This window comes from Pseudomonas sp. BF-RE-25, assembly GCF_019956105.1.
Lineage (GTDB): Bacteria > Pseudomonadota > Gammaproteobacteria > Pseudomonadales > Pseudomonadaceae > Aquipseudomonas > Aquipseudomonas migulae.
Genome location: NZ_JAHBDB010000023.1, coordinates 1 through 57,671, shown reverse-complemented (window position 1 = coordinate 57,671; position 57,671 = coordinate 1). Strand labels below are relative to the sequence as shown.

The window sequence follows — 57,671 nt, the reverse complement described above, 5'->3', positions numbered from 1 at the left end:
CCAGCACAATGGCGGCGGAAAAATTTATCGGCAGTCCTTTGAGCAGTATCTCCAGGGCTGCCGGCCCGCCTGCGGAGGAACCGATGGCGATCAATTTTTTCCGGGAACCTGAGTGGCGCAACGGGCCCGGCGCAGGTCGCACGCGATTGCCCTTGTCGCCGATCAGCCAACCGATGTTGAGGATTTTGCGCAGCAGCGGTGCCGCTGCTTCCTGGGCATTGCCGGCACCGATTGCCGGCGTATCGACCACATCCAGAGCGCCGTGGCCCATGGCTTCGAACACCCGGTGCACGTTCTGCTGGCGGTCGACCGTGACGATCACGATGGCACACGGCGTCTCGGCCATGATTCGCCGCGTCGCCTCGACGCCATCCATCACCGGCATGATCAGGTCCATCAGGATCAGGTCCGGGGTGTTTTCCACGCAACGTTGCACCGCCTCGGCACCGTTGCTGGCGACCCAGATCACTTGATGCTCCGGCTCAAACGCCAAGGCGCGACGCAGGGCCTCCACCGCCATGGGCATGTCGTTGACGATTGCGATTTTCATGCCCGCGCTCCTCCTATGAGCTCAACCACTGCATCAAGCAGGGCGTCGTCGTGAAAACTGGCTTTGGCTAGATAATAGTCGGCCCCGGCGTCCAGTCCACGACGACGGTCTTCTTCGCGATCCTTGTAGGACACCACCATCACCGGCAGCGATTGCAGGCGGTTGTCACGGCGCAACAAAGACACCAGTTCGATACCGTCCATGCGCGGCATATCGATGTCGGTGATCAGCAGATCGAAATCCTCGGAACGCAGGGCATTCCAGCCATCCATACCGTCCACCGCCACGGCCACGTCGTAGCCGCGATTGAGCAACAGTTTGCGTTGCAACTCGCGGACGGTCAGCGAATCGTCGACCACCAGAACCCGTTTGCGCGCAGCTTCAGCCGCCTGATTGCTGTGACGGGCAATCCGCTCCAGACGCCCGGTATTGAGCAGTTTGTCCACCGACCGCAGCATGTCTTCAACATCGACGATCAGCACCACCGAACCGTCGTCGAGCAGCGCGCCTGCGGAAATGTCCTGCACTTTGCCCAGACGCTCGTCCAGCGGCAAGACCACCAGCGTGCGCTCGCCGACAAACCGCTCGACCGCCACACCGTAGATCGCGTCGCGCTCGCGGATGACCACGACCTTGAGGGTTTGCTGACTATTGGTGCTCGCCGGACGCTGAAGCAATTGGCTGGCCGCGACCAACCCGACATGCCGGCCTTCGTACCAGAAATGCTGACGGCCTTCGACCTGCACGATGTCCGCCGGCTCCAGGTCGCACATGCGCTCGATGTGGGCCAGCGGAAACGCGTACGCCTCTTCGCCGACTTCCACCACCAGGCTGCGCACCACCGACAGGGTCAGCGGCACTTCGAGATGGAAGCGGCTGCCCTCGCCCGCCGTCTGCTCCAGCACCACCGCGCCGCGCAACTGGCGGACCATGTGCTGAACCGCGTCGAGCCCGACGCCGCGTCCGGACACTTCAGTGACCGCGTCGCGCAGGCTGAATCCCGGCAGGAACAGGAACGTCAGCAACTCCTCTTCGCTCAACTGCGCGGCGGTGTCGGCCGGGGACAACTGACGTTCGATGATGCTGCGGCGGACCTTTTCGAGGTCGACGCCGTTGCCGTCATCGCTCAGCTCCAGCATCAGCAGACCGGCCTGATGCGAGGCGCGCAGGCGGATCAAACCTTCCTCCGGTTTACCGGCCAGCAGCCGTTGCTCCGGAGATTCGATGCCGTGGTCGACGGCGTTGCGCAGCAGGTGCGTCAGCGGCGCTTCGAGTTTTTCCAGGACGTCGCGATCGACCTGGGTTTTCTCGCCCTCGATCTCCAGCCGCACCTGTTTACCGAGGCTGCGCCCCAAGTCGCGGACCATGCGTACTTGCCCGCTCAGCACATCGGCAAACGGCCGCATGCGACAGGCCAGCGCGGTGTCATAGAGCACTTGCGCACGTTGACTGGCCTGCCAGGCGAACTCGTCCAGCTCGGCGTTTTTTTCCACCAGCAATTGCTGGGACTCCGCCAGCAACCGACGCGCATCGTCGAGGGCTTCCCGGGCTTCCAGGCTCAAGGTTTGATCCTTGAGATGGACATTGAGGTTTTCCAGCGCCCGCAAGCCGTTGTTCTGCATGCGCTTGAGGCGTTGCATGGTGGCCAGGTGCGGTTTGAGCCGCAGGGTTTCCACCAGGGATTTGCTCGACAGGTCGAGCAGGCTGTTCAAGCGTTCGGCCGTAACGCGCAATACGCGCTCGCCACTTTCGGTGGTGCGTTTGGTCTTGGGCGAGGGCTCGGCGTCAGCTGCCGAGGGGGCTTCCGTAGCGGCCGGGATGGGCGACTCAACCGTGGCCGTCGGCGGCTCCAGCTGAAGTTCTGCCATCGGCGGCGCGATGGGGGCAACCGTCGCCATGTGAACAAGCAGCCGTCCCATCAAGACGACATACGCTTCGATATCCGCAGGCGCCGGTGCGTTGTTCGGCGTCGCGATGCGCATCAGCAAATCGGTGCCCTGCAGCAAGGCATCAATGTGCTCGGGCCGCAGAAACAACCGGCCTTCCTGGGCGCTGACCAGGTAATCTTCCATCACATGGGCAACGCTGACGCCGGCATCGACGCCGACAATTCGCGCCGCGCCTTTGAGCGAGTGCGCCGCGCGCATGCACGACTCGAGGTAATCGGCCTGGGTCGGGTTGCGTTCCAGCGCCAACAGACCGGCGCTGAGCACTTGGGTCTGGGCCTCGGCTTCGAGGCTGAACAGTTCCAGCAAAGAGGCGTCGCGCATTTGCTCGGGGGTCATGTGAGGCTCCGGGTCACGGCGGACAGCAGCTGTTCTTCATCCAGCCAACGCAGGCTGCGACCTTTGAATTGCAATACGCCACGGGTGTATTTGGCGCTGGCCTGCGTACCGGAACGCGATGCGGCTTCAAGGAGGCGCTCGTCGATGGCATGGATCCCGTCGACTTCGTCCACCGGCACCACCACCGGCCCGCCGTGGGCCGCGATGATCAACATGCGCGGCATCACGCGCGCACCAGGCGCCACGCTGCTCACGCCGTCGAGCCCGAGCAGTTCCACCAGCGACAGGCACGCCACCAGCGCGCCGCGCACATTTGCCACGCCAAGCAAGGCCCGGGAGCGCTGGTGCGGCAGGGAATGAATCGCTTGCAGCGGCGCCACTTCCACCAGGCTGCGGGTGGCCAGGCCCAACCATTCTTCGCCGAGGCGGAACATCAGCAGCGAGCGGGTTTTCACCTCGCTTTCGACCGCGATCGATACTTGCCCGCGGTCTTCCTGTTGCAACGCATAGCGGTCGAGCAAACGCGTAGCGGCCGCCGAATACACCGCGCAATTGCGGCAATGAATGTGTTCGATCAGCAGCGGGCAGGACTTGTCGCCGTGGATACCGATACGGTTCCAGCAATCGTCGATGGCCTGGGCATCTTCATGGGTGAGGCTAAAGCTGTCGGCGGCATTCATCGTTTGCGCTCACTGTCTGCGCGCTCGCTGCGGGCGGCGCGGTCCTGCAATCGTTTGGCGCCCGCCGTGTCGCCCTGGGATTGCAGCAAGGCCGCCAGGTGCATCAACGCGTCGGGATGTTGCGGTTCGAGGTACAACGCCTTGCGATAAAACCCCTGGGCTTCGAGGGCGCTGCCGGCAACATCGCTGAGCAGCCCCAGCCAGTAAAACACCTGGGCTACCGGTTCATGGCTGCGCAAATAACTTTCGCACGCGGCGCGGGCTTCGGCGCTTTTGCCTTCATTGGCCAGTGCGGCGATGTTTGCCAGCAACGTAGCGGCGTCGGGACTGACGGCTTTTGTCGCCACCGGCAGCGGCGTCACCGTTGCGAAGGGCCGCAGGCGTACCGGCGCCGGTGTAACGCTGCGCACCGGTTGGCGCACTGGCAACGGCAGCGGCGTCGGTACGAAGGCTGGAAAAGGTTCAGGCTCGGGCGCGCTCTGGCGACTGAACGCAAATGACTGTGGAATACCAATCGAACGCATGCCCAAGCGTCCCAGCAAACTGCCCTCGGCGGGGCCGATAAACAGCACGCCCTCGACATGGGTCAGGCGCTTGAGCACTTCGAACACCTGTTGTTGCGTCGGCTGATCGAAATAGATCAGCAGGTTGCGGCAGAACACGAAGTCATAAGGCGATTCGTTGGCCAGCAACGACGGATCCAGCAGGTTGCCGACCTGCAAACGCACCTGTTCCAGCACGCGCTCGCTGAGGCGATAGGACTCGTCCTCGGCGGTGAAATGCCGCTCGCGAAACGCGATGTCCTGGCCGCGAAACGAATTTTTGCCGTACTGCGCGCGCCTGGCTTTTTCCACAGACAGCGGGCTGACGTCCATGCCTTCGACTTTGAACTGATGCGGTTTGAACCCGGCATCGAGCAAGGCCATGGCAATGGAATAGGGTTCTTCGCCGGTGGAACACGGCAGGCTAAGGATTCGCAGCGCGCGCATGTTGTTGATATCGGTCAGGCGCTTGGCCGCCAGTTTTGCCAGGGCGGCAAAGGATTCCGGGTAACGGAAAAACCAGGTTTCGGGAACGATCACCGCTTCGATCAGCGCTTGCTGCTCATCCTGCGAGCCCTGCAAGGTGTGCCAATACTCATCGGCCGTCAGCGCGCTGGACGCCGTGCTGCGCTGGCGCACCGCTCTTTCGATAATCGCCGGGCCCACCGAGGTGACGTCGAGGCCGATGCGCTCCTTGAGAAAATCGAAAAACCGCTGATCGCTGCTCATGGCTGCACCTCAAGCTGCGCCAGGTCCAGCGGGGGTGATGGAAACAGCAGCGCCCGAACTTGATCGTCCAGCAGATCGGCGACGCGCACCCATTGCAGCAAACCTTGCGCGTCTTCACGCACCGGTCCGAGGTACGGCGCCTGGCGATTATCGAGGCCATACGGCTGAAAATCCGCCGGGTTGCAGCGCAGCGTGTCGGTGGCCTGCTCCAGGATCAGCCCGAGCAATTGCGCCTCGGCGGTTTCATCGGCACGGTAATTGACCAGCACCAGGCGCGTGCTGGTACGCGCCTGGGCCGGTTCGCCAAAGGTCAGCGCACTGAGGTCGATTACCGGCACTACCGCGCCGCGATAGGCGAACACCCCGGCGACCCAGTCCGGCGCGCGGGGTATCGGCTTCAACGGCAGGCGCGGCAGCACTTCCGCGACTTCGATCGCTTGCAAGGCATAGCGCTCGCTGCCGATGCGAAACACCAGAAACAATGCATGCATCGCCGGCTTCACGGCGGTGCGTTTGGCCGTGAGTTCGCTCATCAGACTTTGAATCGCGAAACGCCGCCGCGCAGCCCGACGGCCACCTGGCTCAGTTCGTCTATGGCGAAACTGGCCTGACGCAAGGACTCGACGGTCTGGCTGCTGGCATCGCCCAACTGCACCAGTGCATGGTTGATCTGCTCGGCGCCGGTGGCCTGGGCCTGCATGCCTTCGTTGACCATCAACACCCGCGGCGCCAGCGCCTGAACCTGATGGATGATCTGCGACAGCTGCTCGCCGACCTGCTGCACCTCGGACATGCCGCGACGCACTTCTTCAGAGAACTTGTCCATGCCCATGACCCCCGCCGACACCGCCGACTGGATCTCGCGCACCATCTGCTCGATGTCGTACGTGGCCACGGCGGTCTGGTCCGCCAGGCGCCGCACTTCGGTGGCAACCACGGCAAATCCACGACCGTATTCACCGGCCTTCTCGGCTTCAATGGCAGCGTTCAGCGACAGCAGGTTGGTCTGGTCCGCGACCTTGACGATGGTCACCACCACTTGATTGATGTTGCCGGCCTTCTCGTTGAGGATCGCCAGTTTGGCGTTGACCAGATCCGCGGCGCCCATCACCGAGTGCATGGTCTCTTCCATTCGCGCCAGCCCTTGCTGCCCGGAACCGGCAGCCACCGAGGCCTGATCGGCAGCGGTGGAGACTTCGGTCATGGTCCGCACCAGGTCACGCGAGGTGGCGGCGATTTCACGGGACGTGGCACCGATTTCGGTGGTGGTGGCGGCGGTTTCAGTAGCGGTGGCTTGCTGCTGTTTGGAGGTGGCGGCGATTTCCGTCACGGACGTGGTGACCTGCACCGACGAGCGTTGCGCCTGAGACACCAACGAAGTGAGTTCGGCCATCATGTCGTTGAAGCCCGTTTCCACGGCGCCGAATTCGTCCTTGCGCTCCAGGTTCAAGCGGCCACTGAGGTCGCCGGTACGCATGACTTCGAGGATCTGCACGATGCGGTTCATGGGCGCCATGATCGCGCGCATCAGCAGCAAACCGCAGAGACCGGCGGCCAATACCGCCACCAGCAGGGAAATGCCCATGATGACTTTCGCGGTGAACACCGCATCATCAATGTAGGCCATGTCCTGATCCGCCACGGCTTTGTTTTCGCGCAGGATGTCATTGAGCTTCATGCGCCCCGCCGTCCAGGTCGGGGTCAGTTGTTCATTGAACAACTTGATGGCCTCGGCTTCCTGATTGCGCTTATGCAAGTCGAGCACTGCGGCCAGGATCTTGCCGTAATTCTCATGGAATTTTTCGAAGGCTGCGAATTCAAGCTTGTCTTCATCCGTGGTGACGGTGGCGCGATAGCTATTCATCGCGTCCTGCACGCGTGCTTCAAAACTCTTGAAGTCTGCAGCGTCCTCGGCGCTGATGCCCTGCCCTTCCTTCAAGCCCAGCATTTCCTGGGTCTGGAGATAGCTGTCGACCCAGGCGCCACGAATCATCGAGCTGTAATACACCCCGGGGAGCGCGTCGTCACGAACGCTGACTTCGCTGGCCTCGATCTTCAACAGCCGGGAATACGAGACGACGACCATCAGCAACATGATGGCGATAATTACCGCAAAGCTCGCCAAAATGCGTTGGCGCAACGTCCAGTTCTTCACAGTCAGTCCTCGGGGCCATTTCAAATGCTGCGCAGTATAGCCGAGGGCGGTGTTTCATTTATAAGACGGATGCGCGGCAGCTCACATCTCGGCGAATGAGGGTTGTGGCGGGGCTGAAAAGGCTATCGCCAGCAAGCCGGCTCCTACAGGGGAACGGTGTCGGGCACGAATGTTGTGCACGCCGCAATTCCCTTGTAGGAGCTGGCTTGCCGGCGATGGCGGTCTTGAGGGCGGTGCAGGATTTGAGGGCCTCATCGCCAGCAAGCCGGCTCCTACAGGTGGTCGGCGTTGGGCACGCATGCTGTGCGCACCGAAATGCCCTTGTAGGAGCCGGCTTGCTGGCGATGGCGGTCTAGGGAGCGAAACAGGATTTGAAGCCGGTTTCTACATGGAGGCCTGGCGCACCTGTTTTTCCAGCTCGGCCTTCAACGCCGGCTCAAGCTTGAGTTGGCGCGCCAGTTCGTCCAGGTAAGACTTCTCCATGAAGTTCTCCTCGTCCACCAGCATCACACTGGCGATGTACATCTCGGCCGCCATTTCCGGGGTGCTGGCGGCACGCGCAACATCGGTTGGATCGAGGGGTTTGTTCAGTTCGGCGTGCAGCCAGTGCTGGAGCTCCTGATCATTGTCGAGCTTGGTGAACTCACCTTCGATCAACGCACGTTCGCGCTCGTCGACATGACCATCCGCCTTGGCCGCCGCCACCAGCGCCTTGAGAATCGCCTGGCTGTGTTGCTCGACCTGCGCCGTCGGCACGCGGTCCACGGTTTGCGGCTCTTGCTTCGGTGCAGTGCCCTGCTGGGCCTGCCAGTTGCCGTAAGCCTTGTAGGCAATCACGCCCAATGCCGCGAGGCCGCCGTAGACAGCGACTTTGCGAGCCTTCTTGTTACCCATCAACAGGCCCATCGCGCCAGCGGCCAATGCGCCGCCGCCCGCGCCTGACAACAAACTGCCAAGGCCGCCAGAACCACCGCCACCACCGAGCAATCCGCCCAATCCACCGCTGGACGCCTTGTTCTGCGCGCCACCGGTCTTGCTCTGCAACAGGTCCTGGCCGGATTTGAGTAATTGATCGAGCAATCCACGGGTATTCATTCTTGCCGCCTCCACAAAAGGGGTTAACCGGACACATAAGGCCTCCAGCCTAGATCGAAAGTGCCCAGCCCTTCCCGGCGAGAGTGCTTCCAGATGTTGCTCACCTTCTGTAACGCTAAAAAGCCCATCGATTAAAAAGATATACACTCAAGCGAATCTATAAAAACCGCCCACCGGGTACTTCTTCATGATGACTTTGCGTCAAATTCGTCATTTCATCGCCGTGGCCGAGACCGGCTCGATCTCTGCCGCCGCGCAAACCGCGTTCATTTCCCAATCGACACTGACCTTGGCCATCCAGCAACTGGAGCAGGAAATCGGCGTCGGGCTGTTCAACCGCCATGCCAAGGGCATGACGCTGACCCACCAGGGTCATCAGTTCCTACGCCAGGCACACCTGATTCTGGCAACGGTGGACAACGCCAAACGCAGCCTGCAACAAAGCACCGATCAGGTCGCCGGGCAGTTGATTGTCGGTGTAACCAGTCTCGTCGCCGGTTATTACCTCGCTGACCTGCTCACCCGCTTTCAACGCGCCTACCCCAATGTCGAGATCCGCGTGATGGAGGACGAACGCCCGTACATCGAGCATTTGCTGGTCAGCGGCGAAATCGATGTCGGTGTGCTGATCCTCTCCAACCTCGAAGACCGCCACGCCCTGCAAACGGAAGTGCTGACCCATTCGCCTCACCGTTTATGGCTGCCGGCCCAGCATCCGCTGCTGGAACACGACAGCATCAACCTGGCCGACGTCGCCCGTGAACCGCTGATTCAACTGAACGTTGATGAAATGGACCGCAACGCCCAGCGCATGTGGTCGGCGGCGTCGCTTCAACCGCGCATCACCCTTAAAACCGCTTCGACCGAAGCGGTACGAAGCCTGGTGGCCGCCGGATTGGGCGTGTCGATCCAGCCCGACATGACCTATCGCCCCTGGTCATTGGAGGGCGACATCATCGAAGCGCGGCCGATTGCCGACCTGAGCCAGACGCTCGATGTCGGCCTCGCCTGGCGCCGCGGTACGGCGCGTCCGGCACTGGTCGACCCGTTCCTGACCGTCGCGCGCGAGCAGCCCCACGGCGGGCGCAAGCCATCTATTTAATCGAACGCCACCTTCAGTATTTAGTATTTGTCGACCTCGGATCCGGGCACTAGTCTTGGAACATCTATAAGACGGCCGGGCCCCAGTCACAGGGAGCAGCATGGCCACACAAGAAAAGAGAACCCGAAAAATGGCTGGCGCGCAGACCCCGTTGTTCACCGCGTTGTTGATCGATGGCGAACTGGTCGCGGGTCAGGGTTTTGTAGAACCAATCCTCAACCCGGCCACCGGTGAGGTGATATCGCACATCGCCGAGGCCAGCACCGAACAAGTCGAAGCCGCGATCCTCGCCGCGCACCGTGCGTTCGCCAGTTGGTCGCGGACCACGCCGCAGCAGCGCTCGAACCTGCTGCTGGACATCGCCAATGCCATCGAAAAACAAGCCGACCTGCTCGCCCGCCTCGAATCCCTGAACTGCGGCAAACCGTTGCACCTGGCGCGTCAGGACGACTTGAGCGCGACGGTCGACGTGTTTCGCTTCTTCGCTGGCGCGGTGCGCTGCCAGACCGGCCAGCTCAGCGGCGAGTACCTGCCGGGTTATACCAGCATGGTGCGTCGCGATCCGATTGGCGTGGTCGCCTCGATTGCTCCGTGGAACTACCCGATCATGATGGCCGCGTGGAAAATCGCCCCGGCCCTCGCTGCCGGCAACACGCTGGTGTTCAAGCCGTCCGAGCACACGCCGCTGTCGATCCTGGCCCTGGCGCCCGCGCTGGCCGAGATCCTCCCACGCGGTGTGATCAACATTATTTGCGGCGGCGGTGAAGGCGTGGGCAGCCACTTGGTCAGCCACCCGAAAATCCGCATGGTGTCGCTGACCGGCGATATCGTCACCGGGCAAAAAATCCTGCAAGCCGCAGCGAAAACCCTGAAGCGCACACACCTCGAACTCGGCGGCAAGGCCCCGGTGATCGTCTGCAACGATGCCGACATTCAGGCGGTGGTCGAAGGCGTGCGCACGTACGGTTACTACAACGCCGGCCAGGATTGCACCGCCGCCTGCCGCATTTATGCACAGGCCGGCATTCATGACCGCCTGGTGGCCGAACTCGGCGCGGCGGTCAGCAGCCTGCGCTTCGCCGGTAAACGCGACGCCGACAACGAAATCGGGCCGCTGATCAGCACCCGCCAGCGCGACCGCGTGGCCAGTTTCGTCGAACGCGCCCTGGGCCAGCCGCACATCGAGCGCGTGACCGGCGCGGCCGTGCATTCCGGTGCCGGCTTCTATTACCAACCGACACTGCTGGCCGGCTGCAAGCAGAGCGATGAAATCGTCCAGCGCGAAGTGTTCGGGCCGGTGGTCACCGTGACCCGCTTCGATGGGCTCGAACAAGCCGTGGACTGGGCCAACGATTCGGAATACGGCCTGGCTTCCTCGATCTGGACCCAGAACCTGGACAAGGCGATGCAGGTCGCCGCGCGCTTGCAGTACGGCTGCACCTGGATCAACAGCCATTTCATGCTGGTCAGCGAAATGCCCCATGGCGGCCTGAAACGCTCGGGCTACGGCAAAGACCTGTCCAGCGATTCGCTTCAGGACTACAGCGTGGTGCGGCACATCATGGCTCGCCACGGACAGCATTTATAAAAGCGCACTACGCTAACAATTAGCCGTAAAGGCATTAGCGCAGAAACGCTGGAACACCGCGAATCCCTTGTAGGAGCCGGCTTGCCGCGATGGCGTCCGAAAGGACATCGCAAGGCTTAAAGGCCTCTTCGCCGGCAAGCCGGCTCCTACAAGGATCGTGTTTACAACGCTGAACCACGTTCAAAACTGCCCCGACCATAATTTAAAGAAGAGGGAATTCCCATGTTCGTGCACAAGACCGCACTGCTCAGTGCAATCACCACAGCGCTGTTGGCCAGCGCCAGTATCCAGGCCGCCGAACCGCTGAAAGCCGTCGGTGCCGGCGAAGGTCAGCTGGATATCGTGGCTTGGCCCGGCTACATCGAACGTGGCGAAAGCGACAAGGCCTACGACTGGGTGACCAGTTTCGAGAAGGAAACCGGCTGCAAGGTCAACGTCAAAACAGCCGCCACTTCCGATGAGATGGTCAGCCTGATGTCCAAGGGCGGTTACGACCTGGTGACCGCGTCGGGCGATGCGTCGCTGCGGCTGATCGTCGGCAAACGCGTGCAACCGATCAACACGGCGTTGATTCCGAACTGGAAGAACATCGACCCGCGTCTGAAGGATGGCCAGTGGTACGTCGTCAACAAACAAACCTACGGCACCCCGTATCAGTGGGGCCCGAACGTGTTGATGTACAACACCAACGTGTTCAAGACCGCCCCGGACAGCTGGGGCGTGGTGTTCGAGGAACAGAACCTGCCGGACGGCAAGTCCAACAAGGGCCGGGTCCAGGCCTACGACGGTCCGATCTACATCGCCGATGCAGCGCTCTATCTCAAGGCGAAACGGCCGGAACTGGGGATCAAGGACCCGTACCAGCTCAACGAAGAACAGTACAAGGCCGCGCTGGACCTGCTTCGCAAGCAGCAGCCTCTGATCCACCGCTACTGGCATGACGCGACCGTGCAGATGAGTGACGTCAAGAACGAAGGCGTCGTGGCGTCCAGCACCTGGGGCTACATGGTCAACGGCCTGGTGGCAGACAAGCAGCCGGTGGCCTCGGTGATTCCGAAAGAAGGCGCAACGGGTTGGGCCGACACCACCATGCTGCACGCCGACGCCAAGCACCCGAACTGTGCTTACAAGTGGATGGACCATTCGCTGCAACCGAAAGTCCAGGGTGACCTGGCGGCCTGGTTCGGTTCGTTGCCGTCGGTTCCGGCGGGGTGCAAAGAGAGCGAATTGCTCGGTGCCGAAGGCTGCAAGACCAACGGCTTCGACCAGTTCGACAAGATCGCCTTCTGGAAAACCCCGCAGGCTGAAGGCGGCAAGTTCGTGCCGTACAGCCGCTGGACCCAGGACTACATCGCGATCATGGGCGGCAGATAACCCGCCCCACCCTGTAGGAGCGAGCCTGCTCGCGATGGCGGTGTGTCAGTCGACAGAGATACTGACTGTTCTACCCTCATCGCGAGCAGGCTCACTCCTACAGTTGATCAGTGCCGTTGCCACTACCGTGCTCGGCCCACCGATAAAAGCTGTTCGTTTTTTCAGAAGTTCAGGCAGGGCCGCTGCGACGGCCCTCGCCTTTTCGGAGCACCGCACCATGACGCTTGCAGTCCAGTTCACCAACGTTTCCCGTCTGTTCGGCGAAGTGAAAGCCGTAGACCGGGTTTCCATCGACATCCAGGACGGCGAGTTCTTCTCCATGCTGGGCCCTTCCGGCTCGGGCAAAACCACGTGTTTGCGCCTGATCGCCGGTTTCGAACAACCGAGCGCAGGCTCGATCCGGATTCACGGCAACGAAGCCGCCGGGCTGCCGCCGTACGAGCGTGACGTCAACACGGTGTTTCAGGATTACGCCCTGTTCCCGCACATGAACGTACTCGACAACGTCGCCTACGGTTTGAAAGTCAAAGGCGTCGGCAAAGCTGAACGCCAGAAACGCGCTGAAGAAGCCCTCGACATGGTCGCCCTCGGCGGCTACGGCGCACGCAAACCGGTGCAACTGTCGGGCGGTCAGCGTCAGCGTGTGGCCCTGGCCCGCGCATTGGTCAATCGCCCACGGGTGCTGCTGCTCGACGAACCGCTGGGCGCCCTCGACTTGAAGCTTCGCGAGCAAATGCAGAGCGAGCTGAAAAAGCTGCAACGCCAGCTCGGCATCACCTTCATCTTCGTCACCCACGACCAGACCGAAGCCTTGTCGATGTCCGACCGCGTGGCGGTGTTCAACAAGGGGCGCATCGAACAAGTCGATACCCCGCGCAACCTCTACATGAAACCGGCGACCACCTTTGTCGCGGAATTCGTCGGCACCTCCAACGTGATTCGCGGCGATCTGGCGCAGCAGCTCAGCGGCAATCCGCAGCCGTTTTCGATTCGCCCGGAACACGTGCGTTTCGCCGACGGCCCGTTGGCCAGCCACGAAATCGAAGTCAGTGGTTTGCTCCACGACGTTCAGTACCAGGGCAGCGCCACCCGTTATGAACTGAAGCTGGAAAACGGCCAGACCCTGAACATCAGCCAGGCCAACAATCAATGGCTGGACGTCAGCGCGCAACATCAGACCGGGCAACGCATCAGCGCACGCTGGGCACGGGAAGCGATGATCCCGCTGCACGACACCGTTGCCGGCGGGGTGTGAGATGACCAGCGTGGCTCTCCCTCAATCCCCGGCCAGCGGCTCGCCGTTGCGCAGGTTTTCCAACCTGCTGTATCGCCGGCCGAACTTTTACCTGTCGCTGCTGCTGGTGCCGCCGCTGTTGTGGTTCGGCGCGATCTACCTCGGTTCGCTGCTGGTGCTGTTGTGGCAAGGCTTCTACACCTTCGACGACTTCACCATGGCGGTCACGCCCGACCTGACCCTGGCGAACTTCACCGCGCTGTTCCAGCCGTCGAACTTCGACATCATTCTGCGCACCCTGAGCATGGCCGTCGTGGTGTCGATTGCCAGCGCCATTGTCGCGTTCCCGATCGCCTACTACATGGCGCGCTACACCACCGGCAAGACCAAGGCGTTTTTCTACATCGCGGTGATGATGCCGATGTGGGCCAGTTACATCGTCAAGGCCTATGCGTGGACGTTGCTGCTGGCCAAGGGCGGCGTGGCGCAGTGGTTCGTTCAACACCTGGGACTGGAGCCGGTGTTGCAGTTTGTGCTGGGCATTCCGGGCGTGGGTGGCAGCACCTTGTCGACCTCGCACCTGGGGCGCTTCATGGTGTTCGTCTACATCTGGCTGCCGTTCATGATCCTGCCGATTCAAGCCTCGCTGGAACGCCTGCCGCCGTCGTTGCTGCAAGCCTCCGCCGACCTCGGCGCCAAGCCGCGCCAGACCTTTATGCAAGTGATTCTGCCGTTGTCGATTCCGGGCATCGCCGCCGGGTCGATCTTCACGTTTTCGCTGACCCTGGGCGACTTCATCGTGCCGCAACTGGTGGGCCCGCCGGGGTACTTCGTCGGCAGCATGGTGTACGCCCAACAAGGCGCGATCGGCAACATGCCAATGGCCGCGGCGTTCACGCTGGTGCCGATTGTGTTGATCGCCATTTACCTGACCATCGTCAAACGACTGGGGGCCTTCGATGCACTCTGAGAAAGCTTCTTTAGGGTTGCGCATCGCAGCCTGGGGCGGGTTGGTGTTTCTGCACTTCCCGATCCTGATCATCTTCCTCTACGCGTTCAACACCGAAGACGCGGCGTTCAGCTTTCCACCCAAGGGCTTCACCCTGAAGTGGATCAGCGTGGCGTTCGCTCGGCCCGACGTGCTGGAAGCGATCAAGCTGTCGCTGCAGATCGCCTCCGTCGCGACGCTGATTGCATTGGTGCTCGGCACGCTGGCGTCGGCGGCGTTGTACCGGCGGGATTTCTTCGGCAAGCAAGGCATCTCGCTGATGCTGATTTTGCCCATCGCATTGCCGGGGATCATCACCGGGATCGCGCTGTTGGCGACCTTCAAGACGCTGGGCATCGAGCCGGGGATGTTCACCATCATCGTCGGCCACGCGACCTTCTGTGTGGTGATCGTCTACAACAACGTCATCGCCCGTTTGCGCCGCACTTCGCACAGTTTGATCGAAGCCTCGATGGACCTCGGCGCCGATGGCTGGCAGACCTTCCGCTACATCGTCCTGCCGAACCTCGGCTCGGCGTTGCTGGCCGGCGGCATGCTCGCGTTTGCGCTGTCGTTCGACGAAATCATCGTCACCACCTTCACCGCCGGCCATGAACGCACCCTGCCGTTGTGGCTGCTCAACCAGCTCAGCCGCCCACGGGACGTGCCGGTGACCAACGTCGTCGCGATGCTGGTGATGATGGTGACCATGCTGCCGATTCTCGGCGCCTATTACCTGACCCGTGGTGGTGAAAGCGTGGCCGGTAGCGGCGGGAGGTAACGAACAACTCAATATCCACTGTAGAAACCGAATCCTGTGTAGGAGCGAGGCTTGCCCGCGAAGGCGTCCTCGAGAGCGCCAAAAGCTTCGCGGGCAAGCCTCGCTCCTACACAGGATCCGGTTTCGGCAGAAAAATAATAGATTCAAAGAGGACAACGCCATGCAAACCAAACTCTTGATCAACGGCCAACTGCTCGACGGCGAAGGCCCCGCCCAACCGGTGTTCAACCCGGCCCTCGGTCGCGTGCTGGTGGAAATCAACGAAGCCAGCGAAGCCCAGGTCGACGCCGCCGTACGCGCTGCCGATGCCGCGTTTGAAAGCTGGTCGCACACCCCGCCGAAAGAACGCTCGCTGTTACTGCTCAAACTCGCCGACGCCATCGAAACCCATGGCGAAGAGCTGGCCAAACTCGAATCCGACAACTGCGGCAAACCCTACAGCGCTGCGCTGAACGACGAGATCCCGGCGATTGCCGACGTGTTCCGTTTCTTCGCCGGCGCCAGCCGCTGCATGAGCGGTTCGGCAGGCGGTGAATACCTGGCCGGGCACACCTCGATGATCCGCCGCGACCCGGTGGGCGTGATCGCCTCCATCGCGCCGTGGAACTACCCGTTGATGATGGTCGCCTGGAAAATCGCCCCGGCCCTCGCCGCCGGTAATACCGTGGTGCTCAAGCCGTCGGAACAAACCCCGCTGACCGCGTTGCGCCTGGCACAACTGGCGTCGGAAATCTTCCCGGCCGGCGTACTCAACCTGGTGTTCGGCCGTGGTCCTACCGTAGGCAGCCCGCTGGTCACCCACCCGAAAGTGCGCATGGTGTCGCTGACCGGTTCCATCGCCACCGGCTCGAACATCATTTCCAGCACCGCCGCCAGCGTCAAACGCATGCACATGGAACTGGGCGGCAAGGCCCCGGTGATCATCTTCGACGACGCCGACATTGATGCCGCCGTGGAAGGTATTCGCACCTTCGGTTTCTACAACGCCGGCCAGGACTGCACCGCCGCGTGCCGCATCTACGCACAGGCCGGCATCTACGAAAAATTCGTCGAGAAGCTCGGCGCGGCAGTCAGCAGCATCAAGTACGGCGTGCAGGATGATCCGTCGACCGAACTTGGCCCGCTGATCACCGCACAACATCGCGACCGGGTAGCCGGGTTCGTCGACCGCGCCGTGGCGCAACCACACATTCGCTTGATCACTGGCGGCAAGGCAGTTGAAGGCAACGGTTTCTTCTTCGAACCAACGGTGCTGGCCGATGCACAGCAGGACGACGAAATCGTCCGCCGCGAGGTGTTCGGGCCGGTCGTGTCGGTGACCAAATTCAGCGATGAAGCACAGGTGCTCGGTTGGGCCAACGATTCGGACTACGGCCTGGCGTCGTCGGTGTGGACCTCGGACGTCGGCCGCGCGCATCGCCTGTCGGCACGCTTGCAGTACGGCTGCACCTGGGTGAACACGCACTTCATGCTGGTCAGCGAAATGCCCCATGGCGGTCAGAAACTGTCCGGGTACGGGAAGGACATGTCGATGTATGGGTTGGAGGATTACACCGTTGTGCGGCATGTGATGTTCAAGCACTAAAAGCATCGCCGGCAAGCCGGCTCCTACAGGTTTTGTGTCGTTCACATTATTGGCGCACGACACAAAACCTGTAGGAACCAGCTTGCTGGCGATGGCGTCACCTCGGTTTCAAGGTAGAAACCGTCAATACGCACCACCAGGCTTCAACGCCAGACCAAAAAAACAATAACCACCGATCCGGGCAGCGCCATCACGGCCCTGTCACGGTTTCGGACATCCGAAATCTGCCGATTTTCCGGAGCTAACACACCATGAGTGCACTACCTGAATTCTCCGCAGCCGTTGCCGACAGCGATGCCGAGCAACTCCGAAAGCTGGGTTACACCTCCAACTTCAACCGCAGCATGAGTCTGTGGGAAAACTTCGCCCTGGGCTTCACTTACCTCTCACCAGTCGTAGGGGTTTATACCCTCTTCGGCCTGTGCCTGGCCGCCGGTGGACCACCGATGTTCTGGGCGTATTTGCTGGTCGGTTGCGGCCAATTGCTGGTGTGCCTGATCTTCGGTGAAGTGGTCTCGCAGTTCCCGATTTCCGGTGGTGTTTACCCATGGGCTCGCCGCTTGGTGGGCAAACGCTGGGCGTGGATGGTCGGCTGGATCTACTCCATCGCCCTGTGCGTGACCATCGCCGCCGTTGCGGTCGGTGCCGGGCCTTACCTTGCCGCGATGATGGGCTTCGAACCGAGCAACAACACCAACATCGTCATCGCCCTGGTGCTGACCCTGTTCGCCACGCTGGTCAACCTCAGCGGCACCAAAGTGCTGGCGCGAATCGCCATGTTCGGCTTCCTCTGCGAACTGGTCGGCGCGGTGATCGTCGGCATGTACCTGCTGATTTTCGAACGTCATCAATCGATCAGCGTGTTGTTCAACACCTTCGACATCAGCGTTGACGGCTCTTATCTGCCGGCCTTCCTCACCGCTTCGCTGGCGGGGATGTTCCTGTACTACGGCTTCGAGGCCTGCGGCGACGTGGCCGAAGAAACTCCGAACCCGAGCAAGAAAATCCCGGTGGCCATGCGCATGACCATCTACATCGGCGGCGTTGCGGCGATGTTTGCTTGCCTGGCACTGATCCTCGCCGTGCCGGACATGCAAGCGGTGATCAACGGCACCGACAAAGATCCGGTCGGCACCATCCTCAACAACGCCTTCGGCCCCGTCGGTTCGAAAATGGTCATGGGCGTGGTGATGATTTCCTTCATCTCCTGCGTCATCAGCCTGCAAGCGGCGGCGAGTCGTCTGCTGTATTCCTACGCCCGGGATGAAATGGTCATCGGCAGCTCACTGCTGAAAAAGATTTCGCCTACAACCCAGGTTCCGGTTGCTGCACTGTTCGTCTCCGGCGTTCTGCCGGCGCTGATCATTATTCTGGGCTTCTTCCTGCAAGACGCCGTGGCCACCATCGTCAGCTTCGCAGCAATCGGCATCTACCTCGCGTTCCAGATGATCGTGCTCGCAGCCCTTTATGCCCGCCTGAAAGGCTGGAAACCGAGCGGCAAATTCACCCTCGGCGCCTGGGGCTGGGCGGTGAACATCGGCGCGCTGGTCTACGGCGTCGGCGCCATCATCAACATGGCCTGGCCGCGCACACCGGATGCGGCGTGGTACATCAACTATGCGATGGTGCTGAGCACGGCGATCGTGATTGGGTTGGGGCTGGTTTATATGTGGATTGCCAAGCCGTATGACCATGGTACGGCGCCAGCGGGGGATGCCTGGAAGGTTAGTCACTAAGGACAATTACCCCGGGATCCTGTCGGTTCCCGGGGCAAGCTTCACTCGTCAAACGGCATCTGCCGTCCCCCCGCAGCTCAGCCATCAATTTATCCGTACGCCCTTTGATATCAGCTTTCCCACGAACCGCCTCGAATCGATCGAGGGCATAAGTCTCTGGTTTCACGTGGCTACCGTCAGTCATAGATCTGTTCCTTGTGCGCAGACTCAATGGATTCGAAAAATAGAGGAAAAGCTGCTCCTCTGTTTCCAGTTTTCTGCGCTCGGTGAAAAAACAGGAAATTCCTACAGATCGAGCCTTCCTGAAAAGACTCTGATTCCTACGACAAGCGTCGCCAGAGTAGTCTTGTCGCCGCGAGCGCCTGACCGATAGGCTTTGTCCCGTCGCTGCCAAATCAGCGGCCCGGGGTCGAAGCCGGTCAATCATCAACATGGCGCATCCGCACCACTATAGGAACTGGGGCACAGTTTTGCCTTTTCGTTTCGCTTTATGGTGGACCGTGTGGCGCGGGCCTCTCGGCTTTTCCGTGTTGATCGAGAATGTTCCGACTTCGAACGCCACATGGTCCGCAACCCAAATCTGTCGAAGGATTAGTGGCGGCTCCTTTCTCAACATGGAGTCGAAGAAATGCACACGCTAAATCCGTCTGAAATTCATCCTCATTTCATCCCCACTGTTTTTCCCCGCCACAACCGCTTCCTCCACGCCAACCAAGCCTGGTTCTGCGTCCATGACCTGGGACGTTTGATGGGGCGGCCTCTCGGTGCCGCTGCTGCACTGGCAAGATTCGGCGTGGATCAAGTGGCGGGATATGCCGGATCTGGTGCAGGCGCAGCGACCGTTTCCGATCATGGGCATTTGCAGTTGAAGGCAGGCTGAGACATGAAAAAGGCCCGTTCAGCCTGACTGATGGGCCTTTTTTTTGCCTTCATTTCCCCCTCGGTATCAGCCAATCGCACTGCGCTACGACCTTGCCTGCACCGCTCACCCACCTGCCTTTCTACAGCTTTTGCACCCATGGTTTTTTTTTAAAATCATGGCACTTTGGTTTGATTGAACTACCGTCAAACAATAAGAAGTCATAACGGCTCCAGTTTCCAAGTTAGCTTCAGTGATCAGATTGGCAAAAGGAGTTAGCTCACTATGATCATGGCAGGCGTATTCCGGCTCTGTACCTACATGGCCGTTTACTTTTCAGGGGGGGCAGGTCGGCGGACAGTAGCGTCCGTAACTGCCAGCGTCACTCTGGCGCGCAGTTCAGGTAACCGCCTCACTAAAAACCGTTTTAGCAAAGGTCGCTCGCTGTCCAGCCAGGTCAGCGAACTGCGCCCGCTCGTGTGTTGCACGCAAGGAATAACGCCAAAGCCATCGATAAATGGTGTGGCGCATTGGGGGGGATAGTCCGATCCCCGTGAAGTGATCAGAGACAACTTTGTCTGCCTATAGATGGCCTATCCAGTGAGGATTCACCAAATGAGCCTTCGTCCCGCGCCCGCGTTCAAGAAAATTATCCATGGCCTGTTCTGGACGGGCCTCAGCGTGAATGCGGCTCAGGCCGCACCTGCCAATTGTTCGCAACTGGACAATTGGTCGACAACGTTCGAGGTCGGTCAGGGGCTGCAGAATGAACTGCGCAGCCCCGTTCCGGTAACGCAACTGGCGGTGGGTGACCCGAAAATTGCCGACGTGCAACCCAGCGGCAGCAGCGCGTTCATACTCACGGGCATTGCACCGGGGACCACCAGCCTGATGGTCTGGACGGCCTGTTCTAAATCGCCGCGCCAAAGCATGGTGTTCGTCAAGGGTAAAGCCACATCGGCACTGACCAGCGTGCCGTCAGTGCCCTCCGACGACCCGCTGCTGCCGAGCCAGGTGCAGACCGATATCCGTTTCGTCGAAGTCAGCCGGACCAAGCTCAAGGAAGCCTCCGCTTCGATTTTCGGTATCCGTGGCAACTTCCTGTTCGGCTCACCGAGAACCTTGCCGACCATCGGCGGCATTGTCACGCCCGCGATACCGGTGAACAACAACAACTTCAACCTCACGTTTGCTACCGGCAGTACCCTGGTGGCACTCAACGCGCTGGAAGGCAGTGGTTTCGCCTACACCCTGGCGCGGCCAAGCCTGGTAGCGCTCAGCGGGCAGAGTGCGAGCTTCCTGGCCGGCGGTGAAATACCGATTCCGGTGCCCAGTTCAGGCAGCGATAACGTGTCCATCGAGTACAAGGAATTTGGTATCCGCCTGACTCTGACGCCGACCATCGTCGGGAAAAATCGTATCGCGCTGAAGGTGGCGCCGGAAGTCAGTGAACTGGACTTCACCAACGCCGTGAGCATCGCCGGCACGATAGTCCCGGCCCTGAGCGTGCGCCGTACCGATACCAGCATCTCCCTGGCCGACGGCGAAAGCTTCGTCATCAGCGGCCTGATCAGCTCCCGCAACAATTCCCAGGTGAACAAGTTTCCGGGGCTGGGCGATATCCCGGTTCTGGGCGCATTTTTCCGCGACAACACCATCAACCGTGAAGAGCGCGAACTGCTGATGATCGTCACCCCTCATCTGGTCCAGCCACTGGCTGCCAATGCACCACTACCGTCATTGCCTGGCGAACAGCTGCGCAATTACGACCCGAACTTCTACCGCATGTTTTTCCTGGAAAATGGCGACTTCGACAGTCTCAGCGGGCTCTCGCAATGATCCGGAGCCTGAACCAGACTCGCCTCGCCCTCACTCGTAACGGTGACGTTGAACGCCTGCCGGGCCAGCTTCATTGCCATTGGCCGGGCGTTCAACATGTTGTAGCCAGAGGACATACGATGAAAGCAGTCATTGCAATAGCGACGACGTTAATGCTCGCAGGTTGTGCCAGTAATGGCCTGACTTCGCGACCGCCCAGCTGTGCCAAGCCTGGTTCGGAGCAGGAACTGGCCCTGAACCTGGCCGACAACATGGCCGACGAAGGCCGTTTGTATGCCAGCCTGGCGAACCTGGAAGGTTTGCCCGATGACCTGGTCCAGGTTCGCCTGCGCAAGGCTCGGGTGTTGCGCATGATGGGGCGTAGCGGCGACGCGCAGCCGTTGTACGAAAGCTTGCTCGGCACCTGTCTGACGGCGGAAGGGGAACATGGCCTGGGCCAGTTGGCCGCCGCCAAAAATGATAACGCCTCCGCTGCCACTCACCTTGAGCGTGCGGTGAAGATGGCCCCCACCGACGACAGGATGCGAAATGACCTGGGGGTCGTCTACCTCAATCAGCGACGGATCCCTGAAGCACGCTTTGAGTTCATGACCGCCATGGAGCTCAAGCAGGCAAACACACTGGCGGCACTCAATATGGTGACGCTGCTGATCTACCAGGATAACTGGAAGTCGGCTGCTGACCTGGTGACCCGCGCCGACTTGAGCCCCAAACAAGTCGCCGAAGCTCAAACCCGCGCGGAAAAACTCAAGGCCTCCGCCAAAAAAGTGGTGGCTACCGAGGGGAATCGCAAGACGGAAGTAGCCGATGCCTCTTCCAGTGCGAACAAGTAGAACGTACGAGGAATCGAGATGAAGACCAAAAGGCTGTTGATCGTGTGCATGGCTTGCCTGTCCACCACTGCCTGGGCTATTGAGCCGGGCCCCTCTTCGCCGTATCAACAAGGCACCGAACAGTGGTTGCAGTTGCAGATTCGAGGTGTGGTTGCCTCCCCTAATCTGCAAACCGCTTCGGCCGCCGAACGTGAACAGGCCATGCAGCGCTGGCTGAATAGCTTCAACTTCCCGATTCCGATGTTTTTTGAACAGGATGCTGGGGGAGATATGAGTAGCGGCAACTGAGGCATGTCGATGGGTGATCAGCCTCTGGCGTAGTCCAGAGTAGCCTGGCTGCAAAGCCGGGCTTGATGTCGTGTTCAGGAAAGTAGTCTCTACACATTATCCAACCCTGGTTGGATGATCCCGCGGCGGGAAATGTGTGGGTCCATGACAGGAAAGTGCAGATCAGGCTCGGGGGGCAAGGCCATCGCACTCGATAGCCTCCACCCGTTTTACCTCACCCGAATACTTTGAGTACACCGATCATGGCCGGGCCGATAGCGACCAGAAAGAAGCTCGGCCACAGACAGAAAATCAGTGGAAATATCAGCTTGGTACCAATTTTCGCCCCCATCTCTTCGGCGGCCTGCGTACGCCGGTCACGGAACTCATCGGCATAGATGCGCAGGGTATCGGCCACGCTGGTACCAAAGCGGATACTCTGCGCCAACAGGCTGACCAGCCCTTGTACGTCGTCCAGGCCAGTGCGCACAGCCAGTTGTTTGAGCGCCGCGGTACTGGAAATGCCCGCGCGGATTTGCGCATTGACCAGGGCCAGTTCTTCAGCCAGTTCGACCTGACTGACCGACATCTCCTCAGCCACCCGTTCGATCGTCGTGGGCAAGGCAAGGCCCGACTCCACGCACACGACCATCAGATCCAGCGCATCCGGAAACGCGGCACGCAACCGACCTTGTCGCAACTGCTTGCGCTTGGCGACATACAGCGCTGGCAGCAACCATCCGATACCGGCTGCCAAGACCACCACCAGCAGCCCCATGGCCAGGGAAACCCTGGGAATCATCGGCAATAGCAGCAACGCAATACCGACTAATAACAGCGGCGTCATCAAGCGCACAGCCCAGTACATCTGCACCGCTGAAGTGGAACGGTACCCAGCATGCGTCAATAAAGTCTGGGTGACGGAGGTCTGAGCCGATTCGGCCGAGGCAAAGCGCTGGCCGACCCGTTCCAGTAACAGTTGCAGATTACCCGGGGCTTCTTGCCCGGCGGTGTTGCCTAAATGACCACGCTTGATCAGTGCCAGACGACGCTGCACCGGATCCTGAAGCCCCAAAATCAGCAAGCTCACGGCGACAACTGCAAGCACCGTACTCAAACCGATCGCGCCGAGGAACAACAGGCGCGCCACCTCTTCGCTTCCCGTGACCCGACTGAACAACCCGAGCAAAAAGTCCATGACCTGTACCTCCCGGTAGCGAATACCGCTTAAACCTGAATCCGAATGATTTTGCGTATCCAGAAAATCCCGAGCAACATGGCGAAAAACGCCCCGATGATCAGTTTGTGGCCTATGGGATCATTGAGCAGCACAGGCATGTAGGTGGGGCTTGTGACAACGATCGCAATCGCCAGCACGAATGGAATCGACACCAGCACCCAGGCTGACATCCGCCCTTCGGCCGACAGGGTCCTGACCTTGCGCTGGAAGCGAAAACGCCCGCGGATCAGCCGACTCAAACGCTCCAGCACCTCGGTCAGATTGCCGCCGGTCTCGCGATGGATGAGGATTGAGGTCACCAGCATCATCACCGTCATGCTCGGCATCCGCTCCAGCAGGCCGAGCATGGCCCGACGTACATCGTTGCCATAGTTGATGTCCGCGAAAGTCAGGCCAAACTCCTGAGCGACCGGCCCCTTATGCTCCTCGCCGACCAGGCGCAGGGTTTCGTTGAACGGGTGCCCGGCGCGCAGGGCACGGCAGATGGCATCCAGTGCATCCGGCAGGCCTTCCTCAAACCCGGCGAAGCGTTTGCCACGGTCACGAGAAATTTTCAGCAGTGGTAGCCAGAACGCTCCGAAGCCCGCCAGCAACGCCATCCACCAGACTGACGAGATCATCCAGATCGAGAAACCTGCACAGGCGCCCAGGAACAGCCCGAGCAACAACACCCGATAAGCACGATATTCATGACCGGACTGCTCGATCATCTGGGTCAGGCTCGCCATAAAGGGCAACTGCTCGAGCATGGCCTCCAGCGGCGTCAAGCGCGTCAGGTACTTCTGTCGCAACACCGTCTGCATATTGGGCAGGTTGTTGGCTTTCTCCAGAACGTGCAAACGGCCGCGGATACGCTTGCGCATCTTGCCGGCCTCGCCGAACACCGGCACCACCACCCCCTGAGACAGGAGGAACACAGCGATAAACACCATGCCGAGGAACATCAGAATGAATTCACCAGGAATATTGTTCATGACTGCCGTGCCTCCATCCATTCAGGCCTGAACATCGTAAGCGGCAACTCGATGCCGCGCTTGGCCAGCACATCGCGGAACGCGGGGATCATGCCGCTGGGCCGGTAATCACCAAGCACTTCGCCGTTTTCGCCCATGCCATGGCGCACGAAGGAAAAGATTTCGGTCATGGTGATGATCTCGCCTTCCATGCCGTTGATTTCCTGCACGCTGACCAGTCTGCGCTTGCCATCCTCTTGGCGTTCCAGTTGGATCACCACATCAATGGCCGAAGCGATCTGCTGCCGCATGGCCTTGATCGGAAAGGTCGCCCCGGTCATCGACACCATGTTCTCGACTCGCCCCAACGCATCGCGTGCGGTGTTGGCGTGGATCGTGGTCAACGAGCCGTCGTGGCCGGTGTTCATCGCAGTCAGCATGTCCAGCGCCTCGACGCCGCGCACTTCGCCGATCACTATGCGGTCCGGACGCATCCGCAGGCTGTTGCGCACCAACTCCCGCTGGCTCACTTCGCCACGACCCTCGATGTTCGAAGGCCGGGTTTCCAGACGCACCACATGGGGTTGCTGCAGTTGCAGTTCGGCCGAATCTTCGATGGTGACAATCCGCTCGTTTTGCGGAATGAAACTGGACAGCACATTGAGCATGGTGGTCTTGCCGCTGCCGGTACCGCCGGAAATCAGCACGTTCAAGCGCCCACGGACAATCGCCTTGAGCAGCAGGGCAATGGCCGGGGTCAACGTTCCCACCTGGATCAGACTGTCGGTATTGAGCAGGTCCACCGCAAAGCGCCGAATCGACATACTCGGGCCATCGATGGCCAGCGGCGGGATAATCGCGTTGACCCGCGAACCGTCCTTGAGCCGGGCATCCACCAACGGCGAGGACTCGTCGATACGCCGCCCCAGGCTGGAGACGATACGGTCGATGATGTTCAACAAATGCTGATCATCGCGAAAACGCACATCGGTCCGTTGCAGTTTGCCGAAGCGTTCGACATAGACCGAGGCAGAGCCGTTGACCAGAATGTCGGACACGCTGTGATCGGCCAGCAACGGTTCCAGAGGCCCCAGGCCGAGCACCTCGTCGGTGATCTGCTTGATGATCAACTGACGGCTGACGGTACTCACCGGTGCCGAATGCTCATCGAGCAGGCGCTGGCAAATATCGCGAATCTGCCGAGCAGCCTCGGCCTGTTCAAGGGAGTCCAGCAAGGACAGGTCCATGACCTTGAGCAACTGCTGGTAGATCTTTTCCCGCCACTCCGCCTCCACCGGGGTGACCTGGCTTTTGGTTTCGTAAAGAACGTCTGGTGCCACACGTTCCCACGCCATTATTTCCTCTGGCGGATCCAGCAGATCGTCGCCCGGTTGGGCAGCGGCGGGTTTACCAGACTGTTTGCGCAAGCGGTTACGAAAGTCGCTGATCATGGTTCATCCCCCGAAAACACGGTTGAAGGCGCGTTTGAACAAGCCTTTGTTGCCGGCTACTTGTTGACCGACCAGGTCCTCGGTCATGTCGCGCAGTGCAGTAGTAATCGCTGCCCTCGGCGCATGCAGCCCCAACGGCACACCAGTGTTCTGACTCTGGCTGACCAGATTGAAGTCGTTGGGTAATTTCGACAGATTGGTGCAGCGTAGCGCCTCGCCGACATCTTTAAGGCTGATCGCTGCGGCCTTGTCATAACGGTTGACCACGATCTGCAATTGATCCCCGCGCACACCCAGGTCATCGCGAAGAATCCGCACCAGAGAGCTGGCATCGCGCAGATGGCTGACGCTCTGTTGCACCACCACGTACACCCGATCCACCTGCTCCAGCACAGAACCGGTGAGGTGATCGATTTGCCGCGGCAGGTCGACCACCACCCAGCCATAGCTGGCGCGGGCCAACTGCAACAGGGTGTCAAGTTGCTCGGGTTGGGCATCTTGCGGCAAACACAGCTCACCGGCCCGACCGCCCAGCACATGCAAGGTCGGGCTGAAGTGACTGCAAAAACCGCGTAACGCGACGCTGTCCATGCCGTTGATCTGATGCAACACCTCCAGATGGCTGTGCGTCTGCGCCACATCCAGATAATGCGTCACGCTGCCAAATTGCAGGTCCATATCCAGCAGCAGGGTACTGCCGCCTTTCATGCTGAGCTGTTGTGCCAGGTTGCAGGCCACCAGGGTTCCGCCGGAACCGCCCTTTGCGCTCATCACGGCGATCAATTTTCCGTCAGCCCCACTGCCGCTCCGAACCTCCGTGACCAGCCGATTCATGGCAGCGACCAGTTCGGTCTCGGCGATGGGCTCCGGCAGCACGTCCCGGGCACCGGCCTGCATCGCCAGGCGCATGGCTTCCTGTTCGCTCAGCAGTCCGCACACCAGCATCGGCGGACGCTCATGGGCCGGGTGTTGCAACAGTGCCGACAATTCCTCGCGCCACAGGTGGCTGACGCGCAACAGCAACAGATCGGGCATACGGTCCAGACTGTAGAGCGGGTCAACATGCCCATTGCTCACCAGACGAGTGCTTACCTCCAGGCCAGGCATGCGCTGACAGACACTCTGCAGATCGCGTAAAGAGTTGGCATCACGGCTGCTGATCAGCAACCGCAACCCGGTTTTGCCAGTCGAACTGGCAATCGGCGTTTCCTTCATATTCAGCATGGTGTGATCTCCCCGGAATCAGAGTGACGCCCGAGACTTTCGCGTGGCAACGTTGCCCTGAATGCAGGCAAGGTAATGGGCACGCCGAACCCGGGAATAAACAGATTGAAAACGAAGTTTTGCAGACTCAACTGGACATAGCGGATGGCACGAAAGCCGTTTGCGCTGACCAGGTCAGCTGGGTTGGCCACCAGGGCGCCATTTGCGTCCAGGTAGGTCAACGTCAGATTAGTGGTGGCCAGATTGCTGATCAGCTGGCTCGTACCTGCGTCGGTCGCAGCATTGAAGATTGCCCGCCGCAACACCACCGGATCGCTGATATTGCAGACGGCTGCCAGGCGCGCACCACGGCGCGCGGCCTCATCCAGTGCATTGACTGTGAAGTACAGGCGGCCCATTTCCAACACGCCAAACAACAGCGTGAACACCAGCAGACCAACGAACGCGAACTCCACCGTATAGATTCCGCGCATGTGTTTTCTATTCATCACAGTGCCCTCATCACGGTAGTGGCAACCAGGGGAATGTTCAGCGCAATCTGATTGCCAAAAAAACCCGGAATCGAGCCGGCACAATTGCCACTGCCAATCACCGGGCAGAACGTATAGGTGATGGTGACTCGCACATGGTCGGTGCCCACCGCGGCGACGACCACGTTGTCAGGCGTCAACCCGGACAACACAGCGGTACCGGTGTTGGCAGGCACGCCATACACCGCAACGTTTTTCGTCTGGGTCTGCAGCGCGTTGCTCAGAGAGACCGCACCCAGCGTCGAGTCCCAGGCGTGGTTTGCGACAAAACGGTCGGCATCACGGCTGGCCTGCAGCAATACGTTGTACTGATAGAGCATGCGGCCGATCTCACCGAGGCTCAGTAACAGCAGCAACAACACCGGCAGGACGAGGGTGAATTCCACCATGGCCAGGCCTTGCTGGCGCTTCGGATGTTTAAACGCGTGAAGTCTCATGACGCCTCCTATGAGTCAGTGCTCGGAGTACCGCTGCCGTTGAGATAGGTTTTGTAGAGCTGGATGATCTGTGGGCCGGAATCGGTTGACGGCGTAGGGCCGGCCACGTTGTCGCCTTCGCACTCCTTCACGAACTGCCCGAAGATCTGAGCGTCCCCGCCACCGCCATCCATTGGTTGCACCACGTAATAGCAGCCAAAACCGAGGACGGGGATCGAGGTGGAACCGCCTTGTTTGCCAGTGCAGTTGCCCACCACAATTTTCATCATCCGGCGCTCGAACACGCCATGGCTCTCACAACCACTGCCAGACCCTGCCACACACCCGGCAACGCTCGTGCGCCAGTCGTTGTAGTCAAATATCGCGTCGCCGCCCGCCGTGAGATTGCCGTTGCTCGAGGTGACGGTTTTCCCTTTGTACTTCGCCTGTGCCGGTGTGACCGAGTCGTCGTAAGTGATCGCGGGGTTGCTGGACTCGGTCACCATGTCCGGCGGATAGTCCGAGGCACTGACCGGGCCGTTGTAGATGCCGAAGCGTGTGTTCAAGCCTTGGGAGGTAGGGCCGACCTTGTTGCCAGGTGCGGTCTGGACGTTGTCCCCCACAGTGCGGCAGACCTTGCCACCTCCGGCCAGGTCCTCCCTGACCGTACTGCCGCCCGAACCAAAATCGAGCAACTGAAAATTGCCTGGACCAATGGGCGACGAATTGCCGGCAGCCGTCTTCAATACCTGCAAATCACCAAACTGGAAGCCCCAGAACACGCCGGCGCCAGGGTTGTATTGAGTCGGGTCGCCACAGACCATCAAAGGTGCGAGATCACAAGGACTGGTAGGGCTGGGTCCGGCAGTGGCGATTGCCGCCACCGCTTTAGCCCCCAGACCGCCAGAACCGAATACCTGGGCGAAGTTCCAGAAAAAACCGGTCAGGTTATAGCTCGGTACCGATACCCGAACGTATTTGGCATTCGCTGGCCCGGGATAGGAGAACGGCCCATAGACACTGCTTGCCAGTTCCACCACCGCGAATGTGGCTGCGTTGCCACCAACCGCCGTTGCCAATTCTGTGTTGCCCGTGGCATTCGCATTTTGCGTCAGCGTATTGAGTGCGGCAGTGCGCGTCGTACTGGCAATATTGACTCCACCTTCCACCTGACTCAGGGTTTTGGCGCCACTCAGGGCCGCGGCGTCCACCGCATTCTGCAAGCGCGTTTTGTTCAGCATCATGTGCCCGCCGTCCAAAGCCAGTGCGGCCACCATGCCAATCGCCGCCAACGCGATCACCATCAATACACTCACCGATCCTTTCTGGCGCCTTGGCGTCGCAGTGAACGGCTGCTGAATACGAAGATTCATCATCAAGCCCTCATTTGCCAATACTGATGCGGATCGGCTCCGCCAAGACCTGGTGTCCAGGACCTGTTACGCCCTGTCAGCGAATGTTGACTACTTTGGTTTCGATCCCGCGGATGACGGTGACAGCCCCACCACTTTCGCCGCCGCTGCGTTGCACCACGCGTTTTGGCACCGTGGCGGTGGCCACCGTCATGACCGGTGCGGCAGGCGCTACAGGTGCAACGGCCGCGATTTTTTTCTCGGAGTTCAGCGGATTGCGCAAGGTCAGTTGCAGTTTCCCTTCCGTTTGCGCCGTGACCAGGGTTTCAGCCTCTGCGGTCGTCATTTCCAGCGTCACTGCACGCACCACCACCGGTTGGGTCTTGTCGGTACCTGCCGTCTGGTCCACCGCTAATACCCGCAAGTTCTCGAGGATGGTCCTGGACACGGCGCTATTGCTGCCGGCACTGGTGGTTTTGGTCGCGAGTACATCAACCCGGTTACCCGGCAACAGGAACCCGCCCACACCGACCACATCGTCCACCCGTACCGAGATGGCACGCTTGTCTGTCGCAATCAGCGAAGCCAGGGTGCTGCCACCCAAGTGCTCACTCAGACGCGCACCGCGCACAATGTCGCCCTTCAGAATGTCGAACGTTGCGATCTTGCCCACAGCCTTTTCGCTCAAGTCGAAGGCGTCTTCCGGGATCGTATCCATGGGCATGCGTACGGTCGTGACCTGCTGAGCCTCGACCATCTGCCCGAATGGAATCTCTACTGTGGCGACCACTACGCTTCGAAGGTGATCATCCGGGCTGGCATTGAGCCGGGCGCTCAGCCAGGAGTCGGCCATCCATGCAGCACCAAGGCCCATGACCAGGGAAACGCCTATCAGGGAAAGAGTACGAGAGCTCATGTCAGTATCTCCGTATCAAAGAAAGTCGAGCTGGACGAAGTAGTTGTGCCAGGCCCATTCCAACTCTTGCGGTGACAGTGGTCCGGAACCGCCCATGTAACGTTGACGATCGAGCGCCATGCTCAGGAGATCGCGGGGATGGCAAGGCACCAGGGGCATGCCTTCACTTGCATAAAGCCTTTGCAGCACATAACGCACCAGCAACTGGTCATAAGGCACGCCCAGACGCTCGCTTTCCTGACGCCAGATCTTTTCGTACTCCTCAGGCTTCAGATAACCGAATTGCAGCTTGTAGCCAATCCGGCGAAGAAAGGCCTCATCGGCCAACTCCAGGGGATTGAGGTTGGTGGAAAACACCAGAATCAGATCGAACGGCAGCTCGCAATGCCGACCGCCGCCCAGGTTGAGGAAATCGCACTTCTCTTCCATCGGGACGATCCAGCGATTCAACAACTCCGCGGGTGCCATGCGCTGACGCCCCATGTCATCGATGATGAACAGGCCATTGCTGGCCTTGAGCTGCAAAGAAGCCTGGTATTGACGGGTGTTAGTGTCATAGCGAACGTCCAGTTGCTCCATGCTCAACTCACCGCCAGTGACGACGATCGGGCGTTTGCAGCGCAGCAGTCGACGGTCGATCCCTTCGTTGAGCATCAAATTGTTCTGTTGAACGTTATCTTCGAACCGCTGATGCACTTGCGGGTCATAGATCTCGATCACGGACTCGTTGATGACGATGGCATGAGGCACCCAGATGGCCTCGGTGAACAGACGGATCAACCGACGGCTGATGTAGGTCTTGCCAGTACCCGCGGGGCCATAAATCATAATGGCGCGCCCGGAGTTCATCGCCACACCTAACTGATCGAGCATGCTGTCGGTAAGCACTACGCCAGCAAAGGCATTGCGCATATCGTTGGCGTTGATGCGACCATGGTGAATGGTTTGCAGTTTGATCAGGGACCGGTAGGTGTCCACCGGGAAGGGTGCCGCACCGATATAGCCACTGCGGGACAAGGCATCGCGGGCGGCGCTGCGACCGCGTTCGGTCAGGCCATAACGCAGCATTTGCCCACTTGTCGATTGCGACCCCAACTGGCCAAGCACTTCGACACGACCGTCCTTGCGCAGAAACGCCAGGACTTCATCAAGTACGGCGCCGGTCAGCGCCAGGCGCTCCACCAGCCGCGGCATGTCCAGCACGCCAGCGTCATACAAGTGTTTGCATACCAACTCACCGAGGAAACTGTCTGTCAGTCCAGTTTCGCGGATTGTGCACGGCTGGGGAGCCAGTCGTTGCACCGCGCCCCGAGCGCTGGGGTAGGCATCACTATCGACAATGATGTGCATGACTAGCCTCCGAATCCACCGGCAACCAGTTGCCAGTAGACGCTGATTAAAGTGCCTATCAAGATTGCAATCGAATAAGGGAAAGGCTTGCTGGCTACTTCATCTGAAGTTGGCGCCAGATAGGCCTGCGCCTTCAGAATCAACCAATAACGTCCCAGGGTCTGAAGCAGCTGGCCGCGATACAGCACAATCAAAAAACCGCACACGCCACCGGCTATCAGGCTGAACAAGGCAGCCCACAATGCAAAATGGAAGGGTAAAAAGCTGCCGACCATGGCCATTAACTTGACGTCGCCGGCGGCCATGCCACCCAAGGCGTACATCGGCAGAAACAGTGCAAAACAGACCAGGATGCCCAACAGGCTGTCACCCAATCCGCTGACGCCACCTAAATACATTTGACCGCCCAGTCCCAGGGCAAGGCCCAACAGGACCAGCATGTTGGGAATACGGTGGCGACGCAGATCGCTCACCACCGCCACGCCCAATAGTCCTAGCAGTAAAACAGTCATTACCAACAATTCCATGGACATGGCGCGTCCCCCCCTAACCGGGATTATCGTTAGCAGGTAGCACCTTTGACCGCTGCGCAAAGTGCTGTAATCCTGGTGTTCACCTCGGCACCCAAAAGAATAAACATTGCGGCAACCGCTACCGTAACTAACCCACCGGCCACGGCGTACTCCACAATGGTGAGGCCATCTTCATCTTTGGCGAACTTGGTGATTGAAGTTCTGATTGTTAGCAGATTCATTTTTGTATACCTCGCTTCAGCCGTGATATGGATCAGAAAGTACGTTGGCGGGGACAGCGTGAAGTCTATTGAGTTGCCCGGTCTATCAGAGAAACTGTAAAACTGGTTGCTCTATGGATATCACCGCGCCCCCGCCACAACGAGTGGTTGTCATCAGCAGGTGGCACCTTTGACCGCAGCGCACAGTGCTGTGATCCTGGTGTTCACGGCGCCACCCAAAAGAATAAACATTGCAGCAACAGCTACCGTAATTAATCCACCGGCTACCGCGTATTCCACAATGGTCAGGCCATCTTCATCTTTGGCGAACTTGGTAATTGAAGTTCTGATTGTTTGCAGATTCATTTTTGTATACCTCGTTTCAGCGGTCATACGACTCAGAAAATACATTGGCGGGGTCTGCACGAAGTTCATTGAGTTGCCGGTCGATCAGAGAAACTGTAAAACCGGTTGCTCCATGAATATCACCGCGCCCCACCACAGTGGGTTACTGTCATCAGCAGGTAGCGCCTTTGACCGCAGCGCACAGCGCTGTGATTCTGGTGTTCACGGCACCGCCCAAAAGAGTGAACATTGCGGCAACAGCTACCGTGATTAATCCGCCGGCCACCGCGTATTCCACAATGGTCAGACCGTCTTCGTCTTTGGCGAACTTCACTACCGAAGCCTTGATTGTTTGCATGATCATTTTGGCCACCTCACTCAAATGTTGTGTTTCTGAGGCAGAACTTTCTGTGCTGCCTGATGCAACCCTAGTCAGTAAGCAGGCATAGGCGTTAGGAGGATTTTGCACATCGTTAGGACTTTTTTGCGCAGCGGCCGGATACGGTTCATTGGCCTTTGCAGAAGTCGCGAGAGGGGTAAACAAGGCATTGAAACGCAACGGCAATTGCCATTGATTCAGAAGCGACAAGTGGTTAAACCCGGGTTCGTCGACAACACACCCGCAAACACTGGGACCGGACAACCTTCCAGGAAACACATAGATCGAACAGATCTGTAATTCGTCGTTTTTATAAGGATTCAATCTGCAAAGTGATGGCGTATTGGCAATACTAGCGAGTAGAGAGTCAATCAGACCTGCCGAGTAGAGACATGACGTCCAATTTGACCAAAAGGCCATCGCTCCTATGGTTCGATCTGACTCATGATCGATCCACGAAAGAACTCATCGCACAGTTCGAGGGTACCTGCGACTGCAAACTGGCGAAAAACTCCGCGCTGCCCATCGGGGAACAGGCGGACATGATCTGCATGCATTTCGATCGCCCCGACACACCAGGCTTGAGGCTGTTGCTGGAGATCAAACGCAGCACACCGGGCATCCCGATCACCATGTTCACCGTGCAGCACTCAGAGGAACTGGCCGTCTGGGCCATGCGTTCCAGCGTCTGGGAATACATGGTGCTCCCGCTCTCGCTCACAGAGAAGAGTCGTTACCTGACTGCTGTAGTTCAGCTCTGCGAGCTGCGCCGAAATGTGACCGACCTGCGCAAGACGATGCTGATCGACCACTCCCCAACCCTGCCGGACAGTATCCGGCTGACCTCAGGGCACCAAAAACACCAGGCGCTGAGCAATGTCATGCTGTACATCGAACAGCACTTTCGAGACAGCATCGATCAAAGGGATTTGGCGCAGCGCTGCGGCATGACGACATTTCGCTTCAGCCGCCTGTTCAAGGAAGCCAATGGACTTGGCTTCACGGATTACATCTTGAACAAGCGCATGAACTTCGCCAAAGAACTGCTCGACAACAGCCAGATGCCTATTACCAGCATCGGCTATGAGGCCGGCTTCAAGGATCCGTCCTACTTCGCTCGTGCCTTCAAGCAGTTCGCAAACTGCACGCCCAGTGAATACCGCTTGGCACGTCAAGTCAGAGCGACTGCAGCAGCGCAACTGGCGCAGGATGAAACCATCACTGAAGCGCTCGAAAGCCTGATAGAAAGCCTCAGCGGTTGATCGGCACCCGCAAGATTGCGCCCATACCGGGCGCACATGAAAAAGGGGCAGACTTCACAGTCCGCCCCTCGGCTTCTTACTCAAAACCGCGAAACACTGCGCATCGCATCCACCAGATATCGCATCGCAATCCGGTCGTTCTCCGACAACTCGCGATACCGCTCCACCAGCTTCAACTCCTCGGAATTAAGCCGACGCCTTCGCCGCCCCATACCCAGGCACGGAAAGATCCCCAACATTTCAGTGATGCCTTGTACTTTCGACATGGACGATGTCCCTCTCTACGTCAAAAAGAAAACTGCAAAAACCGCATCGCCCTACCCTTTTTCAGCGGTCACCTCGTGCCAACTGAATCCCACCGGCCTGAGGGCAGAAACCGGTTATGCCCATAGAATAGGAAGTAAATTGGCGCTGAAAAGCGGTTTTTAGAGTAATTAGTCAAAAAAAAGCAGAAATGCCGCATAAATCAGAAATCTCTGTGGGAAACGTTTACCGGAAATGTCTTGTTTCATAGCGGTGCCACTGCCACGCCATCAATCATTTTTGCTCTGCCACCGAACGGTTTAAGCTATTTGGCATCTGTTTAAAGTCCGTTGCGTTTGGCCGAAGGCATGTCCGAACCTCCATTTCTGATCCAGCACGTGCCAGGAACGGCGCGGGATTGTTCACGACAGGTTGTACTTATGCACCGCAGGAATTTGCTCAAAGCGTCCATGGCCATCGCTGCCTACACCGGTTTGTCTGCCTCCGGCCTGTTGGCTGCGCGGGCCTGGGCCGGTAATGGCACGGCTGACGGCGAGGCACAGGCGTTCGATTTCGAAGCCCTGAAAATCCAGGCCAAGCAACTTGCCGGCAACCGCTATCAGGACACCAAGCAAGTGCTGCCGCCGACCCTGGCGACCATGACCCCACAAAATTTCAACGCGATCCGCTACGACGGCAATCATTCGCTGTGGAAGGATTTGAAAGGTCAGCTGGACGTGCAGTTTTTTCACGTCGGCATGGGTTTCAAGCAGCCGGTGCGCATGTACAGCGTCGACCCCAAGACACGTCAGGCGCGGGAGGTGCATTTCCGCCCTTCGCTGTTCAACTATGAAAACACCACGGTCGATACCAAGCAGCTCACGGGCGATCTGGGTTTCTCCGGGTTCAAGCTGTTCAAGGCCCCGGAACTGGACCGGCACGACGTGCTGTCTTTCCTCGGCGCCAGCTATTTCCGTGCGGTAGACGCCACTGGCCAATACGGCCTGTCGGCACGCGGTCTGGCGGTCGATACCTACGCCAAGAAGCGCGAAGAATTCCCCGACTTCACCAAGTTCTGGTTCGAAACCCCGGACAAGGACAGCACCCGTTTCGTGGTCTACGCCCTGCTGGACTCGCCAAGTGCCACCGGCGCCTACCGTTTCGATATCGATTGCCAGGCCAGTCAGGTCGTCATGGCCGTCGACGCCCACATCAATGCGCGTACCGCCATCGAACAACTGGGCATCGCACCGATGACCAGCATGTTCAGCTGCGGCACCCACGAGCGGCGCATGTGCGACACCATCCACCCGCAGATCCACGATTCGGATCGCCTGGCGATGTGGCGTGGCAACGGCGAGTGGATCTGCCGTCCGCTGAACAACCCGGCGACCCTGCAATTCAATGCCTTCGCCGACACCGACCCGAAAGGTTTCGGCCTGGTGCAGACCGACCACGAGTTCGCCAGTTATCAGGACACCGTCGACTGGTACAGCAAACGACCGAGCCTTTGGGTAGAACCTACAACCGCGTGGGGCGAAGGCTCTATCGATCTGTTGGAAATTCCTACAACCGGCGAAACCCTGGATAACATCGTCGCGTTCTGGACTCCGAAGAAACCGGTCGCGGCCGGCGATTCCCTGAACTACGGCTACAAGCTGTACTGGAGCGCTTTGCCGCCGGTCGGCACGCCGCTGGCGCGGGTCAACGCCACCCGTTCGGGCATGGGCGGCTTCACTGAAGGTTGGGCACCGGGCGAGCATTACCCGCCAGTCTGGGCGCGCCGGTTTGCGGTGGACTTCACCGGCGGCGGGCTGGATCGCTTGCCGGAAGGTACGGGCATTGAACCGGTGGTGACGTGCTCCAACGGCCAGGTCAAGGATTTCAACGTGCTGGTGCTGGATGACATCAAGGGCTACCGGATTACCTTTGACTGGTTCCCGACCAATGACAGTGTGGCCCCGGTGGAGCTGCGGTTGTTTATTCGCACCAATGACCGGACGTTGAGCGAGACCTGGTTGTATCAGTATTTCCCGCCGGCGCCGGAGAAGCGTAAGTACACCTGAGTTTGAAGGGTTGTCTGGGCGGGCCCTTTCGCGGGCAAGCCTCGCTCCTACAAGTTGATGTCGAGCCTATCATCCTCGTCCGACACTTACCTGTAGGAGCGAGGCTTGCCCGCGAAGATGGCCTGACAGCCAACAAACATCCCTGCACAAAAACACAAAAGCCCCGATCACATCGATCGGGGCTTTTTGTTTTCACAACGCTACTCAGTCACGCAAATCCGACTCATGAATCGGCTGATCCCGATGCGTCGCGCGTTGATACTGCGCCGGCCAGATGGCCTTGTGTCCACCCAAATCATCATCCGCATGCAATGGCCAATACGGGTCGCGCAGCAGCTCGCGGGCGAGGAAGATAATGTCCGCCTGACAGGTGCGCAGAATGTGCTCGGCCTGGGCCGGTTCGGTGATCATTCCTACGGTGCCGGTGGCGATGCCTGACTCCTTGCGCACTCGTTCGGCGAAGCGGGTTTGATAACCGGGGCCTGTAGGAATTTCCGCGTTGACCGCCGTGCCGCCCGACGACACATCGATCAGGTCCACACCCAAATCTTTGAGGCGACGCGCCAGTTCAACGGTTTCATCCGGATTCCAGCCGTCTTCCACCCAATCGGTGGCCGAGACCCGTACGAACACCGGCAATTCCTCAGGCCACACCGCACGCACCGCTTCGGTGACTTGCAGCACCAACCGAATTCGATTCTCGAACGAACTACCGTATTGATCGCGCCGCTGATTGCTCAAGGGCGATAGAAATTGATGCAACAGGTAACCATGAGCCGCGTGAACTTCGACGACTTTGAAACCGGCAATCAGCGCCCGTTTCGCTGAATCAACGAACGCCTGGATGACCTCGGCAATTTCACTCTCATTCAGCTGCTTCGGTGGTGTGTGCTGTGGGTCGAACGCAATGGGCGAAGGACCGACCGGCGTCCAGCCGCCATCTTCAGGTTTGACGCTACCGTGCTTGCCGATCCACGGCCGATGGGTGCTGGCCTTGCGCCCGGCGTGGGCCAGTTGAATACCGGCGACAGCGCCTTGGGCCGCGATGAAACGCGTGATGCGTTGCAGGGGTTCGATCTGTTCGTCATTCCACAAGCCGAGGTCTTCGGCGGTGATGCGTCCATCGGCGGTCACCGCCGTGGCTTCAGTAAAAACCAGACCGGCCCCACCGACAGCACGACTGCCGAGATGAACCAGGTGCCAGTCATTGGCCAGGCCATCGACACTCGAATACTGGCACATCGGTGACACCGCGATGCGGTTGAGCAGGGTCAATTGGCGAAGGGTATAGGGTTCAAGCAGCAGACTCATGGGGCACCTCTCGAATCAGTGGGCAGGCTCCAGGGTTCTGTTTGAAAGTCGACGAGTGACAGGAAAAAGGTGCAGCACCCGCCCCCGCGGGCAAAAAATTCGACAAGACGTCACAAGGAAAATCAAGCAGTGCTTAGAGCCTAGTCGACATTGGGGGATGGTGGAGGGTTCCGGGGGTATTTGGCGTCAGGGAGATCGCCTTCGCGAGCAAGCCCGCTCCCACAGGGTCTGCGCAGATCCTGTGGGAGCGGGCTTGCTCGCGAATGGGGTCAACGCGGTTCTATGTGGGCAATCATCAACTGGACCGTCTCATTCCCGCGAAACTCGTTAAGGTCGAGCTTGTAGGCCAGTTCCACCCATTTGATGGTCGGGTTCGGCCAGATATCGCGGTCGATTCCGAACGCGATGCCGTCCAGCTTCACCGAGCCGCATTCGCTTTTCAGCACAACTTTGAGGTGCCGTTCACCAACAACCCGCTGTTCGACCAACTGGAACACACCATGGAACAACGGCTCCGGGAAGTGTTGCCCCCAAGGACCGGCATGCCGCAAAGCACGGGCCAGTTCGAGGTGAAATTCTTCGACAGCCAAAGTCCCGTCCGACAGCAGTCGACCGGTCAGGTCTTCTTCGCGCAATTGCCTACGCACTTCAGCGTCAAAGGCTTCGGCGAACAGCGGAAAATTCGCTTCCGGCAAGGTCAAGCCTGCCGCCATGGCATGGCCGCCGTACTTGCTGATCAAATTTGGGTGCTGAGCCGCCACCACGCTCAAGGCGTCACGAATATGGAAGCCCTGCACCGAACGCCCCGAACCCTTGAGCATGCCATCGCCAGCATCGGCAAAGGCGATGGTCGGACGGAAATAGCGCTCTTTCATACGCGAGGCGAGGATGCCGATGACGCCCTGGTGCCACTCGGGATCGAACAGGCACAGGCCGAACGGCATCGATTCCACCGGCAAATCCTTGAGCTGGGCCAGCGCCTCGCGCTGCATGCCCTGCTCGATGGATTTGCGGTCCTGGTTCATGCCGTCCAGCTGGATAGCCATTTCCCGGGCGAGCCCGGCGTCATCGGTGAGCAGGCATTCGATGCCCAGGCTCATGTCATCCAGGCGCCCCGCCGCGTTCAGGCGCGGGCCGACAATGAACCCAAGATCCGTGGACGTGATGCGCGCATGATCACGCTTCGCCACTTCGAGGATCGCCTTGATCCCCGGCCGCGCACGTCCGGCGCGGATTCGCTCGAGGCCTTGGTGGACGAGAATCCGGTTGTTGGCGTCCAGCGGCACCACGTCGGCGACGCTGCCGAGGGCCACCAGGTCCAGCAACTCGCCGATGTTCGGCTGCGGCTTGCTCTCGTACCAGCCGAGGCTGCGCAGGCGTGCGCGCAGGGCCATCAGCACGTAGAAAATCACCCCGACGCCGGCCAGTGCCTTGCTCGGAAAGCCGCAGCCCGGCTGGTTGGGATTGACGATGGCATCGGCCAGCGGCAGTTCATCGCCCGGCAAGTGGTGGTCGGTGACCAGCACGTTGAGGCCAGCCTTTTTCGCCGCGGCCACGCCTTCAACGCTGGAGATGCCGTTGTCCACGGTAATCAGCAGCTGCGGCGTGCGGGTCAGCGCCACCTCAACGATTTCGGGCGTAAGGCCGTAGCCATACTCGAAGCGGTTCGGCACCAGATAATCAACGTGAGCTGCGCCCAGCAGACGCAAGCCCAACATGCCCACGGTACTCGCCGTCGCGCCGTCGGCGTCGAAGTCGCCGACGATCAGAATCCGCTGACGCTGCTCCAGCGCGGTCACCAGCAAATCCACCGCGGCATCGATGCCCTTGAGCTGCTGGAACGGAATCAGCCGCGCCAGGCTCTTGTCCAGTTCTGCCTCTGAAACCACGCCCCGCGCCGCGTACAGACGGGTCAGCAGCGGCGGCAGGTCACCGAGGAATGGCAGGGTGTCGGGCAACAGGCGAGGTTCGATGCGCATGGGGTGACAGGTACTTCTCTTGAATACGTAGGATAAAACCGGATGACGTGGCGAAAAATCAGCCGCGTTCGCCGCTCAGCCACTGCAACTGGACTTCGTGCTGACCACGGTCGTCGGTGACGAAAATCGTCCCTTCGCTGATCATCACGTCCCACTTGATAACGCGCGGCATGTCTTTGGCCAGGGTTTCCAGGACTTCCTGCGGCACAGCAGCGATGTGCACGTTTTTCAGGTTCTTGATCGCCGGGATCACTTTGGTTTCCCAGACGCGCAAGCTGCCGTAGGCCAGCAGGCTGGTGCGCTCGGTGCGACGCGAGCACCACGTCAGGCGGTCGGCGTCTGGCTGACCGACTTCGATCCAGTGCAGTACGCGATCATCCAGGCTCTTTTCCCACAGGGCGGGTTCATCCACGTCTGACAGACCACGGCCAAACGACAGCTGCTCGTTGTACCAGAAGGCGTAGGCCAGCAGCCGCACAGTCATGCGCTCTTCGGTTTCCGAAGGGTGACGGGCGATGGTCTGCTTCACCGTCTCGTAAACGCTGCGGTCGAGGTCGGTAAGGTTCAGTTCAAACTTGTAGGTCGTGGACGGCTGGGCCATGAACGGGCTTCTTGATACGTGGAAAGGCGGCAAGTCTAACCGATGCGGCAGGCTTCGCGGCCATCAACCTTGAGCGACTGACGGCGGGCTGTGCTAAAACGCTCTATCAGCCAAGCCTTTGTCCTACAGGATCCAGCATGCCGTTCACCGCCAAACCCCTCTCAGGTCTGAAAGTCATCGAATTGGGCACGTTGATCGCCGGGCCGTTTGCCTCGCGCATTTGCGGCGAATTCGGTGCCGAGGTCATCAAGATCGAATCCCCCGACGGTGGTGATCCGTTGCGCAAATGGCGCAAGTTGTATGAAGGCACGTCGCTGTGGTGGTTCGTTCAGGCACGCAACAAGAAGTCCCTGACCTTGAACCTGAAACACCCGGACGGCCTGGCAATCCTGAAAAAGCTGCTCAGTGAAGCGGACATCCTCATCGAGAATTTTCGCCCCGGCGTGCTGGAAAAGCTCGGTCTGGGTTGGGACGTCCTGCACGCACTGAACCCGAAACTGGTGATGGTGCGCCTTTCGGGTTTCGGCCAGACCGGGCCGATGAAGGATCAACCAGGTTTTGGTGCGGTCGGTGAATCCATGGGCGGCCTGCGCTACATCACCGGGTTTGAGGACCGGCCGCCGGTACGCACCGGGATTTCCATCGGCGACTCGATTGCGGCGCTCTGGGGCGTGATCGGTGCGCTGATGGCTTTGCGTCATCGCGAGGTTAATGGCGGCCAGGGTCAAGTGGTGGATGTGGCGCTGTACGAAGCGATCTTCGCCATGATGGAAAGCATGGTCCCGGAGTTCGACGTGTTCGGCTTCATTCGCGAACGCACCGGCAACATCATGCCAGGCATTACGCCCTCCTCGATCCACACCAGCGCCGACGGCAAACATGTACAGATCGGCGCCAATGGCGATGCGATTTTCAAGCGATTCATGCTGATCATCGGCCGCGAAGACCTGGCCAACGACCCCGCGCTGGCCAGCAATGACGGGCGTGACAGCCGTCGCGACGAGATTTATGGGGTGATTGATCGCTGGGTCAATGCGCTGCCGCTGGACACCGTCATTGAGCAGTTGAATCAGGCCGACGTCCCCGCCAGCCGGATCTTCAGCGCCGAAGACATGTTCAGTGATCCGCAGTACCTGGCTCGGGAAATGTTCCTGAAGGCGAAGCTGCCGGACGGCAAAGATTTCAAGATGCCGGGAATTGTGCCGAAACTCTCAGAGACACCCGGCAGTTCGCAATGGGTCGGGCCGCAGTTGGGCGAACACAATGCGCAGGTACTCAACGATCTTGGCTACGACAAGGAACAGATCGCAAAGCTGCGTGAAGACGGGGCCATCTAAGCTGAAACGCCTGCTTTCGCTGCTCATCACAGACTGCCTGTCGCACGGCAGGAGGGTGATGTGCGCGCTCGCGGCGACAGCCTTGCTCATCGGTCCGACCTCGTCGGCGATGGCGCAGCCCAAGGAAACCATGATCTGGCTGTTGCGGGATCTGCCACCGCTGACGATTTTCGAAGGACCGAAAAAGGGCCTGGGCGTCATCGACCAACTGTTGCCGCTGTTGATCGCCGGCATGCCGCAATACGAACACACCTTGATGCGAGTCAACCGTGCGCGCGCCTTGCAAATGCTCCACGAGCCGTCCCTTACTTGCGATGCGGCGCTGAACCGGAGCAAGGAACGCGAACGCTGGATCGCGTTTTCGATTCCGGTGTTTCGGGCCATGAGTAACGGCGTGGCCGTAAGGCGCGTAGACCGTGAGACGCTTGCCCCCTTCATCCAGGACGGTGAACTGGACCTGGCGGCCTTCCTGGCGAGCGGCGGCGAGAAGCTGGGCATTATCGCCGAGCGTAACTACGGTGATTACCTCGACGCGCTGCTCAAACAGGCACCACCTGACTCGCTGACCCCGCACTACGGCAACGACGCCTTGGGCAGCCTGTTGCAGATGCAACGCCTGGGGCGCTTGCGGCTGTTGTTGGGCTACCGCCCGGAAATCCGCTATCAGGCCCAACAGCAAGGGATCGCCGAGGATGAATTGCAGTTCTACCCGATTCGCGGCGCCGAGAAATTCTTGTCCGGTTACATCGGCTGCACCGACACGCCCAAAGGCCGGCAGGCGATTGTCGAGATCAATCAATTGCTGCGCAAAATGCCCCACGATCGCTTGAGCGAGGCGTACGCCGCGTGGCTCGACCCGGAAAGTCGCGATGCCTACCTGGAGGAATCCAGGAAGTATTTCGAGCAACAGGCGCTGGAATGACAAATCGCGGGCAAAAAGAAACCCCGAGAAGTGGGGAGACATCTCGGGGTTAAACGTGGTCTACAAAGAGACCAGTGGCAGCACGACTACAAGCACCGGAGCACAATGCTTGATCCTGCTGTTACATGCTCTGACTGACCTTGGTCGAGGAAGGTTCCCACAAAAGACAATTCAATTACGGCTGGCCACGACCTTGTCCTGTGCAGCATTGCGCAATGCCGCGATAACGCAGGGTTCCAGGCGTCCTTCGGCAATCATCAGATCGCGATGCAAGCCGTCGACCACATCTGTGAGCAGACGTTTGTCGGTCAGTTGGGCTTGATTGAACTCCCGCTCGACCACGATGGCGCCGGTTGTGCTCTTCAGTGTCACCAGGCATTCGCCGTGGGCGCCCGAGGGGGTCAACGTTACCTGGTACGGGCTCAGAGCCTCACCGAGCAATAGATTGATACTTTCCATCTCGATCACCACTCAATAGTCCGAAAACAAAGTGCCTTGGGCGTGTTCACATTAAGTGACCATTGGCCCGAGAAGAAAGTTCTGGATTCCAGGTGCAGGCGCGTCGGCGTCTCTGGTGGGTAGAGCATGCATGGGGTAGATGACAGGTTTGTGTATGGCTTGGGTTTTGGTGGTGGATTGGGATTGGGTGAATATCCGGTTCTTCGGTGAGGGCGGCTATTGGTTTCGCTCTTACAGCGAGTCACTTGGAAGAGCCCCAAGTAACCAAGGGCTCTTGCCCCTTTCGTTCGGTGCCTCGCCTAGGCTCGGCATCCCCTCGCTCCGGTCCTGCTCCGTGGGCCCGCCGCCATCGGCCATCCATGGCCGGGGGCGGCTAACCCGGCATCCATGCCGGGTTGCCCACTACGCAGAACCTGCGCTCGGCCTCTCGAGGGGGCGCTCAGATCAAAAGCGGAAGGCGAGCTAACGCTCGGCCTGATGAGTGGTGGGAATCAAAAGCGTACGCGATTTCCTGTAGGAGCCGGCTTGCTGGCGAAAAGCGTTTGGACGACGCGTTCATTCAGACAGCACGCGTTATCGTTGACGCCCATCGCCAGCAAGCTGGCTCCTACAATTTCGAACTGTGTGAACACAATCCCTGTAGGAGCCGGCTTGCTGGCGATAGCGGCGGGTCAGTCAACGTATTTATTGCCTGAACGGACGCTATCGCCAGCAAGCCGGCTCCTACAGGGGGGCGGTGTACAGATTCGGAATGGGTGAGCGCAGCCGAGAAGAACAACGCGTTCGAACAGAGAGCCAGGTCGGCTTTCAGGCCGCCTCGGCGGCTGTGGCGGTAGTCGCCCCCTCGAGAGGCCGAGTGGAGGTTCTGCGCAGTGGGCACCGCGGCAGGGATGCCGCGGTAGCCGCCCCCGGCCATGGATGGCCGATGGCGGCGGGCCCACGGAGCAGGACCGGAGCGAGGGCATGGCGAGCATTAGCGAGCCACCGAACGAAAGGGGCAAAAGCGCTTTGGTTACTTTCGCGCTTTTCGAAAGTGACTCGCTGTAAGAGCGAAACCAATAGTGGCCGTTACCGCAGCAACGGATATGCCCCCCAACCGATTACAACGGCTTCCCACGATTCCCATGCTGACTGACAAAAGCCTGTACAGCCTTAAGGTCATTCGGCAACACCGTGCAACGCTCATCCCGCTCAAACAGATCGGCAAGGTGAACAGGCAACTCCAGCGCTTTGCCCACACCCGCCTTCTCAACCGCATCCGGGAATTTAACCGGATGGGCAGTCCCGAGAATAACCATCGGAATATCCAGACTACGACGGCATTCACGCGCAGCCTTCACACCGATAGCCGTGTGCGGATCCAGCAACTCACCCGTCTGCTCGTAAACCTCAGCAATCGTTTCGCAAGTTTGCGCATCATCCACAGCCAGCGAATCGAACAGCTTGCGTGCTTCGGTCCAACGCTCCTGTTCAACGCTGAAACCGCCGCCCTGCTTGAACGAATCCATCAACCCGGCAATCGCCGCGCCGTTGCGACCGTGCAGGTCGAACAGCAGACGCTCGAAGTTCGACGACACCATGATGTCCATCGACGGCGACAGCGTCGCATGCAGGGTTTCCTTGACGTACTGATTGCCGCTCATGAAGCGGTGCAGGATGTCGTTGCGGTTGGTGGCGACGATCAACTGATTGATCGGCAGGCCCATGTTGCGCGCCAGGTAACCGGCGAAGATGTCGCCGAAGTTGCCGGTTGGCACCGAGAACGATACCGAACGCGCCGGGCCGCCCAGTTGCAGGGCTGCGTGGAAGTAGTAGACGATCTGGGCCATGATCCGCGCCCAGTTGATCGAGTTCACCGCCACCAGACGCGTGCCCTTGAGGAAGCTTTGGTCGGCGAAGCTCGCCTTGACCATTTCCTGGCAGTCATCGAAGTTGCCTTCGATGGCGATGTTGTGGATGTTCTCGCCGAAGATGGTGGTCATCTGCCGACGCTGCACTTCCGATACACGGTTGTGCGGGTGCAGGATGAAGATGTCGACGTTTTCGCAGTGCTTGCAGCCTTCGATGGCGGCCGAACCGGTATCGCCAGAAGTGGCGCCGACGATCACCACGCGCTCACCGCGTTTTTCCAGCACGTAATCGAGCAGGCGACCGAGCAGTTGCAGGGCGAAGTCCTTGAACGCCAGGGTCGGGCCGTGGAACAGCTCCAGCACCCACTCATTGCCGTTCAGTTGACGCAACGGTGCCACGGCGTTGTGCGAGAACACGCCATAGGTTTCTTCAAGAATCTTTTTGAAATCGGCATCAGGAATGCTGCCGGTGACGAACGGGCGCATCACCCGGAAGGCCAGCTCGTGATACGGCAGGCCGGCCCAGGAAGCGATTTCTTCCTGGGTGAAACGTGGCAGGTTTTCCGGGACGTACAGACCGCCGTCAGTGGCCAGACCGGCCAGCAGGACGTCTTCGAAATTCAGGGCCGGTGCCTGGCCGCGGGTGCTGATATAACGCATGACTGACTCCAATGGACAGTGTTCGCAAACCCGGGCCCGCACGCAGGCCCGGTGAACGATAACGGCTTAGTTCAGGTGCTCGACGCGGATCCGTACGACCGGACCAACCACGCCCGTGAGGGCTTCGAGGGCGGCAATCGCGTCGTTCATGTGCTGTTCCAGCACACGGTGGGTCAGCAGGATCATCGGCACCAGGCCGTCATGCTCTTCGACTTCTTTCTGCATGATCGATTCGATGTTGATGCCGCGCTCCGACAGGATGCTCGCAACCTGAGCCAGCACGCCCGGATGGTCCTTGGCCTGAATGCGCAGGTAGTAGGCGCTTTCGCAGGCTTCGATCGGCAGGATCGGATGAGCCGACAGCGAATCCGGCTGGAAGGCCAGGTGCGGCACGCGGTTTTCCGGATCCGAGGTCATGGCGCGAACCACGTCCACCAGGTCGGCGATCACCGACGAAGCAGTCGGTTCCATGCCGGCGCCGGCGCCGTAGAACAGGGTAGAACCGGCAGCGTCACCGTTGACCATCACCGCGTTCATCACGCCGTTGACGTTGGCGATCAGGCGATCGGCCGGGATCAGCGTCGGGTGCACGCGCAACTCGATGCCAGCCGCCGTGCTGCGAGCGACGCCCAGGTGCTTGATGCGATAGCCCAGCGCTTCGGCGTAGTTCACGTCAGCCGTGGTCAGCTTGGTGATGCCTTCGGTGTAGGCCTTGTCGAATTGCAGCGGAATGCCGAACGCGATGGAGGCCAGGATCGTCAGCTTGTGGGCCGCGTCGATGCCTTCAACGTCGAAGGTCGGATCGGCTTCGGCGTAACCCAGGGCCTGCGCCTCGGCGAGTACGTCTTCGAAGGTGCGACCCTTCTCGCGCATCTCGGTGAGGATGAAGTTGCCGGTGCCGTTGATGATGCCGGCGACCCAGTTGATACGGTTGGCGGACAGGCCTTCACGGATCGCCTTGATCACCGGAATGCCACCGGCCACGGCCGCTTCGAACGCAACGATCACGCCCTTCTCGCGAGCCTTGGCGAAAATTTCATTACCGTGAACGGCGATAAGCGCCTTGTTCGCGGTGACCACATGCTTGCCATTCTCGATGGCCTTGAGTACCAGCTCGCGGGCAACGGTGTAGCCGCCCATCAGCTCTATAACGATGTCGATTTCAGGGTTCGTGGCCACTTCGAAGACATCGTTGGTAATCGCAATACCGGTCGTTTGGAACTGAGGCTTTGGCGTGCGAATGGCAATTTGTGCCACTTCGATTCCACGCCCGGCACGACGAGCAATTTCCTCGGCGTTGCGCTGAAGTACGTTGAAGGTACCGCCACCGACGGTCCCTAACCCACAGATGCCTACTTTGACCGGTTTCACTGTGAACTCCCCATAAAACGGCCGACTCAAGGCCGGCCGTGAAAACAGCCGCATGCTCGCGGCTCTCTGTTAATGGCCCGGCAAATGTTGCCGCCGGACCATGATCGTCAAAGGCTGGCCGTGACGATGCGAATTTACTTCGCGCCCAGCGCCAGTTTGGCGACTTGTGGCGCAGGCTGGTAGCCCGGAATGACCTGACCGTCGGCCAAAACGATGGCCGGTGTGCCGTTCACGCCAATCGACTGACCGAGGGCGAACTGTTTGGAAACCGGGTTATCGCACTTGGCGGCCTTGATTTCCTTGCCGTCGACCATTTTGTCCATGGCCGCTTTCTTGTCTTTCGAGCACCAGACCGCTTGCAGCTGTTCGTCACCCGGCGAGCCCAGGCCCTGGCGCGGGAACGCGACGTAGCGCACTTCGATGCCGCGCTTGTTCAGCTCAGGCACTTCGGCATGCAGTTTGTGGCAGTACGGGCAGGTGGTGTCGGTAAACACGGTGATGTGCGATTTGGTTTCGCCAATGGCCGGATAAACCACGGTTTCCGCAACAGGAATGGCGTTGACCAGCTTGGAAATGCCCAGGCGTTCGGCTTTTTCGGTCAGGTTGACCGGCTTGCCGTCCTTGAGCTGAAACATGTAGCCCTGAACCACGTATTGGCCGTCGGCACTGGCATACAGCACGCGGCTGCCCTGCAGTTTGACTTCATACAGGCCCGGCAGCGGACTGGCGGAAATGCTTTCTACCGGCACTTCGAGCTGGAGGGTTTCCAGGCTTTTACGAATGGCTTTTTCGGCCGCGTCATCGGCGACGGCAAGGGTGCTGACCAACGCAATGGCTGCGGCGGCGAAAATCTGGGTCAGACGCATGAGAACTCCTGAAGGCGGACAAATGGGACGACCAGAACGCCCGTGCCGAAACACCGGGTCATAACCGCCCATCGTACAAACCGACAAAGCCTACCACATAAGGGCTGTGTGGCCGAATGTGGGGTGACAAGACAACACCGCACTCCCTGTAGGAGCGAAGCTTGCTCGCGAAGAACGTCAACGATAACGCGTGCTGTCTGGATGAACGTGTTGTCCGGACCTCCTTCGCGAGCAAGCTTCGCTCCTACAGGGATCGCGCAGCAGGGAATGTGATCATCCGCGCGGGTGGTGTTTGGCGTGCAGGTCCTGCAAGCGTGCCCGGGCGACGTGGGTGTAGATCTGAGTGGTCGACAGATCGCTATGGCCGAGCAGCATCTGCACCACTCGCAAATCCGCGCCGTGGTTGAGCAGGTGCGTGGCGAAGGCATGGCGCAAGGTGTGCGGCGACAGCGACTTGCCGATCCCCGCGACCTTGGCCTGATGCTTGATACGGTGCCAGAAGGTCTGGCGCGTCATCTGCTCGCCGCGCTGACTAGGGAACAGCACATCACTGGGACGTCCGTCGAGCAGCTCGCCTCGGGCGTCGCGCATGTAACGCTCGACCCAGACAATCGCCTCCTCGCCCATCGGCACCAGCCGCTCCTTGCTGCCCTTGCCCATCACCCGCAGCACGCCCTGGCGCAGATTGACCTGCTCCAGCGTCAGGCTGATCAGTTCCGTCACCCGCAAACCGCAGGCGTACAGCACTTCGAGCATGGCGCGGTCACGCAGGCCTATCGCTTCACTCAGGTCCGGCGCCTTCAGCAGTGCTTCCACATCGGCTTCCGACAAGGATTTTGGCAACGGCCTACCGAGTTGAGGCATATCGACGCGTAACGTCGGATCGACCGCGATCAACTTTTCCCGCAACAGATAGCGATAAAAGCCACGCACCCCCGAAAGAAATCGCGCAGTGGAACGGGGTTTGTAGTTCTGTTCCAGGCGCCAGGCCAGGTGATCGAGGATCAACTCGCGACCGGCGTTGATCAACTCCAGCCCCTTCTCTTGCAGCCAGCCATTGAACAAGGCCAGGTCACTGCGATAGGCATCGCGAGTGTTGTCGGAAAGGCCTTTCTCCAGCCATAACGCGTCGAGGAATTGGTCTATCAGTGGATGATCGATGGCAGGCATGGGCACTCGAAACATGCAGTCTTGAGACTGCGCGCGAAAAAAAGGTGAACAGTAAAAACCACCGCTAGTCTTTCATAGCCCGCTACTTCAAGGAACAGGAAGACTCAATGAACGAGCAACAGATTCTGTTGGCTTTTGGCGGTATTGGTGCGGCGGCACTGGGGTGTCAGTGGCTGGCGTGGCGACTGAAATTGCCGGCGATCCTGTTTCTGTTGCTGAGCGGCATTCTGGTCGGCCCGATCCTGGGCTGGCTCGACCCACAGGAAATGTTCGGCCCACTGTTAATGCCACTGGTGTCGCTGGCGGTGGCGCTGATTTTGTTTGAAGGCAGCCTGACGCTGCACCTGTCGGAATGGCGCGAAATCGGCAGCGTCGTACGCCGGCTGGTGACGATTGGCGCAATCTCGACCTGGGTGGTCATTGCTGTCGCCACGCATTGGCTGCTGGGTTTCGACTGGTTGCTCGCGATACTGTTCGGCAGTCTGACTCTGGTCACCGGGCCCACGGTCATCGTACCGATGCTGCGTGTGGTGCGACCAAAAGCCTCGATTGCCAACATCCTGCGCTGGGAAGGCATCGTCATCGACCCGATCGGCGCCCTCCTCGCCGTGGTGGTCTACAGCTTCATCATCGCCCGTACGTCGGGTGACGGCTTGAGCCAAAGCCTGCTGACCTTCGGCGGGGTGATTCTGTGCGGCACCGCATTCGGGATTGCGGGCGGCTGGGTGCTCGGCACGATCATCCGGCGCCAATGGTTGCCGGAATACCTGCACAACCTGGCGGCGCTGGCAGCGGTGTTGGGGATTTTCATTAGCGCCAATCAAGTCATGCACGAATCCGGTTTGCTGGCCGTGACCTTGATGGGGATCTGGCTGGCCAACATGAAGGACGTGGATGTGCGGGACATCCTGCACTTCAAGGAAAACCTCAGCGTGCTGCTGATCTCCGGGCTATTCATTTTGCTGGCGGCGCGACTCGATTTGAACGCCTTGATCGGCCTCGGGCCGCTGGTGCTGATTCTGTTGCTGATCATTCAGTTCATTGCACGGCCATTGAACGTCATGCTTTCCACGGCAGGCTCGAGTTTGAGCTGGCGCGAGCGGGCGCTGCTGTCATGGATAGCACCTCGCGGAATCGTGGCGGCGGCGGTTTCAGCGATTTTCGCCGTTCGCCTGAATGAGGCCGGACTCGAAGGCGCATTGCTGCTGGTGCCGCTGACGTTTGCGGTGATCATTGGCACGGTGGTGCTGCAAAGTGCCACGGCCCGGCCATTGGCGCGCTTGCTGAAAGTCGCCGAGCCAGCGCCCAGCGGTTTTCTGATCGTCGGCGCCAACGCCCCGGCACGTACCTTGGGCAAAGCCCTGCAACAGCTGGGCTGTCGAGTGCTGCTGACGGATTCGAGCTGGGAGAACATTCGCGCGGCGCGCATGGACGGTTTGCCGACGTACTTTGGTAACCCGGCGTCGCAGCATGCCGATGCTCATCTGGATCTGGTCGGGCTTGGGCATTTGCTGACATTGTCGCCGTCCGGCGAATTGAATGCGTTGGCGTCGATGCGTTTTCGACACGATTTCGGCCATCAGCGACTGTTTTGTCTCGCCAGTGGTCAGGAAAGCCACCGCACCGACAAGCACCGCGCCAGCCATGAACATCGCGGGCGTTTGCTGGGCAATGAGGAACTGACCTACAACAAACTGGCTAATCTGCTGCACCAGGGGGCCGAGCTGTACAGCACAACTCTGACGGAGGGGTTCGGCTGGGAGGATTACCGGGCGCTGCATGGGGAGCGTGCGACATTGCTGTTCGCTCGCGATGACAGCGGATGGGTGCATGTGGCGACGCCGGACAGTGCGCTGAAGCCTTCGGCGGGGTGGACTCTGCTGGCGTTGATTCAACCGCAGGCCAGCGGCGCCTGATAGATCGATTCGCGGGCAAGCCTCGCTCCTACAAGGACTATTTGATACCCGTAGGAGCGAGGCTTGCCCGCGAAGGCCGCACCTCGGTCAGGCGGCAAACCCAGGCAACACCGGCACCGGCCGCTTGTCTTCATCAATCGCCACAAAGCTGAACTGCCCATGAATCGCCTTCTCGCGACCATCACAGCTCATGCTTTCAACAAAAACTTCAACCTCAACCTTGAGGCTGGTGTTGCCAACCTTGATCACCCGCCCGACCAGTTCAACGATGGAGCCGGCAGGGATTGCATGATTGAAGTCGATGCGGTCCGTGGAAACGGTCACCAACGGTAGCCGGCAAAAGCGGGTGGCGGTGATGAATGACACTTCATCCATCCAGGCCAGCGCAGTGCCGCCGAACAGGGTGTTGTGGTGGTTGGTAGTCGACGGGAAAACCGCCTTGGTCACGCGGCTCACCGAGAGTTCGGTGCGGCGTTCGATTTCTTGCTCACGAGCGGTCATGGGTCTACAGCCTGAAACGAAATTCCGGGATAAATGGCGGGCAACAAAAAAGCAGCCCGTAGGCTGCTTTTTTCTGCATCGGAAGCTGGACTTAAGCCAGTTTTTCCTTGATGCGAGCTGCTTTACCGGACAGGTCACGCAGGTAGTACAGCTTGGCTTTACGTACGTCACCGCGACGTTTAACGGCCATGCTGTCGATTTGCGGGCTGTAGGTCTGGAAAGTACGCTCTACGCCAACACCGTTGGAGATTTTACGAACGGTGAAAGCACTGTTTACGCCGCGGTTACGCTTGGCGATAACAACACCTTCGAACGCTTGCAGACGCGAACGGTCGCCTTCCTTCACTTTCACCTGAACGACAATGGTGTCGCCCGGGGCAAAGGTAGGGATCTCTTTGGTCATCTGCTCTGCTTCGAGTGCAAGGATGATTTTGTTAGTCATGCTGTGCTCCTAAGGTAAATCAACGGACTTACCATCGATACGTTGTTAACTATCGTCCCGCTCGCGGATGTATTCCTCGAGCAGCTTCTTCTCTTCTCCAGAAAGCGAGCGGCTTTCCAGAAGATCGGCGCGTCGTTCAAAGGTCCTACCAAGGGACTGCTGTAAACGCCAACGCCGGATGTGCGCGTGATTGCCACTTAGCAATACGTCGGGAACACGCTGATCCGCATACACCTCCGGTCGGGTGTAGTGCGGGCAATCCAGCAAACCATCCGTAAAGGAATCTTCCTCGGCGGAGTCCGCATGCCCTAAAGCTCCAGGCAGCAGTCGTGTAACCGCATCGATCAGGACCATCGCCGGCAGCTCGCCGCCAGACAGTACATAGTCGCCAATCGACCACTCTTCATCGACATGAGCATCAATAAAACGCTCGTCAATGCCTTCATAGCGGCCGGCAATCAGGATCAATGCATCCAGATTCGCCAACTCGCGTACCGCCGACTGAGTCAGTTGACGGCCTTGGGGGGACAGGTAAATCACCTTCGCCGCCTCCCCGGCTGCTGCCTTGGCCTGAACCAGAGCATCTTCCAGGGGCTTGATCTTCATCACCATGCCCGGGCCACCGCCAAATGGGCGATCGTCCACAGTGTGATGTCGATCCGTCGTGTAGTCTCGCGGATTCCAACAGGTGAGCTGCAAGAGCCCCTGTTTCACCGCCCGACTGGTGATGCCGTACTCGCTGATGGCGGAGAACATCTCGGGAAACAAACTGATCACTTCTACGCGCAAGTTAGCCACGCTTAGAAGTCCGCGTCCCAATCCACCTTCATCTCGCCTGCGGCAAGGTCGACGGCCAACACGCATTGCTCCGTATAGGGCAACAGGCGTTCGCGATCATCCAGGCTGCCAGCGCAAGGCTTGACCACCATTACATCATTGGCGCCGGTTTCCAGAAGATGATCGATTTTCCCGAGCAATTGCCCAAGGTGATCAATAACCTTCAGACCTTCCAGCTGGTACCAGTAGTACTCGCCGTCGGTCAATTCAGGGAACAGGTTGCGCGGCACGCAGATCTCATAACCGGCCAGAAGACGAGCTTCTTCACGATCATCAAGACCCTTGAGCTTTGCGACCAGGAACTTGTCGCTCCCGCGTCCGCTGACCAGCTCGACCTGTTTCACATTGCCTTCGCGCTTGAGCGTCCAGGTTTTGTACTGCAACAGGTTTTCAGTCGGATCAGTAAAGGAATACACCTTCACTTCGCCGCGAACGCCATGAACAGAATAAATCTTGCCGATAACGATCAAATCATCAGCAATGGCTGGCGTCGCGTTCATATTGCTCAGGCCGCAGCCTTAGCAGCGTCCTTCAACAACTGAGCAACACGCTCAGAAGGTTGTGCACCAACGCTCAGCCAGTAGGCTACGCGCTCTTGGTTCACGGACAGACGGACTTCTTGACCACGAGCAACAGGGTTGAAGAAACCAACCTGTTCCTTGTGCGAACCGTCGCGCGGGTTGCGGCTGTCGGTTACGGTCAAGTGGTAAAACGGGCGCTTTTTGGAGCCGCCAAGGGCAAGACGGATTGTTAGCATGTGAACATCGTTCCTGTAGTCGGTGCTGCAAATCTAAAGGCACAGCGGGCATAGGTGCCCGAAAGGCCGCATATTCTAAGGAATATCCGGACTTTTGCAAATGTCTTTTTCCGGCGGCCTATCGGACGCCAACCAGATTTGCTATAGAGCCGTCGTTGAAAACGGCCAGTCAGCTCCCGCCAAGTGCGGGTTTGCTGGAGATCCCACTTCCGTGTGGGCTGCGCAAGAGCAAGCTCCTGCGCGAATTCTTTACATTTTCGGCATGCCGCCGCCGGGCAACATACCGCCCATGCCGCGCATCATTTTGGCCATTCCGCCTTTCGCGGAGAATTTCTTCATCATCTTCTGCATCTGCTTGTGCTGCTTGATCAAGCGACCGATGTCCTGCACCTGGGTGCCGGAACCCATGGCGATCCGGCGTTTGCGCGAACCGCTGATCAGCTCAGGGTCGCGGCGCTCGGCCGGGGTCATGGAATTGATGATGGCTTCCATCTGCTTGAATTGTTTCTCTGCCGCGCCCTGGGCATTGCCCATTTGCGCCAGGTTCACACCGCCGATGTTCGGCAGCTTGTCCATGAGGCCACCGAGGCCGCCCATGTTCTTCATCTGTTGCAGCTGATCGCGGAAGTCTTCGAGGTCGAAGCCCTTGCCCTTCTTCAGCTTCTTGGCCAGTTTGTCGGCCTTGTCCTTGTCGAGCGTCGCTTCGGCCTGTTCGATCAGGCTGAGCACGTCGCCCATGCCGAGGATCCGCGAAGCGATACGCTCCGGATGGAACGGCTCAAGGGCTTCGGTCTTCTCGCCCATACCGATGAACTTGATCGGCTTGCCGGTGATGGCACGAACGGACAGTGCGGCACCGCCACGGGCGTCGCCGTCAACCTTGGTCAGGATCACACCGGTCAGCGGCAGCGCATCGCCGAAGGCCTTGGCCGTGTTGGCGGCGTCCTGACCGGTCATGGCGTCGACCACGAACAGCGTTTCGACCGGGTTGATCGCGGCGTGCAACGCCTTGATCTCGCCCATCATCTCTTCGTCGATGTGCAGACGACCGGCGGTATCGACGATGACCACATCAATAAACTTAAGCTTTGCTTCTTTAATAGCCGCTTGCGCGATGTCGACCGGCTTCTGGCTCAGGTCAGACGGGAAGAACGTCACGCCGATGTCGTTAGCCAGGGTTTCCAGCTGCTTGATCGCCGCCGGACGGTAAACGTCCGCGGACACCACCATCACCGACTTCTTCTTGCGCTCTTTAAGGAAGCGCGCAAGTTTACCGGCGGTGGTGGTTTTACCGGCGCCCTGCAAACCGGCCATCAATACGACGGCAGGCGGAACGGCGCTCAGGTTCAGGTCTTCGTTGGCCGCGCCCATCAGGCTTTCGAGTTCGGCCTGGACGATCTTCACGAAGGCCTGGCCCGGCGTCAGGCTACGCGACACCTCGGTGCCGACGGCGCGTTCCTTGACCGAATTGACGAAATCCTTCACCACCGGCAAGGCGACGTCGGCTTCGAGCAACGCCATGCGCACTTCGCGCAGGGTGTCTTTGATGTTGTCCTCGGTCAGTTTGGCCTTGCCGGTGACATGGCGCAGCGTCTGCGAGAGACGGTCGGTTAAGTTTTCAAACATTGCGCGATCCTTTCAGGCCCTGTGTAGACCGGGATAATGGCGGCCCAGACCGGAATCAACATGTGCTCGGCGAGCCTGCGGCGTGGGCAGGTCGCGGATTATAGCGAAGACTGCGACTGGCGGACACCTCGCACTTTCGTGGTGTGTGGGTTCTATGCCAAACTCAGCGCCTTTCGGGCTTGCCTAACAGGATTTATGCTCCCCTTGTCACCCAGTTTGCTAACCACCCTCGCCGCCGCCTGCTTATATGCCGCTGCGACCATTTATCAGGGCTCTCGCCTGGCCACCGGCGCCAAGGCGAACAAACGCCTGCTGGTCACGCTCGGCGTGCTCGCCGTGCTGGCTCACAGCGCCAGCCTGTTCACCCACCTGCTGACACCGATTGGCCTGGGCCTGGACTTTTTCAGCGCCGCCAGCCTGATCGCGGCGGCGGTCATTGCCCTGACGCTGCTGGCCTGCTCGCGGATCCCGGTGGAAAACCTGCTGATATTACTGTTGCCGCTGGGTGCCGCTACCGTGCTGCTGGCACAGTTCGCCCCGGCCGGCACGGTGCAGATCATCGACGAAGAGCCGGGCATCCTCGCGCATATCCTGTTGTCGATCCTGGCTTACGGCATGTTCACCATCGCGGTGTTCCAGGCCTTGCTGCTGCTGGTTCAGGACCATCAGCTCAAGCACAAGCACCCGTCTGGACTGATCAAGAACTTCCCGCCACTGCAAACCATGGAAAGCCTGCTGTTCAGTTTCCTCTGGGCCGGCTGGACCTTGCTGTCGCTGTCGCTGATCTCTGGCTGGCTGTTCGTCGACAATCTGTTCGCCCAGCACCTGGTGCACAAAACCTTGCTGGCGTGCCTGGCCTGGATCGTCTTCAGCGTGCTGCTCTGGGGCCGCAACCGCCTCGGCTGGCGCGGACACAAGGCCATTCGCTGGACCCTCGCCGGCTTCTGCCTGTTGATGCTCGCGTATTTCGGCAGCAAGCTGGTCCGTGAATACATCCTGCACATCTGACGGGCGGCATAAATGGACGACTTGCCCATAGGGCCGATGCTCGCCGTAGTGGCCCTGCTGATTTTATGGTCGGGGCTGTTCACCGCCATTGAAGCGGCACACCAGCACTTGCTGGCCCAGCGCACCGCCTCGCGTGCAAGCGACAAACCGGTGGCAAAGCTGAGTTTTCCGCTCAACAGCCTGATTTTCTGCAACACCCTGTGCCGTGCACTGGTAGTGGTCATCAGCACCTTGCTGGCGATTTTCACCTGGGCCGAAAACGGTCCATGGGCCGCGTGCCTGGGGGCCGGCGCGATTCTGCTGGTGTTTGCCGACTACCTGCCGCGCACCCTGGCCGTCCGCTATCCCGACGCGGTCCTGGCGCTGGGCAACACTTTGCTCCGCGCACCGCTGAAAATCATCTACCCGGCCGCTTGGCTGCTCAATGGCATCAGCCAGTTGCTGATGCGGCCGTTTGCCCGCAAGGCCAAAGTGGTGCAGCAGAGCGAGGACGAGACGCCGAAGGATCGTCACGACGACCAACAACCGGTTTGCCGTCCGCACGCGGTGTCCGGCATCCACGCGCTGGACAACATCACGGTCAACGACATTCTGGTACCGCGCAGCGATGTCGACGGGATCAATCTCGACGACTCCATCGAAGAAATCCTCGAACAGCTTCGGGCCAACCGGCGCACGCGCCTGCCGGTTTTCCACAGTGACATCAACCAGGTCGAGGCGGTGCTCAACACCCGGCAGATCCGCCATCTGCTGCCCGACGGCCAACTCACTCGCGAAGCGCTGCTGGCCGCGTGTCACGACCCGTATTTCGTACCGGAAAGCACACCTCTGCAGCTGCAATTGCTGAACTTCCACAAACAGCAGCGGCGCCTGGGCATGGTGGTCGACGAGTATGGCGAAGTGCTCGGCATCGTCACGCTGGAAGACATTCTCGAAGAAATCGTCGGCGAATTCGAAAGCCAGCACAGCCTGGACAACCCGCACATCCATCCGCAGGCCGATGGACGCCTGGTGATCGACGGTGCGGCGTCGATTCGCGACCTGAACAAAAGCCTCGGCTGGCATTTGCCCAGCGATGGCCCGAAAACCCTTAACGGGCTGGTGACCGAAGCGCTGGAGACGATTCCGGACAGTGCGGTGTGCCTGAAGATCGGGCGTTATCGGCTGGAGATTCTGGAGACCGAAGACAACCGCGTGACCCGCGTGTTGATCTGGCACACGGCTGCAACCCCCACAACTGTCTGACACAACTCATTCTTTGTAGGAGCCAGGCTTGCCGGCGAAGGCGCTCTCAAGTACGCCTTCGCCGGCCAGCCTGGCTCCTACAGTACGGTGTCGTCAGACCGTGGCATAATCGAGCCCGCTTACCCAAGCCC

The 57,671-nt window shown here is 59.7% G+C and carries 53 protein-coding genes and 1 pseudogene (1 of these 54 running past the window's edge); 19 read left to right on the top strand and 35 right to left on the bottom strand.

The window, feature by feature from the left end:
• The 7 genes from KGB24_RS12795 to KGB24_RS12765 form a co-directional block, all read right to left on the bottom strand.
• Nucleotides 1-550: the 5' portion of a chemotaxis response regulator protein-glutamate methylesterase gene (locus KGB24_RS12795; protein ID WP_223416512.1), read on the bottom strand. It extends 461 nt beyond the left edge of the window; the window shows 550 of its 1,011 coding nt (coding positions 1-550); its start codon is at nt 548-550; its stop codon lies beyond the left edge, outside the window.
• Complete coding sequence (locus KGB24_RS12790) at nt 547-2,835, bottom strand: hybrid sensor histidine kinase/response regulator (RefSeq protein WP_223416513.1); 2,289 nt, start codon at nt 2,833-2,835, stop codon at nt 547-549. The genes KGB24_RS12795 and KGB24_RS12790 overlap by 4 nt, the downstream gene beginning before the upstream one ends.
• Nucleotides 2,832-3,515: a chemotaxis protein CheW gene (locus KGB24_RS12785; RefSeq protein WP_223416514.1), complete on the bottom strand. Its 684-nt coding sequence runs from the start codon at nt 3,513-3,515 to the stop codon at nt 2,832-2,834. Before KGB24_RS12785 ends, KGB24_RS12790 begins: the two co-directional genes overlap by 4 nt.
• Nucleotides 3,512-4,786, bottom strand: coding sequence for a CheR family methyltransferase (locus KGB24_RS12780; protein ID WP_223416515.1), 1,275 nt, complete (start codon nt 4,784-4,786; stop codon nt 3,512-3,514). The genes KGB24_RS12785 and KGB24_RS12780 overlap by 4 nt, the downstream gene beginning before the upstream one ends.
• Nucleotides 4,783-5,319 (bottom strand): chemotaxis protein CheW, encoded by a 537-nt coding sequence (locus KGB24_RS12775; protein ID WP_223416516.1) that lies wholly within the window; start codon nt 5,317-5,319, stop codon nt 4,783-4,785. Before KGB24_RS12775 ends, KGB24_RS12780 begins: the two co-directional genes overlap by 4 nt.
• Nucleotides 5,319-6,941, bottom strand: coding sequence for a methyl-accepting chemotaxis protein (locus KGB24_RS12770; protein WP_223416517.1), 1,623 nt, complete (start codon nt 6,939-6,941; stop codon nt 5,319-5,321). The genes KGB24_RS12775 and KGB24_RS12770 overlap by 1 nt, the downstream gene beginning before the upstream one ends.
• A gap of 384 nt (nt 6,942-7,325) precedes the next feature.
• The gene (locus KGB24_RS12765) at nt 7,326-8,036 is read right to left on the bottom strand and encodes a tellurite resistance TerB family protein (protein WP_223416518.1); all 711 of its coding nucleotides are present in this window, start codon (nt 8,034-8,036) and stop codon (nt 7,326-7,328) included.
• Between the two features lie 187 nt (nt 8,037-8,223).
• Here KGB24_RS12765 and KGB24_RS12760 point away from each other — a divergent pair, with 187 nt between their 5' ends.
• From KGB24_RS12760 to KGB24_RS12705, 12 genes and pseudogenes are all read left to right on the top strand, one after another.
• Complete coding sequence (locus tag KGB24_RS12760) at nt 8,224-9,138, top strand: LysR family transcriptional regulator (protein ID WP_008029741.1); 915 nt, start codon at nt 8,224-8,226, stop codon at nt 9,136-9,138.
• A gap of 130 nt (nt 9,139-9,268) precedes the next feature.
• Complete coding sequence (locus tag KGB24_RS12755; protein ID WP_223416520.1) at nt 9,269-10,726, top strand: gamma-aminobutyraldehyde dehydrogenase; 1,458 nt, start codon at nt 9,269-9,271, stop codon at nt 10,724-10,726.
• A 222-nt stretch (nt 10,727-10,948) separates the two neighbouring features.
• Nucleotides 10,949-12,100 (top strand): putative ABC transporter substrate-binding protein YdcS, encoded by a 1,152-nt coding sequence (ydcS, locus tag KGB24_RS12750; protein WP_008029736.1) that lies wholly within the window; start codon nt 10,949-10,951, stop codon nt 12,098-12,100.
• Between the two features lie 217 nt (nt 12,101-12,317).
• A complete protein-coding gene (locus tag KGB24_RS12745; protein WP_008029734.1) occupies nt 12,318-13,355 on the top strand; it encodes an ABC transporter ATP-binding protein in 1,038 nt (345 codons plus the stop codon).
• A 1-nt stretch (nt 13,356) separates the two neighbouring features.
• Nucleotides 13,357-14,304, top strand: coding sequence for an ABC transporter permease (locus KGB24_RS12740; RefSeq protein WP_192417881.1), 948 nt, complete (start codon nt 13,357-13,359; stop codon nt 14,302-14,304).
• Entirely contained in the window at nt 14,294-15,103 is an 810-nt protein-coding gene (locus KGB24_RS12735) for an ABC transporter permease (RefSeq protein ID WP_223416519.1), read from the top strand. The genes KGB24_RS12740 and KGB24_RS12735 overlap by 11 nt, the downstream gene beginning before the upstream one ends.
• Before the next feature lie 160 nt (nt 15,104-15,263).
• The gene (locus KGB24_RS12730; protein ID WP_223416222.1) at nt 15,264-16,688 is read left to right on the top strand and encodes a gamma-aminobutyraldehyde dehydrogenase; all 1,425 of its coding nucleotides are present in this window, start codon (nt 15,264-15,266) and stop codon (nt 16,686-16,688) included.
• Nucleotides 16,689-16,939: 251 nt separating this feature from the next.
• Nucleotides 16,940-18,424 carry an APC family permease gene (locus KGB24_RS12725; protein ID WP_223416221.1) on the top strand — a complete coding sequence of 495 codons (1,485 nt, stop codon included), beginning with the start codon at nt 16,940-16,942 and terminating at the stop codon, nt 18,422-18,424.
• 628 nt (nt 18,425-19,052) lie between these two features.
• Nucleotides 19,053-19,293, top strand: a pseudogene (locus KGB24_RS12720) (hypothetical protein).
• Between the two features lie 605 nt (nt 19,294-19,898).
• A complete protein-coding gene (locus KGB24_RS12715) occupies nt 19,899-21,122 on the top strand; it encodes a type II and III secretion system protein family protein (protein WP_008029718.1) in 1,224 nt (407 codons plus the stop codon).
• A 119-nt stretch (nt 21,123-21,241) separates the two neighbouring features.
• Complete coding sequence (locus KGB24_RS12710; RefSeq protein WP_008029716.1) at nt 21,242-21,955, top strand: tetratricopeptide repeat protein; 714 nt, start codon at nt 21,242-21,244, stop codon at nt 21,953-21,955.
• A gap of 18 nt (nt 21,956-21,973) precedes the next feature.
• Nucleotides 21,974-22,243 carry a DUF3613 domain-containing protein gene (locus tag KGB24_RS12705; protein ID WP_008029713.1) on the top strand — a complete coding sequence of 90 codons (270 nt, stop codon included), beginning with the start codon at nt 21,974-21,976 and terminating at the stop codon, nt 22,241-22,243.
• A 214-nt stretch (nt 22,244-22,457) separates the two neighbouring features.
• Here the strand turns inward: KGB24_RS12705 and KGB24_RS12700 are convergent, their stop codons facing one another.
• The 13 genes from KGB24_RS12700 to KGB24_RS12640 form a co-directional block, all read right to left on the bottom strand.
• A complete protein-coding gene (locus KGB24_RS12700) occupies nt 22,458-23,420 on the bottom strand; it encodes a type II secretion system F family protein (protein ID WP_008029711.1) in 963 nt (320 codons plus the stop codon).
• 29 nt (nt 23,421-23,449) lie between these two features.
• Nucleotides 23,450-24,436: a type II secretion system F family protein gene (locus tag KGB24_RS12695; protein ID WP_008042351.1), complete on the bottom strand. Its 987-nt coding sequence runs from the start codon at nt 24,434-24,436 to the stop codon at nt 23,450-23,452.
• Entirely contained in the window at nt 24,433-25,866 is a 1,434-nt protein-coding gene (locus KGB24_RS12690; RefSeq protein ID WP_008029707.1) for a CpaF family protein, read from the bottom strand. Before KGB24_RS12690 ends, KGB24_RS12695 begins: the two co-directional genes overlap by 4 nt.
• A 3-nt stretch (nt 25,867-25,869) precedes the next feature.
• Nucleotides 25,870-27,090, bottom strand: coding sequence for an AAA family ATPase (locus KGB24_RS12685; RefSeq protein ID WP_223416220.1), 1,221 nt, complete (start codon nt 27,088-27,090; stop codon nt 25,870-25,872).
• Nucleotides 27,084-27,578, bottom strand: a complete 495-nt coding sequence (locus KGB24_RS12680; protein WP_008029703.1) for a TadE family protein — start codon at nt 27,576-27,578, stop codon at nt 27,084-27,086. Before KGB24_RS12680 ends, KGB24_RS12685 begins: the two co-directional genes overlap by 7 nt.
• Complete coding sequence (locus KGB24_RS12675; RefSeq protein ID WP_008042353.1) at nt 27,578-28,057, bottom strand: TadE/TadG family type IV pilus assembly protein; 480 nt, start codon at nt 28,055-28,057, stop codon at nt 27,578-27,580. Before KGB24_RS12675 ends, KGB24_RS12680 begins: the two co-directional genes overlap by 1 nt.
• Before the next feature lie 8 nt (nt 28,058-28,065).
• Nucleotides 28,066-29,412: a TadE/TadG family type IV pilus assembly protein gene (locus tag KGB24_RS12670; RefSeq protein ID WP_223416219.1), complete on the bottom strand. Its 1,347-nt coding sequence runs from the start codon at nt 29,410-29,412 to the stop codon at nt 28,066-28,068.
• Nucleotides 29,413-29,485: 73 nt separating this feature from the next.
• The gene (gene cpaB / locus KGB24_RS12665) at nt 29,486-30,304 is read right to left on the bottom strand and encodes a Flp pilus assembly protein CpaB (RefSeq protein WP_223416218.1); all 819 of its coding nucleotides are present in this window, start codon (nt 30,302-30,304) and stop codon (nt 29,486-29,488) included.
• 15 nt (nt 30,305-30,319) lie between these two features.
• On the bottom strand, nt 30,320-31,654 hold the full coding sequence (locus KGB24_RS12660; RefSeq protein WP_008029696.1) for a hypothetical protein: 1,335 nt from the start codon (nt 31,652-31,654) through the stop codon (nt 30,320-30,322).
• Nucleotides 31,655-31,656: 2 nt separating this feature from the next.
• The gene (locus tag KGB24_RS12655) at nt 31,657-32,187 is read right to left on the bottom strand and encodes a prepilin peptidase (protein WP_008029694.1); all 531 of its coding nucleotides are present in this window, start codon (nt 32,185-32,187) and stop codon (nt 31,657-31,659) included.
• Nucleotides 32,188-32,216: 29 nt separating this feature from the next.
• A complete protein-coding gene (locus tag KGB24_RS12650) occupies nt 32,217-32,408 on the bottom strand; it encodes a Flp family type IVb pilin (protein WP_008029692.1) in 192 nt (63 codons plus the stop codon).
• A gap of 153 nt (nt 32,409-32,561) precedes the next feature.
• The gene (locus KGB24_RS12645) at nt 32,562-32,753 is read right to left on the bottom strand and encodes a Flp family type IVb pilin (RefSeq protein ID WP_008029690.1); all 192 of its coding nucleotides are present in this window, start codon (nt 32,751-32,753) and stop codon (nt 32,562-32,564) included.
• 151 nt (nt 32,754-32,904) lie between these two features.
• Complete coding sequence (locus KGB24_RS12640) at nt 32,905-33,096, bottom strand: Flp family type IVb pilin (RefSeq protein ID WP_008029688.1); 192 nt, start codon at nt 33,094-33,096, stop codon at nt 32,905-32,907.
• Nucleotides 33,097-33,503: 407 nt separating this feature from the next.
• On the opposite strand from KGB24_RS12640, the gene KGB24_RS12635 reads away from it, so the two are divergent.
• Complete coding sequence (locus KGB24_RS12635; protein ID WP_008029686.1) at nt 33,504-34,373, top strand: response regulator transcription factor; 870 nt, start codon at nt 33,504-33,506, stop codon at nt 34,371-34,373.
• A gap of 80 nt (nt 34,374-34,453) precedes the next feature.
• Here the strand turns inward: KGB24_RS12635 and KGB24_RS12630 are convergent, their stop codons facing one another.
• Nucleotides 34,454-34,639 carry a hypothetical protein gene (locus KGB24_RS12630; protein ID WP_008029684.1) on the bottom strand — a complete coding sequence of 62 codons (186 nt, stop codon included), beginning with the start codon at nt 34,637-34,639 and terminating at the stop codon, nt 34,454-34,456.
• 417 nt (nt 34,640-35,056) lie between these two features.
• Here KGB24_RS12630 and KGB24_RS12625 point away from each other — a divergent pair, with 417 nt between their 5' ends.
• Nucleotides 35,057-36,682, top strand: coding sequence for a glucan biosynthesis protein D (locus KGB24_RS12625; RefSeq protein WP_223416217.1), 1,626 nt, complete (start codon nt 35,057-35,059; stop codon nt 36,680-36,682).
• Between the two features lie 204 nt (nt 36,683-36,886).
• On the opposite strand, the gene KGB24_RS12620 is transcribed toward KGB24_RS12625, so the two are convergent.
• The 3 genes from KGB24_RS12620 to KGB24_RS12610 form a co-directional block, all read right to left on the bottom strand.
• Nucleotides 36,887-37,993: an NADH:flavin oxidoreductase/NADH oxidase gene (locus KGB24_RS12620; protein ID WP_008029680.1), complete on the bottom strand. Its 1,107-nt coding sequence runs from the start codon at nt 37,991-37,993 to the stop codon at nt 36,887-36,889.
• A gap of 269 nt (nt 37,994-38,262) precedes the next feature.
• Nucleotides 38,263-39,972, bottom strand: a complete 1,710-nt coding sequence (gene recJ, locus KGB24_RS12615; protein WP_223416216.1) for a single-stranded-DNA-specific exonuclease RecJ — start codon at nt 39,970-39,972, stop codon at nt 38,263-38,265.
• Nucleotides 39,973-40,030: 58 nt separating this feature from the next.
• Nucleotides 40,031-40,573 (bottom strand): YaeQ family protein, encoded by a 543-nt coding sequence (locus KGB24_RS12610; RefSeq protein ID WP_007944886.1) that lies wholly within the window; start codon nt 40,571-40,573, stop codon nt 40,031-40,033.
• 137 nt (nt 40,574-40,710) lie between these two features.
• Here KGB24_RS12610 and KGB24_RS12605 point away from each other — a divergent pair, with 137 nt between their 5' ends.
• Together KGB24_RS12605 and KGB24_RS12600 are read left to right on the top strand one after the other, a co-directional pair.
• A complete protein-coding gene (locus KGB24_RS12605) occupies nt 40,711-41,910 on the top strand; it encodes a CaiB/BaiF CoA transferase family protein (RefSeq protein ID WP_223416215.1) in 1,200 nt (399 codons plus the stop codon).
• Between the two features lie 58 nt (nt 41,911-41,968).
• Nucleotides 41,969-42,832, top strand: coding sequence for a TIGR02285 family protein (locus KGB24_RS12600; RefSeq protein ID WP_008042362.1), 864 nt, complete (start codon nt 41,969-41,971; stop codon nt 42,830-42,832).
• Nucleotides 42,833-43,003: 171 nt separating this feature from the next.
• Here KGB24_RS12600 and KGB24_RS12595 read toward each other — a convergent pair whose 3' ends face one another.
• The 5 genes from KGB24_RS12595 to xerD form a co-directional block, all read right to left on the bottom strand.
• Nucleotides 43,004-43,291 carry a DUF3509 domain-containing protein gene (locus KGB24_RS12595; protein WP_008042363.1) on the bottom strand — a complete coding sequence of 96 codons (288 nt, stop codon included), beginning with the start codon at nt 43,289-43,291 and terminating at the stop codon, nt 43,004-43,006.
• Between the two features lie 1,100 nt (nt 43,292-44,391).
• The gene (gene thrC, locus KGB24_RS12590; RefSeq protein ID WP_008025609.1) at nt 44,392-45,801 is read right to left on the bottom strand and encodes a threonine synthase; all 1,410 of its coding nucleotides are present in this window, start codon (nt 45,799-45,801) and stop codon (nt 44,392-44,394) included.
• A 66-nt stretch (nt 45,802-45,867) separates the two neighbouring features.
• Nucleotides 45,868-47,172, bottom strand: coding sequence for a homoserine dehydrogenase (locus KGB24_RS12585; RefSeq protein ID WP_032828598.1), 1,305 nt, complete (start codon nt 47,170-47,172; stop codon nt 45,868-45,870).
• 134 nt (nt 47,173-47,306) lie between these two features.
• Nucleotides 47,307-48,038 carry a bifunctional protein-disulfide isomerase/oxidoreductase DsbC gene (gene dsbC / locus KGB24_RS12580; RefSeq protein WP_008025606.1) on the bottom strand — a complete coding sequence of 244 codons (732 nt, stop codon included), beginning with the start codon at nt 48,036-48,038 and terminating at the stop codon, nt 47,307-47,309.
• 273 nt (nt 48,039-48,311) lie between these two features.
• Nucleotides 48,312-49,208 carry a site-specific tyrosine recombinase XerD gene (gene xerD / locus KGB24_RS12575; protein ID WP_223413705.1) on the bottom strand — a complete coding sequence of 299 codons (897 nt, stop codon included), beginning with the start codon at nt 49,206-49,208 and terminating at the stop codon, nt 48,312-48,314.
• A 107-nt stretch (nt 49,209-49,315) separates the two neighbouring features.
• Here xerD and KGB24_RS12570 point away from each other — a divergent pair, with 107 nt between their 5' ends.
• The gene (locus tag KGB24_RS12570) at nt 49,316-51,124 is read left to right on the top strand and encodes a cation:proton antiporter (protein WP_223413706.1); all 1,809 of its coding nucleotides are present in this window, start codon (nt 49,316-49,318) and stop codon (nt 51,122-51,124) included.
• An 87-nt stretch (nt 51,125-51,211) separates the two neighbouring features.
• On the opposite strand, the gene KGB24_RS12565 is transcribed toward KGB24_RS12570, so the two are convergent.
• The 6 genes from KGB24_RS12565 to ffh all read right to left on the bottom strand — a co-directional run bounded on the left by KGB24_RS12565 (nt 51,212) and on the right by ffh (nt 55,287).
• Entirely contained in the window at nt 51,212-51,625 is a 414-nt protein-coding gene (locus KGB24_RS12565) for an acyl-CoA thioesterase (RefSeq protein WP_008025600.1), read from the bottom strand.
• A 91-nt stretch (nt 51,626-51,716) separates the two neighbouring features.
• The gene (gene rplS / locus KGB24_RS12560; RefSeq protein ID WP_003175895.1) at nt 51,717-52,067 is read right to left on the bottom strand and encodes a 50S ribosomal protein L19; all 351 of its coding nucleotides are present in this window, start codon (nt 52,065-52,067) and stop codon (nt 51,717-51,719) included.
• 45 nt (nt 52,068-52,112) lie between these two features.
• Nucleotides 52,113-52,865, bottom strand: coding sequence for a tRNA (guanosine(37)-N1)-methyltransferase TrmD (gene trmD / locus KGB24_RS12555; protein WP_007897583.1), 753 nt, complete (start codon nt 52,863-52,865; stop codon nt 52,113-52,115).
• A 2-nt stretch (nt 52,866-52,867) separates the two neighbouring features.
• Entirely contained in the window at nt 52,868-53,404 is a 537-nt protein-coding gene (gene rimM, locus KGB24_RS12550) for a ribosome maturation factor RimM (protein ID WP_008025598.1), read from the bottom strand.
• 5 nt (nt 53,405-53,409) lie between these two features.
• Entirely contained in the window at nt 53,410-53,661 is a 252-nt protein-coding gene (gene rpsP, locus KGB24_RS12545; protein ID WP_007944872.1) for a 30S ribosomal protein S16, read from the bottom strand.
• A gap of 249 nt (nt 53,662-53,910) precedes the next feature.
• A complete protein-coding gene (gene ffh, locus KGB24_RS12540) occupies nt 53,911-55,287 on the bottom strand; it encodes a signal recognition particle protein (protein ID WP_008042378.1) in 1,377 nt (458 codons plus the stop codon).
• A gap of 195 nt (nt 55,288-55,482) precedes the next feature.
• Between ffh and KGB24_RS12535 the strand changes: the two genes are divergently transcribed.
• Together KGB24_RS12535 and KGB24_RS12530 are read left to right on the top strand one after the other, a co-directional pair.
• Entirely contained in the window at nt 55,483-56,295 is an 813-nt protein-coding gene (locus KGB24_RS12535) for an inner membrane protein YpjD (RefSeq protein WP_032828592.1), read from the top strand.
• Between the two features lie 12 nt (nt 56,296-56,307).
• Entirely contained in the window at nt 56,308-57,540 is a 1,233-nt protein-coding gene (locus KGB24_RS12530) for a transporter associated domain-containing protein (RefSeq protein WP_223413707.1), read from the top strand.
• Nucleotides 57,541-57,671: the final 131 nt, after the last annotated feature.

Coding starts and splice junctions, on each gene's coding strand:
- KGB24_RS12790 (WP_223416513.1), bottom strand. CDS start 2,835: ATGACCCCCGAGCAAATGCGCGACGCCTCTTTGCTGGAACTGTTCAGC.
- KGB24_RS12785 (WP_223416514.1), bottom strand. CDS start 3,515: ATGAATGCCGCCGACAGCTTTAGCCTCACCCATGAAGATGCCCAGGCC.
- KGB24_RS12780 (WP_223416515.1), bottom strand. CDS start 4,786: ATGAGCAGCGATCAGCGGTTTTTCGATTTTCTCAAGGAGCGCATCGGC.
- KGB24_RS12775 (WP_223416516.1), bottom strand. CDS start 5,319: ATGAGCGAACTCACGGCCAAACGCACCGCCGTGAAGCCGGCGATGCAT.
- KGB24_RS12765 (WP_223416518.1), bottom strand. CDS start 8,036: ATGAATACCCGTGGATTGCTCGATCAATTACTCAAATCCGGCCAGGAC.
- KGB24_RS12760 (WP_008029741.1), top strand. CDS start 8,224: ATGATGACTTTGCGTCAAATTCGTCATTTCATCGCCGTGGCCGAGACC.
- KGB24_RS12755 (WP_223416520.1), top strand. CDS start 9,269: ATGGCTGGCGCGCAGACCCCGTTGTTCACCGCGTTGTTGATCGATGGC.
- ydcS (WP_008029736.1), top strand. CDS start 10,949: ATGTTCGTGCACAAGACCGCACTGCTCAGTGCAATCACCACAGCGCTG.
- KGB24_RS12745 (WP_008029734.1), top strand. CDS start 12,318: ATGACGCTTGCAGTCCAGTTCACCAACGTTTCCCGTCTGTTCGGCGAA.
- KGB24_RS12740 (WP_192417881.1), top strand. CDS start 13,357: ATGACCAGCGTGGCTCTCCCTCAATCCCCGGCCAGCGGCTCGCCGTTG.
- KGB24_RS12735 (WP_223416519.1), top strand. CDS start 14,294: ATGCACTCTGAGAAAGCTTCTTTAGGGTTGCGCATCGCAGCCTGGGGC.
- KGB24_RS12730 (WP_223416222.1), top strand. CDS start 15,264: ATGCAAACCAAACTCTTGATCAACGGCCAACTGCTCGACGGCGAAGGC.
- KGB24_RS12725 (WP_223416221.1), top strand. CDS start 16,940: ATGAGTGCACTACCTGAATTCTCCGCAGCCGTTGCCGACAGCGATGCC.
- KGB24_RS12715 (WP_008029718.1), top strand. CDS start 19,899: ATGAGCCTTCGTCCCGCGCCCGCGTTCAAGAAAATTATCCATGGCCTG.
- KGB24_RS12710 (WP_008029716.1), top strand. CDS start 21,242: ATGAAAGCAGTCATTGCAATAGCGACGACGTTAATGCTCGCAGGTTGT.
- KGB24_RS12705 (WP_008029713.1), top strand. CDS start 21,974: ATGAAGACCAAAAGGCTGTTGATCGTGTGCATGGCTTGCCTGTCCACC.
- KGB24_RS12700 (WP_008029711.1), bottom strand. CDS start 23,420: ATGGACTTTTTGCTCGGGTTGTTCAGTCGGGTCACGGGAAGCGAAGAG.
- KGB24_RS12695 (WP_008042351.1), bottom strand. CDS start 24,436: ATGAACAATATTCCTGGTGAATTCATTCTGATGTTCCTCGGCATGGTG.
- KGB24_RS12690 (WP_008029707.1), bottom strand. CDS start 25,866: ATGATCAGCGACTTTCGTAACCGCTTGCGCAAACAGTCTGGTAAACCC.
- KGB24_RS12685 (WP_223416220.1), bottom strand. CDS start 27,090: ATGCTGAATATGAAGGAAACGCCGATTGCCAGTTCGACTGGCAAAACC.
- KGB24_RS12680 (WP_008029703.1), bottom strand. CDS start 27,578: ATGAATAGAAAACACATGCGCGGAATCTATACGGTGGAGTTCGCGTTC.
- KGB24_RS12675 (WP_008042353.1), bottom strand. CDS start 28,057: ATGAGACTTCACGCGTTTAAACATCCGAAGCGCCAGCAAGGCCTGGCC.
- KGB24_RS12670 (WP_223416219.1), bottom strand. CDS start 29,412: ATGATGAATCTTCGTATTCAGCAGCCGTTCACTGCGACGCCAAGGCGC.
- cpaB (WP_223416218.1), bottom strand. CDS start 30,304: ATGAGCTCTCGTACTCTTTCCCTGATAGGCGTTTCCCTGGTCATGGGC.
- KGB24_RS12660 (WP_008029696.1), bottom strand. CDS start 31,654: ATGCACATCATTGTCGATAGTGATGCCTACCCCAGCGCTCGGGGCGCG.
- KGB24_RS12655 (WP_008029694.1), bottom strand. CDS start 32,187: ATGTCCATGGAATTGTTGGTAATGACTGTTTTACTGCTAGGACTATTG.
- KGB24_RS12650 (WP_008029692.1), bottom strand. CDS start 32,408: ATGAATCTGCTAACAATCAGAACTTCAATCACCAAGTTCGCCAAAGAT.
- KGB24_RS12645 (WP_008029690.1), bottom strand. CDS start 32,753: ATGAATCTGCAAACAATCAGAACTTCAATTACCAAGTTCGCCAAAGAT.
- KGB24_RS12640 (WP_008029688.1), bottom strand. CDS start 33,096: ATGATCATGCAAACAATCAAGGCTTCGGTAGTGAAGTTCGCCAAAGAC.
- KGB24_RS12635 (WP_008029686.1), top strand. CDS start 33,504: ATGACGTCCAATTTGACCAAAAGGCCATCGCTCCTATGGTTCGATCTG.
- KGB24_RS12630 (WP_008029684.1), bottom strand. CDS start 34,639: ATGTCGAAAGTACAAGGCATCACTGAAATGTTGGGGATCTTTCCGTGC.
- KGB24_RS12625 (WP_223416217.1), top strand. CDS start 35,057: ATGCACCGCAGGAATTTGCTCAAAGCGTCCATGGCCATCGCTGCCTAC.
- KGB24_RS12620 (WP_008029680.1), bottom strand. CDS start 37,993: ATGAGTCTGCTGCTTGAACCCTATACCCTTCGCCAATTGACCCTGCTC.
- recJ (WP_223416216.1), bottom strand. CDS start 39,972: ATGCGCATCGAACCTCGCCTGTTGCCCGACACCCTGCCATTCCTCGGT.
- KGB24_RS12610 (WP_007944886.1), bottom strand. CDS start 40,573: ATGGCCCAGCCGTCCACGACCTACAAGTTTGAACTGAACCTTACCGAC.
- KGB24_RS12605 (WP_223416215.1), top strand. CDS start 40,711: ATGCCGTTCACCGCCAAACCCCTCTCAGGTCTGAAAGTCATCGAATTG.
- KGB24_RS12600 (WP_008042362.1), top strand. CDS start 41,969: ATGTGCGCGCTCGCGGCGACAGCCTTGCTCATCGGTCCGACCTCGTCG.
- KGB24_RS12595 (WP_008042363.1), bottom strand. CDS start 43,291: ATGGAAAGTATCAATCTATTGCTCGGTGAGGCTCTGAGCCCGTACCAG.
- thrC (WP_008025609.1), bottom strand. CDS start 45,801: ATGCGTTATATCAGCACCCGCGGCCAGGCACCGGCCCTGAATTTCGAA.
- dsbC (WP_008025606.1), bottom strand. CDS start 48,038: ATGCGTCTGACCCAGATTTTCGCCGCCGCAGCCATTGCGTTGGTCAGC.
- xerD (WP_223413705.1), bottom strand. CDS start 49,208: ATGCCTGCCATCGATCATCCACTGATAGACCAATTCCTCGACGCGTTA.
- KGB24_RS12570 (WP_223413706.1), top strand. CDS start 49,316: ATGAACGAGCAACAGATTCTGTTGGCTTTTGGCGGTATTGGTGCGGCG.
- KGB24_RS12565 (WP_008025600.1), bottom strand. CDS start 51,625: ATGACCGCTCGTGAGCAAGAAATCGAACGCCGCACCGAACTCTCGGTG.
- rplS (WP_003175895.1), bottom strand. CDS start 52,067: ATGACTAACAAAATCATCCTTGCACTCGAAGCAGAGCAGATGACCAAA.
- rimM (WP_008025598.1), bottom strand. CDS start 53,404: ATGAACGCGACGCCAGCCATTGCTGATGATTTGATCGTTATCGGCAAG.
- rpsP (WP_007944872.1), bottom strand. CDS start 53,661: ATGCTAACAATCCGTCTTGCCCTTGGCGGCTCCAAAAAGCGCCCGTTT.
- ffh (WP_008042378.1), bottom strand. CDS start 55,287: ATGTTTGAAAACTTAACCGACCGTCTCTCGCAGACGCTGCGCCATGTC.
- KGB24_RS12535 (WP_032828592.1), top strand. CDS start 55,483: ATGCTCCCCTTGTCACCCAGTTTGCTAACCACCCTCGCCGCCGCCTGC.
- KGB24_RS12530 (WP_223413707.1), top strand. CDS start 56,308: ATGGACGACTTGCCCATAGGGCCGATGCTCGCCGTAGTGGCCCTGCTG.